61 protein-coding genes and 1 pseudogene are annotated in these 57,671 nt (G+C 37.2%); 44 read left to right on the plus strand and 18 right to left on the minus strand.

The annotated features are described in order from the left end of the window. Positions 1-586 precede the first annotated feature (586 nt). From ACSKT4_RS02880 to ACSKT4_RS02895, 4 genes are all read left to right on the plus strand, one after another. Positions 587-916, plus strand: coding sequence for a PadR family transcriptional regulator (locus ACSKT4_RS02880; protein ID WP_186870767.1), 330 nt, complete (start codon positions 587-589; stop codon positions 914-916). Beyond that, a complete protein-coding gene (locus ACSKT4_RS02885; protein WP_186870768.1) occupies positions 913-1,341 on the plus strand; it encodes a permease prefix domain 1-containing protein in 429 nt (142 codons plus the stop codon). Before ACSKT4_RS02880 ends, ACSKT4_RS02885 begins: the two co-directional genes overlap by 4 nt. Position 1,342: 1 nt before the next feature. Beyond that, a complete protein-coding gene (locus ACSKT4_RS02890) occupies positions 1,343-1,975 on the plus strand; it encodes a hypothetical protein (RefSeq protein WP_186870769.1) in 633 nt (210 codons plus the stop codon). A gap of 246 nt (positions 1,976-2,221) precedes the next feature. After that, positions 2,222-3,409 (plus strand): DUF4317 domain-containing protein, encoded by a 1,188-nt coding sequence (locus ACSKT4_RS02895; protein WP_186870770.1) that lies wholly within the window; start codon positions 2,222-2,224, stop codon positions 3,407-3,409. Positions 3,410-3,585: 176 nt separating this feature from the next. Here the strand turns inward: ACSKT4_RS02895 and ACSKT4_RS02900 are convergent, their stop codons facing one another. After that, complete coding sequence (locus tag ACSKT4_RS02900) at positions 3,586-4,155, minus strand: TetR/AcrR family transcriptional regulator (RefSeq protein WP_186870771.1); 570 nt, start codon at positions 4,153-4,155, stop codon at positions 3,586-3,588. Between the two features lie 264 nt (positions 4,156-4,419). Here ACSKT4_RS02900 and ACSKT4_RS02905 point away from each other — a divergent pair, with 264 nt between their 5' ends. Continuing rightward, complete coding sequence (locus tag ACSKT4_RS02905) at positions 4,420-6,363, plus strand: efflux RND transporter permease subunit (protein ID WP_222619073.1); 1,944 nt, start codon at positions 4,420-4,422, stop codon at positions 6,361-6,363. A 2-nt stretch (positions 6,364-6,365) separates the two neighbouring features. Then, the gene (locus ACSKT4_RS02910; RefSeq protein ID WP_366481256.1) at positions 6,366-8,186 is read left to right on the plus strand and encodes a YhgE/Pip domain-containing protein; all 1,821 of its coding nucleotides are present in this window, start codon (positions 6,366-6,368) and stop codon (positions 8,184-8,186) included. A 61-nt stretch (positions 8,187-8,247) separates the two neighbouring features. Here ACSKT4_RS02910 and ACSKT4_RS02915 read toward each other — a convergent pair whose 3' ends face one another. The 4 genes from ACSKT4_RS02915 to ACSKT4_RS02930 all read right to left on the minus strand — a co-directional run bounded on the left by ACSKT4_RS02915 (position 8,248) and on the right by ACSKT4_RS02930 (position 10,323). Beyond that, on the minus strand, positions 8,248-8,967 hold the full coding sequence (locus ACSKT4_RS02915) for a nucleotidyltransferase domain-containing protein (protein WP_186870773.1): 720 nt from the start codon (positions 8,965-8,967) through the stop codon (positions 8,248-8,250). A gap of 65 nt (positions 8,968-9,032) precedes the next feature. Then, entirely contained in the window at positions 9,033-9,380 is a 348-nt protein-coding gene (locus tag ACSKT4_RS02920) for a hypothetical protein (protein ID WP_186870774.1), read from the minus strand. 168 nt (positions 9,381-9,548) lie between these two features. Further along, positions 9,549-9,998: a GNAT family N-acetyltransferase gene (locus ACSKT4_RS02925; RefSeq protein WP_186870775.1), complete on the minus strand. Its 450-nt coding sequence runs from the start codon at positions 9,996-9,998 to the stop codon at positions 9,549-9,551. 34 nt (positions 9,999-10,032) lie between these two features. Next, positions 10,033-10,323: an RNA polymerase alpha subunit C-terminal domain-containing protein gene (locus ACSKT4_RS02930; RefSeq protein ID WP_186870776.1), complete on the minus strand. Its 291-nt coding sequence runs from the start codon at positions 10,321-10,323 to the stop codon at positions 10,033-10,035. A 215-nt stretch (positions 10,324-10,538) separates the two neighbouring features. Between ACSKT4_RS02930 and ACSKT4_RS02935 the strand changes: the two genes are divergently transcribed. The 3 genes from ACSKT4_RS02935 (at position 10,539) to ACSKT4_RS02945 (ending at position 13,194) form a co-directional block, all read left to right on the plus strand. Beyond that, positions 10,539-11,642 carry a DUF4145 domain-containing protein gene (locus ACSKT4_RS02935; protein ID WP_186870777.1) on the plus strand — a complete coding sequence of 368 codons (1,104 nt, stop codon included), beginning with the start codon at positions 10,539-10,541 and terminating at the stop codon, positions 11,640-11,642. Positions 11,643-11,718: 76 nt separating this feature from the next. Then, positions 11,719-12,651, plus strand: a complete 933-nt coding sequence (locus ACSKT4_RS02940; RefSeq protein WP_186870870.1) for a nucleoside hydrolase — start codon at positions 11,719-11,721, stop codon at positions 12,649-12,651. Between the two features lie 147 nt (positions 12,652-12,798). Continuing rightward, positions 12,799-13,194: a VOC family protein gene (locus tag ACSKT4_RS02945; RefSeq protein WP_186870778.1), complete on the plus strand. Its 396-nt coding sequence runs from the start codon at positions 12,799-12,801 to the stop codon at positions 13,192-13,194. Between the two features lie 116 nt (positions 13,195-13,310). Here the strand turns inward: ACSKT4_RS02945 and ACSKT4_RS02950 are convergent, their stop codons facing one another. Together ACSKT4_RS02950 and ACSKT4_RS02955 are read right to left on the minus strand one after the other, a co-directional pair. Further along, on the minus strand, positions 13,311-14,510 hold the full coding sequence (locus ACSKT4_RS02950) for an MFS transporter (RefSeq protein WP_186870779.1): 1,200 nt from the start codon (positions 14,508-14,510) through the stop codon (positions 13,311-13,313). A gap of 11 nt (positions 14,511-14,521) precedes the next feature. Beyond that, positions 14,522-14,905, minus strand: coding sequence for a MarR family winged helix-turn-helix transcriptional regulator (locus tag ACSKT4_RS02955; protein ID WP_211741955.1), 384 nt, complete (start codon positions 14,903-14,905; stop codon positions 14,522-14,524). Between the two features lie 195 nt (positions 14,906-15,100). On the opposite strand from ACSKT4_RS02955, the gene ACSKT4_RS02960 reads away from it, so the two are divergent. The 17 genes from ACSKT4_RS02960 (at position 15,101) to ACSKT4_RS03040 (ending at position 34,846) form a co-directional block, all read left to right on the plus strand. Next, positions 15,101-16,765 (plus strand): ribonuclease J, encoded by a 1,665-nt coding sequence (locus tag ACSKT4_RS02960; RefSeq protein WP_465822782.1) that lies wholly within the window; start codon positions 15,101-15,103, stop codon positions 16,763-16,765. A 163-nt stretch (positions 16,766-16,928) separates the two neighbouring features. Then, entirely contained in the window at positions 16,929-18,455 is a 1,527-nt protein-coding gene (locus ACSKT4_RS02965; RefSeq protein ID WP_186870782.1) for a Ppx/GppA family phosphatase, read from the plus strand. 114 nt (positions 18,456-18,569) lie between these two features. Then, positions 18,570-20,762, plus strand: coding sequence for an RNA degradosome polyphosphate kinase (locus ACSKT4_RS02970; RefSeq protein WP_186870783.1), 2,193 nt, complete (start codon positions 18,570-18,572; stop codon positions 20,760-20,762). 172 nt (positions 20,763-20,934) lie between these two features. Next, positions 20,935-22,128 carry a DUF4085 family protein gene (locus ACSKT4_RS02975; RefSeq protein WP_186870784.1) on the plus strand — a complete coding sequence of 398 codons (1,194 nt, stop codon included), beginning with the start codon at positions 20,935-20,937 and terminating at the stop codon, positions 22,126-22,128. Between the two features lie 232 nt (positions 22,129-22,360). Next, positions 22,361-23,242, plus strand: coding sequence for an ABC transporter ATP-binding protein (locus ACSKT4_RS02980; protein ID WP_186870871.1), 882 nt, complete (start codon positions 22,361-22,363; stop codon positions 23,240-23,242). Between the two features lie 24 nt (positions 23,243-23,266). Further along, positions 23,267-24,013: an ABC transporter permease gene (locus tag ACSKT4_RS02985; RefSeq protein ID WP_186870785.1), complete on the plus strand. Its 747-nt coding sequence runs from the start codon at positions 23,267-23,269 to the stop codon at positions 24,011-24,013. 22 nt (positions 24,014-24,035) lie between these two features. Further along, complete coding sequence (locus ACSKT4_RS02990; RefSeq protein ID WP_186870786.1) at positions 24,036-24,506, plus strand: LytTR family DNA-binding domain-containing protein; 471 nt, start codon at positions 24,036-24,038, stop codon at positions 24,504-24,506. After that, positions 24,487-24,897, plus strand: a complete 411-nt coding sequence (locus ACSKT4_RS02995) for a DUF3021 domain-containing protein (protein WP_186870787.1) — start codon at positions 24,487-24,489, stop codon at positions 24,895-24,897. The genes ACSKT4_RS02990 and ACSKT4_RS02995 overlap by 20 nt, the downstream gene beginning before the upstream one ends. Positions 24,898-25,120: 223 nt before the next feature. Next, on the plus strand, positions 25,121-25,819 hold the full coding sequence (locus ACSKT4_RS03000) for a response regulator transcription factor (protein ID WP_186870872.1): 699 nt from the start codon (positions 25,121-25,123) through the stop codon (positions 25,817-25,819). Continuing rightward, positions 25,812-26,816, plus strand: coding sequence for a sensor histidine kinase (locus ACSKT4_RS03005; protein ID WP_186870788.1), 1,005 nt, complete (start codon positions 25,812-25,814; stop codon positions 26,814-26,816). Before ACSKT4_RS03000 ends, ACSKT4_RS03005 begins: the two co-directional genes overlap by 8 nt. Positions 26,817-26,913: 97 nt before the next feature. Continuing rightward, a complete protein-coding gene (locus ACSKT4_RS03010; protein WP_186870789.1) occupies positions 26,914-27,675 on the plus strand; it encodes an ABC transporter ATP-binding protein in 762 nt (253 codons plus the stop codon). After that, complete coding sequence (locus ACSKT4_RS03015; protein ID WP_186870790.1) at positions 27,665-29,614, plus strand: FtsX-like permease family protein; 1,950 nt, start codon at positions 27,665-27,667, stop codon at positions 29,612-29,614. Before ACSKT4_RS03010 ends, ACSKT4_RS03015 begins: the two co-directional genes overlap by 11 nt. 198 nt (positions 29,615-29,812) lie before the next feature. Beyond that, positions 29,813-30,985 carry an MFS transporter gene (locus tag ACSKT4_RS03020; protein WP_186870791.1) on the plus strand — a complete coding sequence of 391 codons (1,173 nt, stop codon included), beginning with the start codon at positions 29,813-29,815 and terminating at the stop codon, positions 30,983-30,985. A gap of 434 nt (positions 30,986-31,419) precedes the next feature. Continuing rightward, a complete protein-coding gene (gene abc-f, locus ACSKT4_RS03025) occupies positions 31,420-33,345 on the plus strand; it encodes a ribosomal protection-like ABC-F family protein (protein ID WP_186870792.1) in 1,926 nt (641 codons plus the stop codon). Positions 33,346-33,449: 104 nt separating this feature from the next. Continuing rightward, a complete protein-coding gene (locus ACSKT4_RS03030; protein ID WP_186870873.1) occupies positions 33,450-33,701 on the plus strand; it encodes a hypothetical protein in 252 nt (83 codons plus the stop codon). An 89-nt stretch (positions 33,702-33,790) separates the two neighbouring features. Beyond that, a complete protein-coding gene (locus ACSKT4_RS03035) occupies positions 33,791-34,267 on the plus strand; it encodes a hypothetical protein (RefSeq protein WP_186870793.1) in 477 nt (158 codons plus the stop codon). Positions 34,268-34,288: 21 nt separating this feature from the next. Continuing rightward, positions 34,289-34,846 (plus strand): alpha/beta fold hydrolase, encoded by a 558-nt coding sequence (locus tag ACSKT4_RS03040; protein ID WP_186870794.1) that lies wholly within the window; start codon positions 34,289-34,291, stop codon positions 34,844-34,846. A 113-nt stretch (positions 34,847-34,959) separates the two neighbouring features. Here the strand turns inward: ACSKT4_RS03040 and ACSKT4_RS03045 are convergent, their stop codons facing one another. Continuing rightward, complete coding sequence (locus tag ACSKT4_RS03045) at positions 34,960-35,475, minus strand: CueP family metal-binding protein (protein ID WP_186870795.1); 516 nt, start codon at positions 35,473-35,475, stop codon at positions 34,960-34,962. A 154-nt stretch (positions 35,476-35,629) separates the two neighbouring features. Here ACSKT4_RS03045 and ACSKT4_RS03050 point away from each other — a divergent pair, with 154 nt between their 5' ends. From ACSKT4_RS03050 to ACSKT4_RS03060, 3 genes are all read left to right on the plus strand, one after another. After that, positions 35,630-36,571: a Gfo/Idh/MocA family protein gene (locus tag ACSKT4_RS03050; RefSeq protein WP_246521483.1), complete on the plus strand. Its 942-nt coding sequence runs from the start codon at positions 35,630-35,632 to the stop codon at positions 36,569-36,571. Between the two features lie 184 nt (positions 36,572-36,755). Continuing rightward, on the plus strand, positions 36,756-37,010 hold the full coding sequence (locus ACSKT4_RS03055) for a GlsB/YeaQ/YmgE family stress response membrane protein (RefSeq protein WP_186870796.1): 255 nt from the start codon (positions 36,756-36,758) through the stop codon (positions 37,008-37,010). Between the two features lie 242 nt (positions 37,011-37,252). Next, positions 37,253-37,549, plus strand: a complete 297-nt coding sequence (locus ACSKT4_RS03060) for a rhodanese-like domain-containing protein (RefSeq protein ID WP_436262602.1) — start codon at positions 37,253-37,255, stop codon at positions 37,547-37,549. 121 nt (positions 37,550-37,670) lie between these two features. On the opposite strand, the gene ACSKT4_RS03065 is transcribed toward ACSKT4_RS03060, so the two are convergent. Both ACSKT4_RS03065 and ACSKT4_RS03070 read right to left on the minus strand, forming a co-directional pair. After that, positions 37,671-38,111, minus strand: coding sequence for a cell wall hydrolase (locus tag ACSKT4_RS03065; protein WP_186870798.1), 441 nt, complete (start codon positions 38,109-38,111; stop codon positions 37,671-37,673). Between the two features lie 92 nt (positions 38,112-38,203). After that, a complete protein-coding gene (locus tag ACSKT4_RS03070) occupies positions 38,204-38,581 on the minus strand; it encodes an SET domain-containing protein (protein WP_186870799.1) in 378 nt (125 codons plus the stop codon). 334 nt (positions 38,582-38,915) lie between these two features. On the opposite strand from ACSKT4_RS03070, the gene ACSKT4_RS03075 reads away from it, so the two are divergent. Continuing rightward, positions 38,916-40,289, plus strand: coding sequence for a hypothetical protein (locus tag ACSKT4_RS03075; protein WP_343458232.1), 1,374 nt, complete (start codon positions 38,916-38,918; stop codon positions 40,287-40,289). 49 nt (positions 40,290-40,338) lie between these two features. Here the strand turns inward: ACSKT4_RS03075 and ACSKT4_RS03080 are convergent, their stop codons facing one another. After that, on the minus strand, positions 40,339-41,505 hold the full coding sequence (locus ACSKT4_RS03080) for an MFS transporter (protein WP_255488161.1): 1,167 nt from the start codon (positions 41,503-41,505) through the stop codon (positions 40,339-40,341). A 289-nt stretch (positions 41,506-41,794) separates the two neighbouring features. On the opposite strand from ACSKT4_RS03080, the gene ACSKT4_RS03085 reads away from it, so the two are divergent. The 8 genes and pseudogenes from ACSKT4_RS03085 (at position 41,795) to ACSKT4_RS03120 (ending at position 47,409) form a co-directional block, all read left to right on the plus strand. Beyond that, positions 41,795-42,556, plus strand: a complete 762-nt coding sequence (locus tag ACSKT4_RS03085) for a class I SAM-dependent methyltransferase (protein ID WP_465822783.1) — start codon at positions 41,795-41,797, stop codon at positions 42,554-42,556. 205 nt (positions 42,557-42,761) lie between these two features. Beyond that, complete coding sequence (locus ACSKT4_RS03090; protein WP_186870801.1) at positions 42,762-43,178, plus strand: DNA/RNA nuclease SfsA; 417 nt, start codon at positions 42,762-42,764, stop codon at positions 43,176-43,178. Positions 43,179-43,184: 6 nt separating this feature from the next. Beyond that, on the plus strand, positions 43,185-43,334 hold the full coding sequence (locus tag ACSKT4_RS03095; RefSeq protein WP_186870802.1) for a DNA/RNA nuclease SfsA: 150 nt from the start codon (positions 43,185-43,187) through the stop codon (positions 43,332-43,334). A gap of 142 nt (positions 43,335-43,476) precedes the next feature. Further along, positions 43,477-44,609: pseudogene (gene tnpB / locus ACSKT4_RS03100) on the plus strand (IS200/IS605 family element RNA-guided endonuclease TnpB). 161 nt (positions 44,610-44,770) lie between these two features. Beyond that, positions 44,771-44,932: a DNA/RNA nuclease SfsA gene (locus tag ACSKT4_RS03105; protein WP_186870804.1), complete on the plus strand. Its 162-nt coding sequence runs from the start codon at positions 44,771-44,773 to the stop codon at positions 44,930-44,932. 111 nt (positions 44,933-45,043) lie between these two features. Then, positions 45,044-45,625, plus strand: coding sequence for a Crp/Fnr family transcriptional regulator (locus ACSKT4_RS03110; RefSeq protein ID WP_186870805.1), 582 nt, complete (start codon positions 45,044-45,046; stop codon positions 45,623-45,625). Between the two features lie 95 nt (positions 45,626-45,720). Continuing rightward, positions 45,721-46,692, plus strand: coding sequence for an NAD(P)-dependent alcohol dehydrogenase (locus ACSKT4_RS03115; protein WP_186870806.1), 972 nt, complete (start codon positions 45,721-45,723; stop codon positions 46,690-46,692). Between the two features lie 201 nt (positions 46,693-46,893). After that, positions 46,894-47,409, plus strand: coding sequence for a DinB family protein (locus ACSKT4_RS03120; protein WP_186870807.1), 516 nt, complete (start codon positions 46,894-46,896; stop codon positions 47,407-47,409). An 88-nt stretch (positions 47,410-47,497) separates the two neighbouring features. Here ACSKT4_RS03120 and ACSKT4_RS03125 read toward each other — a convergent pair whose 3' ends face one another. Further along, on the minus strand, positions 47,498-48,121 hold the full coding sequence (locus ACSKT4_RS03125) for an HAD-IA family hydrolase (RefSeq protein WP_222619071.1): 624 nt from the start codon (positions 48,119-48,121) through the stop codon (positions 47,498-47,500). A 116-nt stretch (positions 48,122-48,237) separates the two neighbouring features. Then, positions 48,238-49,203: a UV DNA damage repair endonuclease UvsE gene (gene uvsE / locus ACSKT4_RS03130; RefSeq protein ID WP_465822785.1), complete on the minus strand. Its 966-nt coding sequence runs from the start codon at positions 49,201-49,203 to the stop codon at positions 48,238-48,240. 74 nt (positions 49,204-49,277) lie between these two features. Between uvsE (ACSKT4_RS03130) and ACSKT4_RS03135 the strand changes: the two genes are divergently transcribed. Continuing rightward, positions 49,278-49,844 carry a DUF6434 domain-containing protein gene (locus ACSKT4_RS03135; RefSeq protein WP_465822786.1) on the plus strand — a complete coding sequence of 189 codons (567 nt, stop codon included), beginning with the start codon at positions 49,278-49,280 and terminating at the stop codon, positions 49,842-49,844. Positions 49,845-49,854: 10 nt separating this feature from the next. Here the strand turns inward: ACSKT4_RS03135 and uvsE (ACSKT4_RS03140) are convergent, their stop codons facing one another. From uvsE (ACSKT4_RS03140) to ACSKT4_RS03155, 4 genes are all read right to left on the minus strand, one after another. Next, positions 49,855-50,808 (minus strand): UV DNA damage repair endonuclease UvsE, encoded by a 954-nt coding sequence (uvsE, locus tag ACSKT4_RS03140; protein WP_186870810.1) that lies wholly within the window; start codon positions 50,806-50,808, stop codon positions 49,855-49,857. 133 nt (positions 50,809-50,941) lie between these two features. Beyond that, a complete protein-coding gene (locus ACSKT4_RS03145) occupies positions 50,942-51,697 on the minus strand; it encodes an HAAS domain-containing protein (protein ID WP_186870811.1) in 756 nt (251 codons plus the stop codon). Next, a complete protein-coding gene (locus ACSKT4_RS03150) occupies positions 51,690-52,034 on the minus strand; it encodes a PadR family transcriptional regulator (RefSeq protein ID WP_186870812.1) in 345 nt (114 codons plus the stop codon). The genes ACSKT4_RS03145 and ACSKT4_RS03150 overlap by 8 nt, the downstream gene beginning before the upstream one ends. Before the next feature lie 173 nt (positions 52,035-52,207). After that, on the minus strand, positions 52,208-52,654 hold the full coding sequence (locus tag ACSKT4_RS03155) for an AraC family transcriptional regulator (RefSeq protein ID WP_465822787.1): 447 nt from the start codon (positions 52,652-52,654) through the stop codon (positions 52,208-52,210). 190 nt (positions 52,655-52,844) lie between these two features. Between ACSKT4_RS03155 and ACSKT4_RS03160 the strand changes: the two genes are divergently transcribed. Continuing rightward, on the plus strand, positions 52,845-53,492 hold the full coding sequence (locus ACSKT4_RS03160) for an SDR family oxidoreductase (protein WP_186870814.1): 648 nt from the start codon (positions 52,845-52,847) through the stop codon (positions 53,490-53,492). Between the two features lie 60 nt (positions 53,493-53,552). Here the strand turns inward: ACSKT4_RS03160 and ACSKT4_RS03165 are convergent, their stop codons facing one another. Beyond that, positions 53,553-54,197, minus strand: coding sequence for an HD-GYP domain-containing protein (locus ACSKT4_RS03165; RefSeq protein ID WP_211741937.1), 645 nt, complete (start codon positions 54,195-54,197; stop codon positions 53,553-53,555). 149 nt (positions 54,198-54,346) lie between these two features. Here ACSKT4_RS03165 and ACSKT4_RS03170 point away from each other — a divergent pair, with 149 nt between their 5' ends. From ACSKT4_RS03170 to ACSKT4_RS03185, 4 genes are all read left to right on the plus strand, one after another. Next, positions 54,347-55,063, plus strand: a complete 717-nt coding sequence (locus ACSKT4_RS03170; protein WP_465822788.1) for a DinB family protein — start codon at positions 54,347-54,349, stop codon at positions 55,061-55,063. Between the two features lie 55 nt (positions 55,064-55,118). Beyond that, the gene (locus tag ACSKT4_RS03175; RefSeq protein WP_186870817.1) at positions 55,119-55,922 is read left to right on the plus strand and encodes an arginase family protein; all 804 of its coding nucleotides are present in this window, start codon (positions 55,119-55,121) and stop codon (positions 55,920-55,922) included. Between the two features lie 68 nt (positions 55,923-55,990). After that, positions 55,991-56,560 (plus strand): lysozyme inhibitor LprI family protein, encoded by a 570-nt coding sequence (locus tag ACSKT4_RS03180; protein WP_211741934.1) that lies wholly within the window; start codon positions 55,991-55,993, stop codon positions 56,558-56,560. Positions 56,561-56,575: 15 nt separating this feature from the next. Then, the gene (locus ACSKT4_RS03185; protein ID WP_186870819.1) at positions 56,576-57,439 is read left to right on the plus strand and encodes a metallophosphoesterase; all 864 of its coding nucleotides are present in this window, start codon (positions 56,576-56,578) and stop codon (positions 57,437-57,439) included. The last annotated feature ends 232 nt before the right edge of the window (positions 57,440-57,671 follow it).

Consider the following 57,671-nt stretch of genomic DNA (forward strand, 5'->3'; position numbering starts at 1 on the left):
AAAAGAAAAATTGACTGGACTGAGTCCGGTAGAATACCGAACTCAATCCAGTCAATCAGCTGCATAATATAAACTCTAACTTTAAGGGGTTGCCACCATCCTAGGCATTTTTGTTTAATTAATTACTAAGTCCAACCTTGTGATAGACAACATATATTTCTGTTTACCCTATTTACTGATATAAAAATAAAGGGTTGGTCAGTTTTCCATCGTTCAACGTAGGATATAATAATGGTAAAAAAATTCAGAAGCTCCTAAGAAAAATGAAATGATAATGCCATAGGGTGAACAAAAAAGGCCGAAAGGTAAATCTAATGCCAGTAATAGGAAAAGTTAAAAGTATTTTCGATAAGTAAAAAACCGGATGAAATAGAAGTCGAAGTTCTATTCCATTCGGTATTTCTTATGTAGTTAGCAAAATAATAACCTTTTTTATTTGCTGAATGTGGATTAGTAAATTTATTCCTACAGAATTAATATGAAACAAATTTAAAATTACTTTGACAGATAGAGTACTCTGTATTAAATTACTCTATCAGATAGAACTCTATGTGACAAAGTAATATATAGAGGAAGGAGTGTCAGTTTGATTAGAAGTGATATTATTCGCGGACATCTGGATTCCATTATTTTGCGGTTAATTATGGAAAAGGATCGCTATGGCTATGAAATATCAAAGGAGATTAGTCAACGCACAGATGAGCGATTTCAGATAAAAGAAGCAACCTTATACGCTGTATTTCAACGATTGGAGAAAAAGGAATTAATTGAATCCTATTATGGTAGTGAATCAAAGGGTGGTAAAAGGAAATATTACCGAATCACCACTCTTGGAAAAGCTTTTTTAAAAGAAACGGTGAATGAATGGCAAGAAACGAAGGCAATTATTGATATATTTATGGAGGGATTAAATTGAAAAAGTTAACTCAGCATGTGAATGATTTATTTAAGGAAGTTCCCGAAAGTAAGGATAAAGAAGTCGTCATGCAAGAAGTACTCCAGAACCTTGAAGAGAAAGTCTGGGATTTAATGCAACAAGGAAAAGAGGAAGAAGATGCCATTAATAAGGCAATTGTTGAGTTTGGTGATATCGAAGACTTAAAAGAAGAGCTGGGAGTTTCTGATGTAGCTGAGCCTAACAAGTCAGTAAATAGCTTAAAAAATAGGAAATTAAATTTAGAATACTCTATTTGGGCAAGCCTGTTGCTTATCGGACTATTTGTATTTATTAACTTTTATTATTCCCCCCAAGTTATTTGGTTTGTATATCCAACATTTGCGATTCTATGGTGGCCATTATCAATGTATTACCGATGGTTAAAAGTAAAAAGGGGGGAATAAGATGAAAAAATATGAATGGCGTTTTGTTAGCGCTGGAAGTGTACTAACGATCATTTTTTTAATCGTAGTAAATCTTATAACGGGGGCTCAATATCCTTGGTTTATTTATCCCGCTCTTCTACTGTTGTTAATACCATTTGGAATTTACTCTATTATCGAAAAAAAGCACATGTTGTTTTCACTGGTCGGAAGTTTCGTGATTTTTGTATATTTAGTCATCGAAAATATCATCCAAACGCCAGATTATCCGTGGGTTCTATATGCTGTGGCACCTATTGTGTTTTGGCCTATTCTTATGATCTTGGAAAAACGTATTAAAAACATGTCTGTGGCAATTACGATGAGTGCAGTATGGATTCTATATTACATTAGTTTAAATTTCTATTTAGCACCAGGCTATCCATGGGCTATTTTCCCAGCCTTTGCGATTCTATGGTGGCCAATTTCACTATACCATGCTAAGAGAAAATCATACTTTTCCTTATCCATCCATGCTGCATTATTCATTAGCTTATTTTTTATCAGTGTAAATGTTTTTTTCTCACCGAGTGAAGTTTGGGCGGTTTATCCTATATTTGCCGTTTTATGGTGGCCTTTGAGTATGTATTATTTTTACTATCGCCGGCAAGTTTGATTAGGTTTCTCTAATTGTATGAATTATAATTTTTAATTCCCAATTAGATTAAGTTTAACATTTATTAATGTCCCAAGTGACCTGTATCCACTTGGGACATTCTGTGATTTAATAATGTTTTTTTTGTAATAAAAAGTAGGCTATTTATTTATATGTTTTCCGTCAAGCTAGGTTTCTAGGAATATGATAAAATGAAAGAACTTAACCATAAAGTCATGCTAACAAACAACTTAGGAGTGTAAAAACTTGAACAAAAAAGACATCGCAAATATTCGTAAACAATTTAAAGTTAACAATGATTTATTAAAAATACATGATATTTACTATGTATACATTATGAAAGAATCGAGCGAAATTTACCATCATCAAAGCTTCCCTTTTGATTTATTAGAAGAAGAACAAAAAGAATTATTTATGGATAACTTTAAGAAAGTACTCTCTGGTCAAATGGATGAGAAATTATTTGAATTGAAGTTTCTGCGTGATGTGGAAGATAGTAGTCAGCTAATTTTACATCAAGGGTTACTTGCGAATGAGACTGAAGAATGGAAGAACCAAATGCTTCGACTCGTGGAGAAGATGCTTCATGATAAGCAATACGAGATGGATATTGTGATAACCTTTATCCGTGGTGAATATATGAAACCGATGAAGAAGAGTACCGAATCGGAGGAAAGTGACCGTGATACGGTTTATGCCAATCCGTTCATTCTTTGTAGTATGAACAGAACGCTAGACCCTAAAAAAGAATTACTGTTTGACTATGTCGAAAAGGAATTTAAATACAATATTGTAGTAGACCCGATTATTAATTTGAAGGCGCCACTATCTGGATTTCTTTTCCCTTGTTTTACCGAGAATGCTGCAGATGTTAATCACATTTTATATGCAGCAGGGAAGAAGTTTGAATTAGACTACCACTTCATTGAAGAAGTGCTGAATGCGGAAGAGATCATGACTGCTGCCGATGATAAAGTAGTATTTGAAGAAATCGTAAAGAAAGTAACTGGTGATCAAATCAGTACATCAACCCTTTCCAATGTATATGATGAAATCCATCGTGTAGTTGAAGAAAATGAAGAGGAAGAAGTGCCTCGTTTAGATTATAAAGATGTGGAGAAAGTATTAAGAAGCAGTGGTGTACAAGATGTCGATACGGAAAAAGTAGAAACGGCATTTAAAACGGTTATTGATGATGAAAAATATGAGTTTAAGGCGACGAATATTGTACCGAAATTTACTTCTAAATCCATTAAAATAAAAACAAAGGTAGCAGATATAGCCGTTAGTCCACCCGAACTAAGACATGTTAAACAGGTTAAGTTTGATGGGAAACTATACATGATGATTGAACTTGAAGAGAATCCGTTAATCGAAGGATTTGAAATGATTCCAGAAGCATTATTTAACAAGGCAAATGACGAGCAAGAGTAAGTTTTTACCTATATGGTAAGTGCTTTGAATGCTGTCAAATGATTATAAACGGTATTTAGCAGTTTTTTAGCAAAGCAAATGGTCATAGTCGTGTGAAGGAATACTAAAACCTAACTATGTATTTTCTAGACAAAGCACTTAATTGAGGTGCTTTGTCTCTTTTGTTTCGGGTCTTCTCATCTAACACCTTCAACCCCTTTATTGATCAGATCATTAATCAACCTTGCCATTTCCTTTGGAGATTGAACCATCCCCTTTGCCATCCACATTTTAATAACTTGGATACCGCCGCTGATGATAAATGTGCTAATATATTTGGATGTATCCTGATCAAAGTCATATATATCCATCCAGTTCTTTATCATGAAACTCTCTGCAACGTTGGTAACTTTTTGTTGGAAAGTCGAATCAGCGCCTTCATTTAGCAGTGTTAAACATTCTTCATGCTTGGAGGAAAAGTAATCCAATAGGCTAACCGTCATATCGATTGCTTCATCTTCCTCGTGAAGATTAGCAGTATTTAAATAGTGCTTTAGGTCTTCGATTAGTTCATCCTCAATTTGTGTCAGGAGGGCATATTGGTCTGGATAATGTGCGTAAAAGGTAGACCGATTGATATCAGCCATCTCACATATTTCTTTTATGGTGATGGAAGAGAGCGGCTTTTCCTTTAATAACTGCATCAAACTATCCTTTAATACCATTCGAGTGTACTTTTTTCTTCTATCCAATTTTTCAGAAGTCATATAATTCTCCTCCACGTTCACGTTATCCAACATAAATGGAAAATCTGTTGCGAAATGTACGAATTTTACAAAACTGTTTGTTGTTAAACCAACATAGTGTCTTTTATAATATTATAGTGGATTTTTTGTTTAGGCAAGGAAGGGTGAACAATAATCGATATTGCAGCAAGAATTATAAAAAATAAAAAGCCAATTGTGATTGCTTTTATTCTCTTTACCATTATTAGTGTAGTCGCTCAGTTTGCGGTTTCCGTCAACTACAATATGATAGACTACTTGCCAGAGGATGCCCAGTCAACAAAGGCGCTGGAATTAATGGAACAAGAATTTGATGGAGCAGTTCCGAATACACGTGTCATGGTGAATGATGTTTCCATTCAGGAAGCCCTTATCATGAAAGAAGAGCTCGCATCGATTGATGGGGTGTCCGATGTTACTTGGTTGGATGATGCGATTGATATAAAGACCCCCATCGAAATGGCGGATAAGGAAACGGTTGAAACCTATTATAAAGATGATAATGCATTATTCACCTTTAGTGTTGCTTCCGGAAAAGAGGTGGAAGCAACCGATGCTATTTATGAATTAGTGGGTGACGATGGAGCTGTCTCAGGTGAGGCACTAAATACAGCTACTCAACAGAAGATGGCAGTTTCGGAAACGATGTATGCAGCAGCCCTACTAGTACCGATTATCATTCTTATTCTAGTCATATCAACGAACTCGTGGATTGAGCCTGTGTTCTTTTTAACAGCTATTGGGGTATCCGTCTTAATCAACTTAGGAACTAATATCTTTATCGGCGAAGTTTCCTTTGTTACACAATCTGTTGCACCAATCTTACAGCTCGCAGTTTCACTAGATTATGCGATATTCCTTTTGCATAGTTTCTCGGATTATCGCCAGAAAGTATCCGATCCAACAGAAGCTATGAGACTAGCAATGAAGCGGTCGTTCCCTGCGATTATCGCTAGTGCATCTACTACCTTCTTTGGATTTATCGCGCTTACATTTATGCAATTTGAAATCGGCTCTGATCTAGGGTTAAACCTAGTAAAGGGAATCGTTCTAAGTTTTATCAGTGTCATGGTCTTCTTACCGGCATTGACATTATTGTTTTACAAATGGATTGATAAGACACAGCATAAGCCATTACTTCCAGCATTCAAAAACATTGGTAAGCGAGTTGTTAAAGTAAAAGTGCCAAGTCTACTCATTGTATTTATCTTGCTCGTGCCAGCGTTTTTAGCACAAGGTCAAACTAATTTTATTTATGGGATTGGAGACCAACCAGAATCTACTCGTGCTGGTAGTGATATTGCTAAGATTGAAGAAGTCTTTGGCAAAAGCACACAAATGGTATTACTTGTGCCAAAAGGTGACATTGCGAAGGAAGAAGCATTGGTAAGAGAATTAGAGGATATGAATCCTGTGAAAAGTGTTCTTGCCTATGTAAATACGGTCGGTTCCGCAATACCAGCCGAGTACTTGGATCAATCTGTGACGGAGCAGTTTTATTCAGAGCATTATAGCCGAATAATCCTCCAGACGAATACGGAAGCAGAGGGAGATCAGGCATTTAATTTTATAGAAGAAGTACAGGAAATGACAAAAGGTTATTATGGAGATGAAGCATACTCTTTAGGGGAAGCTGTAACCTTGTATGATATGAAAAATGTAGTACAGAAGGATAACACCGTCGTTAACGTCCTGACGGTTGTAACGATTGCTTTCGTACTTTTGATTACCTTTAAATCAATTACCTTCCCAATCGTACTCTTGCTTACGATTCAATCAGCAGTTTGGATTAACTTATCGATTCCATACTTTACGAATTCCTCTTTAGTATTTGTTGGGTATTTGATTGTCAGTACGGTACAGCTAGCAGCAACAGTCGATTATGCGATTTTGCTAACGGAGGCATATAAAGAAAATCGAAAAGAAATGTCGGCAATGAAGGCGATTAAGAAAACATTAGATGAAAAAATATTCTCTATTGCAATTTCTGCATCGATATTATCTAGTGTTGGCTTTATTCTATGGATTACCTCTTCAAATCCAATCGTCGCATCCATAGGGTTGTTACTTGGACGTGGAGCATTATTAGCCTTTATCATGGTAGTATTCTTCCTACCTGCTTGTCTTTTAGTGTTTGATAGAGTAATAGATAAAACTACCTGGAAAGCAAACTATTATAAGGAGAAATGATGATGAGGAGATTGAAAAAGATACTACTAGTCTTTGCTACTGTTATCCTTCTATTGCCGTCATTTCTTGTAACTGCCAATGCAACGAATGACAGCAATAAACAGGAAAGTACTGCACAAGAAAAAGGAGAAATTACTGCTAAAGATGAAGTAATTTACGCGACTTTAGATACAGCTGGTAAAAGTAATGAAATCTATGTTGTTAACACATTGGATATAGCAAAAGCAGGAATGATTACCGATTACGGTACGTATACGAGCTTGAGAAACTTATCAGATATACAGGAGTTAAACAAGCAAGGAGATGCAGTGACTTTTTCTGCTTCTGAAGGGAAATTTTATTATCAAGGGAATATCAATGATGCAGCCCTACCTTGGGATATTACAATATCCTATTTCTTAGACGGGAAGGAGATTTCTCCAGAAGACTTGGCTGGAGAAGATGGCCATGTAACAATTCGGATTGAGACAGCTATCAATGAGTCTGTGAATCCAGTATTTATGGAGAATTATTTGTTACAAATCTCTGTTCCACTTAATACGGAAATATTTACTAACATTAAAGCAGATGACGGTATGATTGCAAATGCTGGTAAGGATAAGCAAGTGACATTTACCGTAATGCCTGAAAATGAAGCGGAATTAGAGGTTGAAGCGGATGTCGTAGACTTTGAAATAGATGGTATCAGCTTTACTGGAAATCCTTCTTCGATGTCCATTGATGGAATAGATGTTGATGGCATGACAGGGGATATTCAGTCGTTATCGGACGCTATTGAGGCAATAAATGATGGTGTTAGAGAGTTGCATAATGGAGTTTCCGAACTGAATGCTGGTACTTCACAGCTAGTAGATGGATCGAAACAATATCAAGATGGTGTTAAGGAGCTTGCAAATTCCTCTACAGATCTAGTAAGTGGTTCGAAAGAATTAGAAGAAGCATTGACAACATTGAATAGTTCTCTTAGTAGTACAGAAGAGATGGATATGTCTGGATTGGAGGGGTTAATAGGTGGACTATACCAATTATCCGATGGTCTTGGAGAAATAGGGAACGGTTTAAATGAACTAAAAACGAATTATCGTGATGCTTATGATGCACTGGATAAGGCGATAAATGAAATCCCGGCATATCAAATTACCAATGCAGAAATAAGTGCCTTGAGAGAAAGTGGAGCTGATCAAGAAGTAATCAATCGTTTATTAGCAACATATGAAGCGGCACAGAAGGTAAAAGGGACATATTCCGCAGTGAAACCGGGATTTGATGCAGTTGGTGAAACGTTAACAGGTGTGAATAAATCGCTAAGTGAAATGGCTAATCAAGTAGATAAAATGGCCAATGAGCTTTCGACCTTCCTAGAGGAAGATGGAATGGATGGTTTCAGCGAATTACAGGAAGGGATTGCAATGCTGTCAGCCAACTATAAAGCATTCCATTCAGGCTTAGTAGAATATACTGGTGGAGTTAGTCAGATCGCTAGTGCCTATAATGAAGTACACAGTGGAATGGTAAAGCTTTCTGAAGGTACTATTGAGCTAGAAAATGGCGTTGGGGAACTTCATGATGGCACAAATGAGCTAAGCGATTCTACAAGTAATCTACCAGAACAAATGACGGAAGAAATCGATGAGATGATGTCTGACTATGATAAGTCTGATTTTGAACCTGTATCATTTGTGTCTAGCAAGAATGAAAAAGTAAATTCTGTACAGTTTGTATTTAAAACAGAAAGTATTCAACAGGAAGAACCAGAAGAAAATAATGAGCCTGTGGAAGAGAAAAAAGGATTTTGGGAGTTATTTTTAGATTTGTTTAGATAACAAAAGCACCTGACATCATTGCTATTCATGCAATAATGTCAGGTGTTTCTTTCGTTGAAAATCATTTTTTTCCGATAGAAAAGCCAACGAATAATCGTCCCCCATATGGCTTTAAAATAGTATCTACTAGTCTAATAATATCCCTTTTGGAATCGTTTCTGTAATAATTATCGAACGCCTTAATGAATTGTTCTGTAAATTGAATATCGTATTCTTTTAAGGAACGGACCATCCATTTAGAAGCACCAATCCATTTACGATTCGTTCTTAATACAAATTCACTCACAAGTTCAGCAAGTGTATTCGCAATAAAAATACCTTCTAATCGATTGTTGCAACCTATAAAATCCTCAAGGGTATCCGTTATAAAATATCGTTTTGTAGTTATCGTTTCAGTTGACCATACTTCAGGACCTTTAGCCAATAATTCTTTTGCTTCACTTTTAATTGCATCTATTACGCCTGTATCCTTCAGAATTATTCCCTCTGATACCATTCGAGGTAAGGAAGGTCTAGCACGTTTGAAATCACTCTCAAAATAATCGCGATAGGAATGGAGATTATGTACGAATAGCTCTATTGGCCACTCACTTACAATTCGTGATTCCCTGTAAGAGGAGCGCGTTGCATTATCGAATATAACAATATCCAGATCAGAAGTTTCTGTTGCTTCACCACGAACAACACTCCCTGCTAGTAGTGCACCATCACAATGAGGAAAGTGATTATTAATAAAATTCTTCGCAACTTTTTCTGGAGCTAATCTATTAGAATGTAGCATAAGTACTCCTTCTTAAACTCTTAATTACCGGAGATTCTTGTTATCTCCTCTAGATAAAGTTTTTATTATTCCACTTTAATAACCTCTAACATATTCGTAGTTGAAATCAAATCAATGGTATGTGAACCGTTGGTATACAAAGTAGAGGCTCCTTCACTGATTTCTTCTTTCCAGCCATTTTTTGATAAAACCCATTTATATATAGAAGGTATTCCATTTTCTTCAGATGCATGAACCCACTCATATCGTTCAGTTAGTTCATCTTTATGAAGGAGTGTTGCAATTTTAGGAACAGGAAATTCATAAAAATCCTCTGATGGCTCATAAAGTAAAAATGTAAGTAAATAGAATACCAGTCCAGCTCCTAACAGAGCGATCACGGAAATGGCAGGCCACTTCTTCTTTTTCTTCAATTTTTACACCTTCCTTTTGTGAGGTAAAAAAATATATAATCCACTAGTCGTCCTGATGATAAATCATAAGCAACATCGCCTGTACTTGATGGGATTGTTCGTGCTTAATTTATAGACAAAGTGAAGATAGCAAACGATAAAACCTATATGTTTTTTAAATAAGAGAAATTACAAATCCATATAATGAGTGGAATGAGGATAGCGATTACTTTTTAAAAATCCAAGACTTGTATAAAATCTATCTGCTCGCTCGGTGTCTGTAAATAGTATCAATACATTAAAATGGTCTGTAGCCTCGAGTATTATTCTTTTCACTAAAAGACTGCCTAGACCTAATCTTCTATGTGTCTTCTTGACGTAAAACCTTCTTAATCTACCGATAGTAGGTGTAGAAGAGAAAGGGTCGATATTCACGCCACCAATAGCAATAAGTGTATTATCTTGATCGAAAACACCATATAAAGCCTCGCCTCGTTTATGAAATGTATTTGTTCCACTTTTATACTCATGTATTAACCGCTCGAAAAAGTGGAAGCCTTCATTTCTACTCTGTAGCCATAAATCCTTACACTCTATAGTAAGTAGATTATTTATTTTCCTAATTACATATTCCACCATATTATCTCCTTTAACTAGGAGTTACATATTTTACTTAATCTTTAAACGATAACCCTTCTTCTTCCAATGAAGCCTTCAATACAGGTATGGATGCTGGACCGATTCCGTGGAATTTTAGTATTTCTTTTTCCGTGTAGCTGGATAGTTCCTCCAAAGTCTGAATGCCTTCGTGAATTAACGCGTTTCTTGCGGGTGAACTGAGTTTGGAGAGGAAGCCGCTTTTGGGTTTATTTTCTTTATCACAAGTAGGGCAGCTTCGGCAGTCGCTACTCTTATAATACTTATGACCTTTTTCGCATATCTTTAATATCTTTCCATCTGACAATGTAACCCCTCCTACTAATGTCTACCTAATTTTAAAGCATAGAGTCTCTTAGATACTATATTCTGATTATATTCTAGCATAGGATTCTGATTTTTCTAATCTATTTTATTAAAAAGTATTTATACTAGTAATATTTTTCTAGTTCAAGATTAGTACGCTAACGCCACTAAAAATGGTAGGATAGAAAGATAGATTTTTTTTTGGAGGAAACACAAATGCAACAGGAATTATACTTCTATCGATTTTTAGAACCAGTTTCGAAGGACTTAGCACATATTGCTAAACAATTAGAAAATAGTATCTTTACTAGTCCGCGTGTGGTTTTGACACACTCTAGAATATTTATTGAACATATCCTACAAAAGGTAATCGAAATCGAGAATCTTTCCCAAATTCGCAAGGGAATGCTTATGGAGCAAGTTAATCTACTGGATGAGAATGGCTATCTTACAGATGAAATCCGTGATGCACTTCATTATGTAAGGATGCAGGGGAATCAGGCTGCACACGATCCGAGGAAGTTCCGTTATTCGGAGGCACTTCTATGTTGGGAGGCTATTTATACAATAGTGAAATGGTTTGTTGAAGTATATGGTTCTTATGATATCGAGGTTCCAGAGTATCATGACCCGTCTCCACGAAAGCAGCAAACCTTCGATATACAAGAATTGGTGTTTAAGCTTGATGCATTAGAGGAGAAACTGGCAGCAGCGATTACAAACCCACAAGAAGAAGTAGAGGTTGTTGCTACGTTGGAAAAAGAAATGACGGAAGAATTACCAGGAGATACTACCATTCGTACGATATCTTATAAAGGTCAATATCTAGATATACCGTATTTTCTTCGTGATGCATTTCTCCTTCCTCAGCGTTTTCCAAAGTCAGAGACCTTTTTAATTAGGTTAGGTGCTGAGCAGCATGGAAGAATCATGAGTGAATTACCTAATAATATAGAAGGGCTTGCAAGACATGTGAAGCGATTTTCTGAAAAAAATGAGGAACAATTTTTCGAGGAGTTAAAACTGTTTATTGAGGAAGAAAGGATACGGAGAAAGATAGTCTTAGATAGACCTGGAGAGTTATTCTTCTTTTTCAAAACAGATTACATTGTTGTCACAGAAGAGCTATCGGCTATCCCTTTGACAGACGAATATTTCACCAGTATACCGAATCTATTAAGACAAATGCACGAGGACCAGATAGAGAAGGTCGGCCAGATACCAATGGAATTGCTGATATTGGCAAAATATGACCGTGTAGGTGTTGGTACGGTGGAGAAGCTATTTCAACAATTAAAAGAAATGCAAACGAGAAAGTAATGAATTGGAGAAACGAATTGAGCCCCTCCAGACATGATAGTTAGGATGATGGAATATATATCGTGTTAAGGAGGGGATTGCTATAGCTAAAAAAATATTATTCTTTGGAGATCCTGGTATTGATGATTCATTAGCATTGATGTATAGCCTTATTGATCCTACCTTTGAAATTGTAGGGGTGGTAACAAGCTATGGGAATGTGACGAAAGATCAAGCAACTGCGAACGCTGCTTATCTGCTACAATTGGCTGGAAAAACCAATGTGCCTGTAATTCCTGGTGCTGCTCAACCAGTTCAGCAGGATGAGGTGATGTTTTACCCTGAAATCCACGGGGAAGGAATTGGTCCAATCCGTCCTCCAACGAATATGCAATATCAGATTTACCCATTTGATACTATCCGATTAATTATTGAACAATATGGAAATGAACTAATTATTGTTGATACGGGTCGTTCCACAACACTAGCGACTGCGTTTATTTTGTATCCTGACCATATGAGAATGGTTAATGCTTATTACATAATGGGTGGAGCATTCTTTTTTCCAGGAAATGTGACTGCCCTAGCGGAGGCGAACTTTTTTGGTGACCCGACCTCATCTAATTTTATTCTGAAATACGCCCACAATCTAACCATTACACCATTAAATGTCACGCAATATGCCATTCTTACTCCTGATTTAGTGGATGCTATTTCGCATAACAAGAAGAATATTTATGCGTTCATGCTAACACCAGTTTTTGAATACTATTATGAATTTTATAAAGAACAATATCCTGGTATCCCAGGTGCGCCAATACATGATCTATTAACGGTCATGCTCATTAAGACCCCAGATATAGTGGACTATATATACTATGATGCGAAAGTTATTGAAGACGTGGAAGCTAAAGGGATGTCCTATATTGATATTCGTCCAACAAGTCAAACAGGAAAGACTAAAATTGCGATACATCTGCATTATGATAAATTTATTGAGGAATTTAGTAAAGTGATGTTACCTGAGTGAAGAATATACGTTTTAAAGATACTAGCCTGAGGAAGCTGGTATCTTTTTTATTTTACATTACTTTTATTCCGTTTTTGGAGGAGAAAGAGGTAGAGAAGAAGAATAGTTAGAAGTAGAAATAATTTTCAAAAAAATAGGAGGGATAAGATGGGGAGATTAATTCATTTTGAAATTCATGTCGATGAAATGGAGCGTGCTAAGCGTTTTTATGGTGAGGTGTTTGGCTGGAAGTTTGAGGATTGGTCGGATTATGCTGGCATGCCTTATTTCGGGGCTGTTACGGGGGATGATAACGAGCTGGGGATTAATGGTGCCTTAATTAAACGAAATGGTCCATCTCCAGAACCCGGTCAAGCAATGAATGGCTATGCTTGTACAATAGGGGTAGAGGATTACGACCAGACAGAAGAAAAAATAGTACAGCATGGTGGAAAAGTAGCATTGCCAAAGCATGCCCTACCTGGAATGGCTTGGCAAGGTTATTATATAGATACAGAAGGAAACACATTCGGGATTCATCAACCAGATAAGAATGCGAAATAACTTGTTAATTAGGTAAAGAGATAGCATCTAAGTAGTAAGATTGTTTTATTAAAAAAATCAAGGAGCTTTTATTCTGTACGAGCTCCTTGATTATGTTCTTACTAGGACAGTTGTTCCTACGTCATAGAAGCTATTTCCCGGTTGATGCGTTCTTTTTTTCCATGCATGAAATAATAGAGAATCGTTGTGATTAAAACAATTACTCCCATCATGACATAGAGATGCCGGTATCCTGTTAATGGAATGATGAATCCGATGATATATGGTCCAAATCCAAGACCAGCATCGAGAAAGATGTAGTAGGTTGACGTTGCTAGTGCTACCCGATTAGATGGAACGACTTTTACAGCAATGGCCTGGGTGATGGATTGCATATTCCCAAATCCTAACCCCATCAGAATACTCGCAAGTAATAAAGTTACACTTCCATTCGTTACACTTAATAGTAGTAATCCTCCGCCAAAAAGAAGAAATGTCGGATACATTACCGCATTTGCCCCTTTTGTATCCATTAGTCGTCCTGTGAAGGGACGTGATGACAATATACTTGCTCCGTATACGACAAAGAAAATACTAGCGACTTCCACTAAATCAATTTCAATTGCGTAAAAATTAATGAATGACAACACGCTAGCATAACAGAACGAAGTGACAAGTATTATAAGCGCGATAGGGACGGCCTTCGGTTCTATAAAGCTAGAAAGCTTTAATCCATTAGAATTAGATTTAGTTGGAGAAGCTTTTACTTCTGGTATATGGATGAAGAAAGCGATGGCCATGCTAATAATACCTAATACGAAACAAAAGCTAAATATAAGTTGAAAGCTAACATGTTGACTCATAAATATGCCGATGAAAGGACCGATAGCTGTAGCTAGTGTAATACTTAAGCTATAGTAACCAATTCCTTCCCCTTTTCGTTCTTTCGGTATAATCTCAGCTACAATAGTACCTGTAGCAGTACTTGCCATTCCGAGGGCAATTCCATGTAATAATCGCGTAATCATTAAAAAAGTAATTTCGAAATGGATGAAATATAGACAGGAAGTTAGGATGAACGCTAGCAAGCCAATAAATAGCATCCGCTTATTCCCAATAGTCGTAATTAAGCGACCGATGAATAGTCTTCCTATTAAGGTTCCAATGATAAAAATACCTGTAGCAAGTCCAGCCTGACTTTCCGAAGCATGGAACTGTTCGACTACATACACAGCCATCGTTACTAATAGTAAATAAAATACTAAGTACAGAAAAAAGTTAGCTAATGAAATAATGATAAAATCTTTGGTCCATAATTTTGCTTTTATATGATTCAAAATAAATCCCCTTACTTCATGATGTTTTGACGTATTTCTTGTAAAATACGAATGGTTTCTAGTTGTTCCTCTTCTGATATACCGGTCAAAACTTCCTCTTCATATTGATCAATCGTAACACGGACTTCTTGATATACCTTTTGGCCCAGCTTAGTAAGCTGCATGCGCTTTTCTCGCTTATCTTTGCTTGGCTGATGCTCAACATACCCCAAATTTTCTAAGCTGGTCATCGTCCTTGTTACCGTTGGCTTTTCCACACCTTGATATTGGGAAATCTCGACATTCGTTGCAGAGCCATGATGAAATAAATAGTATAAAATCGTCCACTGTGCACGGTGAAGCTGGTGTTTGTTAAGCTCTGTATTTAATCGATTTTCAAACGGTCGGTATAACATAATGAGCTGGTGAAAAAATTTTTGTGAAGTTTTAATCGTAATCGCTCCTTGAAAATAGTTATCATGGATAACGGTTATCTAGGGTAACTATTATACCACAGTAGATAGAGAGAGAAAATAAAAGGATTGCAGCTTTTCTATAAAAAACAATCATTCGGGCATACTAAATCATATTGAATAGCAGGAGGGTAATAAATGAATAGAAATGGTATCGTATCGGTCTTTGCCCTTGGCGGCTTGCATGAAGTGGGGAAAAATATGTACGCGATAGAATGTGGCGAGGATATTGTTGTTATCGATTGCGGAAATAAATTTCCAGATGAAAGCTTACTCGGTATCGATTTAATTATCCCAGATATTTTCTATCTTATAGAAAATAAAGATAGAGTACGTGCATTAATTGTTACACACGGTCATGAAGATCATATTGGTGGTATTCCTTACTTTTTAAAGAAAATAAATGTTCCTGTATATGCAACTCGCTTTACCCTTGGTCTTATTGAGATTAAATTAAAAGAACATCGCTTTCTTCGTGAGAGTGAATTACATGAAATCCATTCTGAATCCGAAATACAAATTGGCGACATGAGTATTAGCTTTTTTAAAGTAAATCATAGTATCCCAGATTGCCTTGGTATTGTATTTAGTACACCAGAAGGAAATATTGTACATACTGGTGACTTTAAGTTTGATTTGACTCCTGCCAATAATGAGCGTTCGGATCTTCACCGAATGGCTGAAATCGGCAACAGAGGGGTCCTATTACTATTATCGGAAAGCACCAATGCAGAGCGCAAAGGGTTTACCCCTTCTGAGCAAATGGTTGGAGATAATTTAGAGAGTATTTTTATGAAATGTAAGCAAAAGGTAATTGTATCTACTTTTGCGTCGAATGTTAGTAGAATTCAACAGGTTATCCATGCTTCAAAGAAAACAAGGCGTAAACTTGCGCTTCTCGGTAGGTCTATGGTTAATGTTGTCGGTGTAGCAATGGAGCGAGGTTATTTAGATGTTCCAAAAGGTATGCTAATCGATGCTCGTGATATTCATGATTTACCACCAGAGATGGTGACAATTCTATGTACCGGAAGCCAGGGGGAAGCAATGGCAGCCCTTAGCCGACTATCTACAGGGAATTTTCGTGGTGTCGATATTTACCCGGAGGATACGGTTATTCTGGCTGCAGGACCTATCCCTGGTAATGAAAAGAATGTCTCTACGATTGTGGATAACCTATATAAGCTAGGGGCACATGTCATTTACGGGTCTGGAAGTAGTTCTGGGATGCATGTGTCAGGTCATGGGTATCAGGAGGATATTAAGCTCATGATTACGCTAATGAAGCCGAAGTATTTTGTCCCGATTCATGGGGAGTATCGGATGCTTTATCACCATCAGCTTCTAGCCGAGTCAGTAGGGGTTGAGCCGGGAAATACATTTATTTTAAAAAATGGAGATGTTGTGGATATCCAGAATTCGGTAGCTCGTAGTACACGAACCGTCCCAGTTGGTAGCACGTATGTAGATGGAATTGATGTAGGGAATATGGAGTTTGTCCTACGTGATCGGAAGCAAATAGCAGAGGACGGGATGTTGATGATTATTCTTCCGATGAGTAGGGAGAATGCTAAAATGCTTGCCGAGCCTGAAATTATCTCGCGAGGCTTTGTCGATAATAATTTCTCCGAACTAAGAAAACGAATGATCCGTATCATTCAAGAGACAGTAGATGAATTACATGCAGCAGACCGATACTCTTGGAATGTGAAAAAGAAACAGGTTAAGCGCCTCATCTCACAGTATATTAAAGAACGGACGAAGAAGGAGCCAATGATAGTTCCCATTCTAATTGAGATTTAGTATTTACTATGGACTTGTTGTATCTAAGTGATATGATAGGTCCTTTTTTCTAGCATCATAACGTAAGAATGGATAGTGAATCTTCGAAATTATACTAATGATAAAATAAAGTGGTAATATAGTGTGTGATGAACTATCCCACAGACAGAAGGGAGCAATTAAATTGGCAGAACGTGTTGGGATTATTGATATAGGATCAAATACGATTAGACTGGTCATTTATGAACGATTAAATTCATGGCAGTATTTTGATGAGATAGAAAATATAAAGGTTACAGCTCGTCTACGTTATTATTTTGATGAGAATCATTCCTTAAATAGAGATGGAATTGCACTATTGATCGCTACGTTAGAGGATTTTAATCAGCTATTAGCACATTATGAGGTGAACGAGTTTACTTGTGTAGCAACGGCATCGATTAGGCAAGCAGTAAATAAGAATGAAATACTAGATATTGTAGAGAAGAAGACACACATAGCAATCAAGCTATTAAGTGAATATGAAGAAGCTTTCTACGGATATAAAGCAGTAATTCATTCTATCCCCACACAGAATGGAATTACCATTGATATTGGCGGTGGTAGTACAGAGGTGACCTATTTTGAAAACCAGAAACTGATCCATTTCCATAGTTTTCCTTTTGGGGCATTGTCCTTAAAGCTACAATTTGTTCAGGGTGATATCCCGACAGAACAGGAAATAGAAGCAATAAGACAATATGTTAAGGAACAATTTCAAGCATTCTCTTGGATTGCGAATAAAAATGTTCCAGTCATCGCGATAGGAGGAAGTGCTAGAAATGCGGGCCAGATTCATCAACGGTTTACAGATTATCCGTTAGAAGAAATGCATCAATATGAGATGGAAATAGAAGACTTGATAACGACGAAAGAAAGATTACTACCATTGACCTATATGGAGTTGCAAAAGACCGATGGATTATCCAAGGACAGGGCAGACACCATTTTACCAGCCTTTGAAGTGTTTGATACGATTTGTCATCTTTCTAACGCTACGAAATTTATCGTAAGCCGTCGTGGACTTCGAGATGGAATTCTGTATGAAAGGTGGCTTGATCATGACCATCATAACTTGCCATTGTTAGATGCCAGCATAGAGAAGTTTCGTAAACATTTTTATATCGGGTCACAGGATGAACGGCAATTAATTACTTTAGCCACCCGTTTCTATGAAGCAGTAAAGAACTTAGGAGGATTGGACCTTCATTTCTCAGAAGAGGATTATCATTTACTTACACTAGGTGGACGCATCTATAACCTAGGAAATCGAACAACGTTGGAAACGAGTAGTAATACGTTTAACTTATTAGTGCATCGAACGCTACTCGGACTGTCTCATCGGGACCGTATTAAACTAGCATTAGTAGCATCCTTTAAAAGCAAAGGTACTTTTCAAAAGTATATCCAACCTTTTAAAGCTTGGTTCACTAAGGAAGAACAAACAAAGCTAAGTATTCTCGGCGCTATATTGAAAGTAGCCCAATGTTTAAATATATCCAATAACAATACAGTAGAGGATGTAGAAATCATCCAGGAACAATCTGGTAAATGGCTGTTGCAAATTAGTTGTAACGGATACTATCGACCGGAAGAATATCATGTAGAAAAACAGAAGAAGCATTTAGAAAAGCTATTAAAAGTGTCCATTACTACAGAATTTCAACTTTAGTAAAGCATCTCCTTATTGACTAATAATTAACAGAAATTTTACAATTGATTAACAAATGGATAGTAGTCAATTGATATAATTTGGATATACGTGTCATAAAAGGAGATGTGCGAAATGGAAGTTGCAGAAAAAACGATCAACCTAGATAATCCTTCCTATTATAATAATCGAGAGTTGAGTTGGTTGAATTTTAATTATCGAGTATTAGAAGAAGCGTTAGATGATCGGAATGCACTTCTCGAAAGACTTAAATTTATGGCTATTTTTAGTTCTAACTTGGACGAGTTCTTTATGGTTCGTGTAGCAGGACTTCTAGATCAAGTGAAGGCTGGTTATAATCGTCCTGAAAATAAAGCGGGATTAACTCCCATGGAACAGCTAGAAGCAATCTCAAAGGTTTGTCATGGGTTAATTTCTGAGCAGGATGAGACCTATTTAACGTTATTAACACCATTATTGGCTAAAGAACAGATTTCTTTTGTTTCCATTGAAGAATTGTCGAAAATGGAAATAGAATTTTTAGAACAACAGTTTAATGAGCATATTTTTCCTGTGCTAACGCCAATGGCGGTTGACGCTTATCGACCATTTCCGATGTTGTTAAATAAGTCTCTTAACCTAGCTATCACCATTGTAGATAAGCAGAAGGATAAGATGGAAACAGAACGCTTAGCGATTGTGCAAGTACCTTCTGTCATCGACCGTTACATTGAACTGCCCAATCAAAATGGAGTAAGATCTTTTGTCCTATTGGAACAAGTAATTTCGCATTTTATACATAAATTATTTGTTGGGTATCAGGTAGTGTCGGTTACAGCATTTCGAATTACAAGAAATGCTGATTTGACGATACATGAAGATGGTGCTGAGGATTTATTACAGGAAATAGAAGAAGAGTTAAAGAAACGGAAACGTGGAGCAGCAGTCCGGCTAGAGGTTCAGGATCATTTCTATGACCAACAAGTTATTGATTATCTTATAGAAGAATTGGAGATTGATAAAAAAGATGTCTATTTCGTCAAGGCACCACTTGATTTAACATTTCTTTTTGCATTCTATAAGACGATTAAATCCACTCATGAGCATTTAACGGATCCATCGTATATTCCGCAGCCTCCCCAAGATTTACGCGGGGATAAGGAATTGTTCGAGGCTATTTTAGAAGAGGACCTTTTACTGCATCATCCTTATGAGTCTTTTGAGCCGGTTGTAGATTTTGTTTCGCAAGCAGCGGACGACCCTGATGTATTAGCTATTAAGCAGACACTGTACCGTGTTAGTGGAAATTCTCCAATCATTAAAAGCTTAGAACGGGCTGCGGAGAATGGTAAGCAGGTTACGGTTTTAGTAGAATTAAAGGCTAGATTTGATGAAAAGAATAATGTGCAATGGGCAAAAGAATTAGAAAAGGCTGGTTGTCACGTGATTTATGGGATAACCCATCTGAAGACACATAGTAAGATTACATTAATTGTTCGTCGGAAGAAAAACCAAATAGAACGATTTGTTCATCTTGGAACAGGGAACTATAACGATGCAACAGCAAGAACGTATACCGATCTTGGACTTCTTACGGCAAATAAGGAAATTGGTATTGATGCTACCAACTTTTTTAATTACTTAAGTGGATATATGGACAAGCCTGATTACCATCATTTAGTTATGTCGCCATTTGATATTCGAGAGAAATTTGTTCAATTAATTGATGAAGAGATTGCCTATCATAAGCAATTTGGTAATGGGCATATTATGGCAAAGATGAATTCCTTATCGGATAAAGATTTAATTAGAAAATTATATGAAGCATCCAATGCTGGGATTAAGGTAGATTTAATTGTAAGAGGCATTTGTTGTCTCCGTCCGGGAATTGCCAATGTAAGTGAAAATATAAAAGTTCGTAGTATTGTTGGTCCATTTTTGGAACATACGCGAATTTATTATTTTCACCATAATGGGGAACAGAAGGTCTATTCTTCGTCAGCAGATATGATGACACGAAATATGGAAAAACGAATTGAGATATTATTCCCTATATTAAAGAAACATTTAAAACAACGGGTTTTAGAGTGGATGTATCTCATGTTAGCAGATAATGTAAAAGCAAGAGAACAGGATTCTACTGGGAAATATTATTATGTCGCACGACTTGAAGATGAAGCAGAAATTAATAGTCAATTGGAGCTATGTGAACATGCACGTAACTTCGAACATATAAAGGACTCTAAACAAGCAAACAAAGGTAAGTTCGATGTTTTAAACTATTTTCCGTTTAAGCAAATTAGTAAAATGTATCATAAATCAAAGTAGCTGGGATAATGAGACCAGTTGCTAGTCCTGACAGGATGCTAAAGTCAGTTTCTTGGTGAATACCGAGAGCTGACTTTTCTTTTTAAGTAACTAGCTCGGTAACACACTTGTACTTAGTGTGGTCTAAAAGGTATAGTTTAGTAAAAGCTTAACATCGACAGGGGGAAATCGAATGTGGAATGTATCTAAAGAGGCAAGGGAAAGATTTGAAAAGTGTAATTTGCTTCCTATTCATGAATCGGATGATGAGTGGGAGATTGTAATACGTGAAGCGAAAGAGGAAGGGGAGGATTTCGCTGCTAGTTTAAGAGAGGAGTTGGAAGAAGTAAAGGAAGAATTGCTGGATATTCTTCCTAGTCGTTTCATTCCTTATGTATTAGATGGAAGCTTAAACCAACCAACATTGTCGAAAGCGGTAAGAATGGATTATTTACAATGGATGCAAGAAGCGGATAAGGAATTTGAGGATATATTAGATGCAGCTTCCGAAAATACCGAGCAGGCTATTACGTCTCTTTCCAATTCAGTCCAGGCGGTTCTGGAAGAAAGTCTGCATGATACGGTAATCGAACGAATAGTACGAGAAGGTGAAACAATTCATCTTTATTTGAATACAGACGGTGGTTTTTCGACGAAATCACTGATTCATCTGGTATTTGAAGGAGTTAAAAGTGAAGTGTCTGACACATCTATAAAGGTGGAGCAATGGCTTATTTATTATGAGCTTCAAAAGAGAGGTGAAGGGTTTGCATTCCGTGCATTATTTGATTCCCCACAAGCAGAGTGGACAATTACGATGGAGAATATGGAAGCGGAATACTATTATCGTCCAAAGGAATATAGACACTTGGGTGAGGAAGAAAAGCTAGAAGAGATTACGCTATTAGAATATATTGCTATGCTGGATCAAGACCATTCGTATTGGTTCATCACACCTCACATAGAATGTAACATTACCTCTCTATCTGAGGGGATTGAGATAGAGGGGGGAGCGATAGAAATAGATAATGAACAGGTAGTGGTAACGGTTGGAGGTAAGCAGTATACCTATGATAATGAAGCTACAAAAGGGTATATTTATACCGATAACGATGAAGAAATTCAGCATCGTTATGAGGAACCATTGCCATTTGATGAAATAGAGTCAGCTGTATTGGGTAGCGATATAGAACGGCAAGTACAAGCCTGGAATACGATGTATGCTAATCCAGAAGCATTACGGGATCTGATCAATCATGTGTTAGCTAAAGTGAAGATGACAGATGAAAACGAAATGATGATCGAAGTCTATGTAAATCATTTTTATAATGAAGGTATTTTAACTGAGGCTGTTACGGCGTTATATCAAGATTTATTAAATAACTAGAAGCAGAGTAAAGGCAGGAGAATTCCAGTTTACAGGGGTAAAATGGTCAGGAATTAAATCAATAGCATAGTAATGAGAACTCACGGCGCTGTTAAATTAACTAGGCTGTGAGTTTTTTATGTTTATTTTTCTCCAATGTCAATCACCAAAATCTACATGTTGTTCCAATAGTACTCTTTTCAAACTTATTGTTTGCCATAATGAATCAAAGAAGGAAAGGAAGGTGTTTACATTGTTAATGGTGAACAATGTAGAGAAGTATTATGGGAAGAAAACTGCATTATCAAATGTTACCTTGGATATACCTAAAGGAATTTGCTACGGGTTAGTCGGACCAAACGGAGCTGGGAAATCCACATTAATGAAAATTATTGCTTCCGTTATTCAAGATTATAAAGGAACGATTCAATTTACGAATGAAAAGATTCGTGTAGGGTATGTACCACAAGATATTGCTCTTGAAGAGACACTATCCGCTCGAGATAATTTATATTTCTTTGGAGAGCTCTATGGTTTAAAAGGCAAAACGTTAAAAAAACGTACAAATGAAGTTTTAACGGAGATTGGACTAAAAGAGCGAGGGAAGGATAAGGTGCAGTCTTTCTCTGGAGGAATGAAACGACGTCTAAATATTGGTTGTGGAATCATGCATAAGCCAAATTTAATTATTATGGATGAGCCAACTGTAGGTGTTGACCCTCAATCGCGTAGATACATTTTTCAAATGATAGAACGGATGAAAGAAGCTGGTAGTACCATCATTTATGCTAGCCACTATATGGAAGAAATCGAGAACGTATGTGAGGTAGCAGGATTCATGGATCATGGGCGTATAGTGGAAAATGATCACATTGATACGATATTAAAAAAGCATGTAACCCCTTCTGTATATGTAAAAGGGAATAATTGTTTGCCTGAGGATATTAGTAAATATGGTTCTGTACAAAGCAAGGAAGATGGATACTTAGTCAGTTCGGATAATCCTATACTTGTAATGGAGAAGGTCCTTGCTTTTATTAAAAAGAACAATACAGAGCTAGAACGTTTGGAATTAGTTAAGCCACGGTTGGAGGATGTGTTTTTTTCCTTAACAGGCTCAAAGTTAAGAGATTAATAGGAGAGGAAAGGGGATAGGGATATGAATGCTGTTGTTAAGTTGGAAATGAAGAAAAATCTTCAGGATAGGGGACTATTATTCTGGGCGCTGATATTGCCGATAGTATTTACTGTACTATTTATTTCGGTATTTACTTCGGGAACAGAAGAAGTGGAAAGTAAGCAAGTGATTATTTCTATTGTTCCGGGATATACCGTGATGTTTGTATTTTTTATTATGATTTCCATGACGGAATCATTTATCAAAGATCGAAATATGGGAATGATAGCAAGGATTTCGAGTACACCACTATCACCATACTTGTATTTACTAGGCAAATGGATACCATACATGTATATTGTGAGTATACAGATAGCAATTTTACTATTGTTCGGAAAACTAGTATATGATGTTCCACTGGAGCAACCAGTACAATTAAGCATATTGGCTATTGCTTTAACCTTCATGGTGACAGGACTAGGACTTTTACTTGCTGTAGTGGTGAAGACTAATAATATGGGGATTGCCCTGACACAGGTTATTGCATTAGGTGGAGCATTACTTGGAGGGTTATGGGTACCAGTGGGTATGATGCCAGACTTCTTACAAATACTAAGTCGTTTCTTACCACAATATTGGGCTCATCAAGCATTTCAAGATGCAATGACTGGTACACTACAAACAGGGGAATTTATTCAGGCGTCATTAATCTTAGTTGGAGTTGGGATAGTTGGATTTGTTATAGCGATTTTATGTTTCCCAATAGTATTAAAACGGGCAAAGGGGTAATCCATGCAGGGGGATGTTAAGGTTGAAGGTCAACATTGATATTGATGATAAGCATACTGAGCCGTCCATCACGATACAGACAAATGAATGGTCGGAGGAATTGGAGGAAATTGTGGCTCTCATAAAGGGGAAAAATGGTAGGCGGTTGTTTGGGATAGAAGCGGACCAAACCGTATTACTAGATCCAAAAGCAATTGATTTTGTATATGCCGAAAAAAGAAAGGTCTTTGCTTGTCTTGGAAAGAAGCATGTTGAAATTAGGATGAAGCTTTATGAAATAGAAGAGAATTTAGCTTCCTATAACTTTATGCGTTTTTCTAAATCCGTTATCGGCAACCTAAATCAAATTGAGCGGTTTGAATTATCCTTTAATGGGAATCTCTGTGTGTATTTTGAATCCGGAAATAAGGAGTATATTACGAGAAAGTATGTACTACCAATCAAGAATAGATTAAATATGGGAGGGAAATCAGATGATAATGGAAGGGATTAGGAGAAGTATTTATGGAATCGCCTTTGGTGGTATTATTACGTTTATTGCCATAACCATTGTTAATTTTACAGACACTAATACCTCCGTATCGCAAATATGGCTCTATATGCTTTGTACTTTCGTGCTTGGAATCTATTTCGGATTGTCCTCCCTGATATTTAGTGACAATGGTTGGAGCATGTTAATACAAACCATCGTACATTTTACGGTTTCGATTATTGTATATTTAATCATTGCGTTGTCTGCTGGCTGGGTTCCGTTACGTTTATTTCCAATTCTATTGACCTCTTTCATATTCATAGGTATTTATACGTTGAATTGGACTGGATACTACCTGTATTTCAAAAAAGTTGAAAAATCGATGAATGCAAATTTGAAGAAAAAAATGTAAAAGTATACCATGGATGGTCTGCTTTTTCGCATTATAGTTTTGATGGATATGAAAGTAAAAAAACTCAACTGTAGGAAGTTTCTATACGTTGAGTTTTTTTACTATTTGGTGAAACTGTTTCTTAAGGTAGTTACATAACTACCGCTAACCGATACTATTAATAGCACAGTATCTCGTTTTGATATAAAATAACGGTAATAAATAAGTAGAAATGGTGGTCATGTTGTTTAAAATCTTACTAATTGAAGATGATGTTACATTGTTTAAAGAAATCAAAGAACGTCTAGTACAGTGGTCCTATGATGTATATGGTATCCAGGATTTTAATGACGTCATGCGTGATTACAGCGAGATAAAGCCTGATTTAGTCATTATTGATATTCAATTACCAAAGTTTGATGGGTTCCATTGGTGTCGAATGATCCGTTCTCACTCGAAGGTCCCTATTATTTTTCTGTCATCTCGAGATCACCCCACCGATATGATTATGTCCATGCAGCTGGGAGCGGATGACTTTGTACAAAAGCCGTTTCACTTTGATGTATTAATTGCAAAAATCCAGGCAGTATTAAGACGGGTATACAATTATAGCATGGAGCAACAGACCCAACTAAAAGTATGGAACGGTGCAACGGTTGATTACATAAAGGGCTCCATCCAAAATAACCATGGTGAGGTTGAATTGACGAAAAATGAGATATATATTTTAAAAATTTTGTTAGAAAATATGAATCAAATTGTGAGTAGGGATGAACTTATAAGGCAATTATGGGATGATGAACGATTTGTGAGTGATAATACGTTAACAGTTAATGTTAATCGATTACGGAAGAGATTAGAAGAAATAGCGATGGGACAATATATAGAAACAAAGGTAGGGCAAGGATATATGGCTAAAGATAGGAACGAAATGGATGATTAAAAAATACTTACTTGAGAGAAGAAGTTGGATACTATTCTTTTGCTTGTTACAAGGTTTATTCCTTGTCATTGCTTATGTGGACACATCTATTCATGTTAGTTCTATTCTATATATTGTCTTTCTATCCTTTGTTCTCTTTCTATTGTTTCTTGTCATGCAGTATGGAAGGGAAGTATCATTTTACAAACGGCTGAATGAATGGAATCCTAATGTTGATATTAAAATGATAGGGGAAGGAAGTACACCCTTAGAACAGATTGTAGAAAAAGCTATCAAACAGCAGGTAGACACTTGCAAGCAGGATTTGAACCAGCTAACTATAGATGTTGAACAGGAAAAGGATGAATTACTAACTTGGATTCATGAAGTAAAAACCCCCTTAACAACGATGAAATTAATGATAGAAAGAATGGAAGATAGGGCCTTAAGGGAACAGCTGATGTATGAATGGCTTCGAATTCATCTATTATTGGATCAACAATTGCACAAGCGTCGTATCGCATCCATGGAGAACGATCTTTATATAGAGCAATTAGATTTAGAGAAACTAGTCATTCAAGAAATTCAATCATTAAAATCGTGGTGTTTTCAAAAAGGCGTTGGCTTTGAAGTAGAATTAGATGTCACAGAAGTATTATCCGATGCCAAGTGGCTTCCTTTTATATTACGTCAGATTTTAACCAATGCAGTAAAGTATAGTAAGAATTCGGATATTATGGTACGTAGCTATGAACAACATGGAAGAACAGTAGTAGAAATCCAAGACGAAGGTCGTGGAATTGAAGCTAGAGACATTCCTCGTATTTTCGAAAAAGGCTTTACCTCTACACGTGACCATAAGGACCAGAATGCAACTGGAATGGGCCTATACTTAACGAAAAAAGTAGCTATGCCCCTTAAGATACATATTCATGTACAATCCGAATATGGGCAAGGAACATTGTTTCAATTAACCTTTCCAAGAAAGAATGATTTTATTAAAATAACAAGCATGTGACAACAATGTCACATGCTTTGCTATTTTGTTAGATGATTCGAAGGAATATACTAGAATTTTTTATTATGATAATCCTATAAAGAAAGGATTGATATGGATGAGTATTTTAGAAGCGAAAAATATAGTCAAAACATACGGAAATAAGTGGAATCGACAAGAGGTATTGAAAGGAATTGATTTGGATGTGGAGAAGGGGGAATTTGTCGGTATTATGGGGCCTTCCGGTTCTGGTAAAACGACCCTACTAAATGTCCTTTCATCCATTGATCGTGTCACACAGGGCTCGATTCGTGTAGAAGGCAAGGAATTTACGCGAATGAAGGATAAGGCACTAGCAGAATTTCGAAAACGTCATCTAGGCTTTGTCTTTCAAGATTATCATTTATTAGATACGTTAACGGTTAAAGAAAATATTATGTTACCACTAACCGTTAATAAAATTCCGAAAAAGGAAGCACAGCAAATGTTTGAACGGGTCACAAAGGAGTTAGGTATTTATGATATGAAGGATAAATATCCAAACCAAATTTCTGGTGGTCAGAAGCAGAGAACTTCAGCAGCTCGTGCCTTTGTTCATCAGCCTAGTATCATTTTCGCAGATGAACCCACCGGGGCACTCGATTCAAAATCGGCATCAGATTTATTGAATAAATTAAGTGATTTAAATGCGAAGCTAGAGGCTACCATTGTGATGGTTACCCATGATCCCTTAGCAGCTAGCTACTGTAGTCGTGTCATTTTTATAAAGGATGGTCAAGTGTTCACGAAATTAAGTCGTGGGGAAGAAAGTAGGCAGGATTTCTTTCAAGATATTATTAAGACACAAGGTGTGTTAGGTGGGGTACAGCATGAGCTTTAAATCTCTCATCTTTCGTAATTTACTAAAGAACATGAAAAACTATTACCTATATGTATTTGCACTTGTGTTTAGTGTATCCTTATATTTTGCTTTTGTTACTCTTCAATATGACCCAGCGATGGATGCGACTAAAGGATCTATTAAAGGAGAAGCAGCAATAAGGACTGCTTCTGTATTACTAATTATGATTGTTACCGTTTTTCTGGTATACGCTAATAATCTTTTTATTAAGCGAAGAGGAAAAGAAATTGGCTTATTTCAATTAGTTGGGTTAACAAAGAGAAATGTTTTTTGGATTGTTGGATTAGAAAGTTTCGCTTTGTACTTTGGTTCCCTAGCTCTAGGGATATTTCTAGGCTTTACTTCTTCTAAACTCATTATGATGATTCTACTAAAAACTATCGGCGTTAATGAAGTGGCACAACTTCAATTCTCAACAGAAGCCCTGATTCAAACTGTAATCGTATTTGCCGCTATTTATGTCGTTATTATGATTTTTAACGGTTGGTACATTAAACGGCAACGGATTTTATCGTTATTCCATACGACATCAACATCTGAAGAGAAAAAGCATAAAGTATCCTTTTTTGAAATCTTAGTCGGAATATTTGGGCTTGCGTTGATTATATTCGGTTATTATTTGTCTACTAAGCTATTCGATGGACAATTTACTGCGATAAATCAAATGTTTCTAGTTATGTTAGTTATCCTTGGTTCGGTTATTATCGGAACTTATTTCTTTTATAAGGGATCTGTTCGCTTTCTATTCAATCTTATTCGGAAGAAGGATAATGGGTACTTATCAGTCAACAAGGTTCTATCGTTATCATCTATCATGTTCCGGATGAAGTCGAACTCGCTGTTGTTAACCGTTATAACGACAGTATCAGCACTAGCTATTGGGTTACTATCTTTATCGTATATATCCTATTATTCAGCAGAAAAAATAGCGGAAGAATCTGTTGTGTATGACTTCTCGGTTCCAAATGAGGAGAATGCAGATGAGTTTACTGCTTTATTAGAAGAAAGTCAGATTGCTTATCATCAAAAAACAATTAAGATGGTAGCTGCGAATGCAGACTTATCCAATGTTGTCGATACGAATTTAACAGATATGTCTACAATTGTAGACGATGGTCAAATACCAATTATTATTGTGTCAGATAAAGATATTGAAGATTTAGATGTTAAGGAGAATGAAGCAGCATTTATTGGGGTTCAATCGGCTATCGATACATTTATGTCCTTCCAAACTGGTGATATGACGGTTTCTGGAAAAACAGTTTCGTATGACTTGAATCTAAACAAGGTGATGAAGGATAAATTTGTTATCCCATTACGCGTTGGGGACGGAGGATTTCCTATTACGGTCGTTGATGACAAAGTCTTTCAACAATTAAGTGATGATATAGATCCTGAGATTATGAAGGAATTTACGGTTTCAATAGGTATTGATATCGATAATAAGAGTGATATTGAAAAGGCAAATGAGATCTTTCAGTCTTCAATCGGTGAATGGGCAGGTCATGAGTCACTATTAGAGACCTTTAATAATCAGAAGCAGAATATGGGGCTAATTATGTTTGTAGTTGCTTTTCTTGGGTTAACCTTTTTAATCACTTCTGGCTGTATCCTTTATTTCAAACAAATGGATGAGGGCGAACAAGAGAAATCAACCTATACGATTCTTAGAAAATTAGGCTTTACCAAAACAGATTTGCTAAATGGAATTAAGATAAAGCAACTGTTTAATTTTGGTATACCGCTCCTAGTAGGACTAAGCCATAGCTACTTTGCAGTGAAATCAGGCTGGTTCTGGTTTGGTACGGAATTGTGGGTTCCAATGATTATCGTAATGGTGCTTTATACATTACTTTACTCCATCTTTGGCATTCTTTCCGTTGTCTACTATAAGCGATTGATAAAAGAAGCTCTGTAAGCTATTTAAATAGGAGACTACCATGATTTGGTAGTCTCTCTTTTTTGAGAAATACAAAATAGGATCACAGGAGTACTAATTTCGACATGATTGGGAAGAGAGACGGATGGTATACTAACGATAGATGGATTAAATAACGATATAGAGAAAAAAGGATGCTACGTTATCCACGTTCTCTTACCCAAGGGTGGAATTAGATTGAAGCTAAATAAAGTACTACCGATTTTGTTTTTAACGATGTTTCTTGTGATGGTTGGTTTTGGAATTATTATTCCAGTCCTCCCGTTTTATGCAGAGGAACTAGGCGCAACACCTACTCAGCTTGGATTATTGATGGCTGTATATTCACTCATGCAATTTATATTTGCGCCGATGTGGGGGAAATTATCGGATCGTATTGGCCGCAAACCGGTCATCATGATTGGGATATTTGGTCTGTCCCTTTCCTTTTTTATTTTGGCTCTTTCCACTCAAATTTGGATGCTGTTTCTAGCAAGGATAATAGGGGGAATCTTATCTGCAGCAAACATGCCTACTATAATGGCATATGTTGCTGATATTACGTCTGAAGCAGAGCGTAGTAAAGGTATGGGAATTATCGGGGCTGCTACTGGGCTTGGGTTTATCTTTGGCCCGGCAATCGGTGGGATTTTTGCAGAAATTCATTTGCACACCCCGTTTTATATTGCTGGTACGGTGTCATTTATTACGTTACTTTTCGTATATTTTACCCTACAAGAATCTTTACGGATTAGCTCTAACAAGCGGAGTAGGCGATCTAACCTATCATGGGGGAATGTTCTTGGTGGGTCTATGGCAATGTTATACTTCCTTCAATTCGTTATTTCGGTATCTTTATCCGGGCTAGAAGCAACATTTGCCTATTTTGCGGCAGAAAAGGCAGGATTAGATAGTGTATCATTAGGTTATATTTTTATGATAATGGGACTTGCCAGTGCAACTGTTCAGGGATCAATGGGGAAACTGACTAAACAATATGGTGAAGCTACTATTATACAAGCCGGGATTATCGTCTCTGCGGTTGGCTTTGGACTCCTTTTATTTATTGAAAACTTTACTACAGCTGCCATATTTCTTGCAATATTCGGAGTCGGTAATGGGGTTATTAGACCGAGTGTTTCTTCATTACTAACAAAGAAATCGAATATGGGACATGGGATGGCGACGGGTTACTTATCTTCATTCGACTCCTTGGGGAGAATTATTGGTCCGGTTATCGGTGGAGTTTTATATTCCGTAGCAATTGGATTGCCTTACCTTACTGGTATAATATTATCTGTTTTAGCCTTATCTTTGTATCGCGTTTATGCAAGCAGGGACACTGGGATAGGCTCGTCCCGACAAATTTAGGATTATCGAAAAGGGTCTATTTACAATATGAAGAAAAAGTGCGATAATTAAGGAAATTCAGAAGGGGGTAAGTAAGAAAATGATGCCAACAAATTGCTAATTATTAATTAATGTAATTAATAGGGATTTTTAATGTGTAACGTATCAATTAGCCTTTAGTTAGGTTTATTTGTTATGCCATTAGGAATCAGGCAATTTATAAGGCGACTTACTTACTGAAAATGGGAAAAAACTATCTAATACACTTTGGGCATGACTTTTGCTCTCTTTTATTGGATGGAATGATTACTATAGGATACCTATAGCTATAAAACTACCCTTTTAGACTGTAAGAAGCGATATCTTCTTATAGTCTTTTTTCATATTAACGAGTAGTAGTCTTCTTAGTCTGTCTTGCAATGGTGTAACGTACTGGACGAAAGAAGGTAGATAACATGTTAGAGCTTAAAGTAAACGGTTTGAAAAAATTTATGGAAGCAACATTAGTATTAGAGGATGTTACGTTTGAAGCATTTGACGGGGATAGAATAGGTATAGTTGGCGTAAATGGTAGTGGGAAAAGCACCATTCTAAAGATTATAGCTGGGTTAGAGCCAATGAATTATTACCCAGGCTATCCACAAACCTCAAGCTATGGTTACGATGAGGGGGTCATTCAGATAGTCCCAAATAACTCGACTACTGCTTATTTGGAGCAAATGCCCGAGTATCCAAAAGGCTTGAAGGTTATCGATATTTTAAATCTAGCCTTTGAAGAAATTGATGCAATAGAAAAGCAAATGCGAGATCTGGAAGAACAAATGGAAGCATTACAAGGTACCGCATTAGAGAAAGCGTTGAATAAGTACAGTAACGTCGTTCAAGTCTTTGAATTAAAAGGTGGATATGACAGGGGAGAAAAGTTAAGCAAGGTGTGTACGGGGCTAAAAATGGATGAGAGCTTTCTAAATAAAGAATTTGATATCCTAAGCGGTGGGGAGAAAACTACTGTTATTTTAGGGAAACTTCTTATTCATAATCCCGACATTTTATTATTGGATGAACCAACCAATCATTTAGATATGGAATCCATTGAATGGTTAGAAAGTTATCTGAAAAGTTATCAGGGAATTGTGCTCATTGTATCGCATGACCGCTATTTTCTTGACCATGTTGCAACGAAAATAGTGGAAGTAGAAGATAAACGATCATTCAGTTACAAGGGTAACTATTCCTCATTTGTCAGTCAAAAGGAGGAGAATATAAGGATACAGCTAGAGCAATATCGCCAGCAACAGAAAAAAATTAATGCGATGGAGAGTGCGGTAAAGGATTTAAGAGACTGGGCGATTCGTGCTGATAATAATAAGTTTTTCCGAAGGGCTGTAAGTATTCAGAAACGATTAGAGAAAATGGAACGTCTTGATAAACCATCAACTGATAGAAAAAATATGAGATTAGGCTTTAAGGAGGTCGAACGTTCGGGGAAAGAAACAATCAAAGCAACCAAGCTTTCTAAGTGCTATGGAGAGAAGGTAATTTTTAAAGAGGCGGAGCTTATGGTTCATTATGGTGAACGAGTAGGGTTAATTGGACCGAATGGTAGTGGCAAGACTACATTTCTAAAGATGCTACTAGGGGAAGAACAACCAGATACTGGGGAAATTAAATTAGGTGCAAGCGTTAAGGTAGCCTATTTGCCACAAAAGATTACCTTTGAAGAGGAAAACCGTATGTTAATTGAAGTCTTTCGTGAAAATATTTCTATACTAGAAGGAAAAGCACGGGAGTATTTAGCAAAATTTATGTTTTATAAATCGAGTGTATATAAGCGGGTTAGACATTTATCTGGTGGAGAGCGAATTCGGTTGAAGCTAGCGATTTTACTTTATCAAGAAATAAATCTATTAATTTTGGATGAGCCAACCAACCATTTAGATATTGACTCCATTGAGGCCCTTGAAGAGGCATTGGAGGATTTTCAAGGTACTATCTTTTTTATCTCGCATGATCGTTATTTTATTAATAAACTGAGTGATAGAATCATTGTGGTGGAGGACTATGCGCTAAAAAGCTATCTAGGCAACTATGATTATTATAAACAGGAAAAGGAAAAAATAAGCAACCAAGGTGTATCGGCACCTCCATCGAAGCAAGTAGTAAAAAGGGATCGGAAACCTGTAAAAGAGAAGAAGGCTTTCGATAAAGAAAAGCTGCTAGTCAAAATAGAATTACTCGAAAGGGAGATTAAAGACATTGACACAGCTATGGCTGCAGATCAAATTGACTATCAGCATCTTCAAGATTTGTATAATAGAAAAGTAGAACTCAGCGAGGAATTGAATGTAGCAACGGATTTATGGTTAGGTTCAAGTGATTAATTTCTACTATTTAGACAGTGTCAGTCTCTGTTATTGGTGCTAGGGAGACTGACACTACTATCGATTGTGAACAAAACAACCTTTAGGGGGTGGGCTAAGTGAAAATGGAAACGTATTATCTAGCAGTAACCTATGATGTATGTGTACACAACGACTTATACGAAGATATGAATCAATACCCGCTCGATTCAACTAAGGAAATGGAAAAACAAGTAGCGGAAATTGCCAAACAGGACATCGCCCCAGTCGTTAAAGTTTTTATAGCCAATTCAGCAGATTTAAAGGGTGATGTTACATTATATAAAGAATTTTACTTTAAGGAATTTGAATGTAATTGCACGGAGTATGTTGAATAGGTAATTCTTTCTCAACCATTTTTTAGTTTTTTTTGAAGAGATTTGGACAAGTTAAAAAAGAAATTAAAAGCAGGTTGAGGTGAATGCTTATGATTACGAAGCGGCACTTATGGTTTAATCTTGGGATGATTATTTTCTCTTGGATGACGCTACTGTTTATTGGCAAGAGAAGTTTTAAGCGGTTTGCAATAGGAGGTTTTTTCATTGTTGGGTTTGAGATCCTAAATCATCTGTATGGAAATCGCCGAAATTGGTGGAAGTTTTTTGATAAAAAGGATGCATTCTATAAGGATGAACTTCCATTTAGTATTGGACCATATATGCCACTATCGATGTGGATTATGAAATATACATATGGTAACTTTAAAAAGTTTATCCTAGTAAACGCAATTGCAGATGCACTTTTTGCTTTTCTTGGGATTGATATTCTGAAAAAGTATAAGATCGTTGGGCTTAAACGGTTAAGCCATATAAAGTTCTTTTTTTACTTGCATTATAAAGCATACTTATTATACGGCTTGCAATATTTAGTTGATAAGGTTATAAGAAAAGAGAAAACAGCCTAAGGTAAGGAGGAGGGGATAACCATGAATCCAGCGTTAATGTTTATACATAGTGCTGGTCCCCAAGGGGAAAATCAAGGGAGTAGTAACCTAATAAAGTATGTAAGGAATGGTCTTGGCAATGACGCTGAAGTCAATTCTCCGAAAATGCCAACACCAGAAGATCCAAAATACAGTGATTGGAAGAATGAACTGGACAAGGCGTTGGCTAAACACTCTGGAGGGATAGTATTAGTAGGGCACTCTTTAGGAGGATCTGTTCTATTAAAATATCTCTCTGAGGAAGTTTATCATGTGAAAGTATTGGGCTTGTTTATTGTAGCAGCACCATTCTGGGGAATAGATGATGATTGGCAACGGAAGGACTTTTTTCTCCAAGAAGCATTTGAACAGCACCTCAAGAAAATACCTCATATATTCCTTTATCACAGCAGAAATGAAGAAATTGTACCTTTTTCACACCATATTGTATTAGCAGAGAAATTAACTCGAAGTACTTGTAGGATACTCGATGGATCCGATCATTTATTTGATAATGGATTACCTGAGTTAGTTAGGGATGTCCGAAGCTTGTTGCGATAAATAAAAGTGTAATAATGAGAAGGGCGGGGACTTAAGTAGTCGTCAACCCGAATGAAGCACGATATTAAAATCGTGGTATTCATTCGGGTTTATTTTTTACATACTTTTGTACCTTACAATAATTGCATTGTTGTAATACATGTATTATCACCATCAAAAGTAGATATTGTTGATTCAGCGGCTTTGCCATCATACTCAATCTTCACTTGATATGTTCGGTCACGTGGTAACCATAAATCAATAAATCCATTGGCAAATGATGTAAAGGTATCATCCACCACGACATTGCCTTCTTCATCTTCAATATAAACATTAAATTCTTTTTCCACTAACTCTCCCTGGCAGCTTGTTAAGCTATGGATCGCACATTCATGAGTTGACTCTTCAAATGGAGCAATAGAAACAAAAAACTCGTCTTCTGGAAGAGGATATGTTTCTTTCTTTTGATTATGATCTGTCACAATCAGTTCTTGTGAATTGATAGAAGCAGATACATCTTCATGACTTCCTACACTATACTCATGGACTAATTCCTTAATATCCTTCTTATCTTCCTGCGATGTATCACCACAAGCTGCTAGTATAAGAACAAGTAATATACTGTTTATGCCGATTAGAGCTTTTTTCATATTTTTCAACTCCTGCTTATCATCTAATAAGTATTTTACTATATTAAGGCTCCGTGTACTGCCCAATTCACGAAAAGTTCATACTTATTTCAGCTTTATGGTACTATTATTATCGAAAGAGATAGAGTCTCATACAGGTAAAGGAGAAATGATCATGCGTATAGGAATTATAGGTCTTGGTGCAATTGGACAACGACTCATTAAGCGCTTTGCAGAACATAAGGAAGTTGAAATTGTTGCGGTATGTGATCAAATGGAACCATTAGCAATGAAAACAGCAAATGATTTAGGTGGAATTAACGCTTATACAGAATACCAACAGTTAATTGCAGATGAGAAAGTAGAGCTAGTTTATGTGGCAGTACCACCAAAACTTCACCATTCCATCGTTATGGAGGCATTGAAAGCAGGAAAGCATCTCCTCTGTGAAAAACCTTTAGCTAATTCGTTAGAAGAGGCAGAAGAAATGTTCCATACTGCCAAACAGGCGAATGTTGTACATGCGATGAATTTCCCATTAAATTACGAGCCAGCAACCAATAAATTTGCGGAAATGATGCAAGAAAGATACATTGGAAAGTTACGTCGATTACAGCTTTCTATGCACTTTCCACAATGGCCACGAGCATGGCAGCAAAACAACTGGGTAGGCGGCCGTGAACAAGGTGGGTTTGTATTGGAGGTTGGCGTTCATTTTATCCAGCAAATAGTAAAGATGTTTGGCGATGTTAATGATATCCGAACACAACTAGAACTACCAGAGGATCCTTCTAAATGTGAAACAGGTATTATAGCAACCGCAAAACTTGCAGATGGTACCCCAGTCCTCATTGAGGGGTTAAGCCAAATCCCAGGTAAGGAATATATTGGATTCACAGCCTATGGTACAGAAGGTTCATTATCCTTAGATAACTGGGGTATTATTAGAGCCGGGAAAAACGGTGAAGAGCCGAAAGAAATTTCCTTTGAACATCAACCATATAACAATCTAATAGATGAGTTAGTAAAAGCAACAAAAGGGGAAGAAGCAGAGATTTATGATTTTGAAATCGGCTTTAAGGCACAGCGTGTGTTAGAGCAATTAAGGAAAATGTAAAAATCAGTCCTACCTACCAAGTGTTTCGTTAACATTTGGTAGTTTTTTGTGATGAAAATGAAATACCATAATTACTCTAGAGAGTAAGTAGAACGTTAAAATTTATTATGTCGTGTTTAAATTTTTCTATATTGGATAAACATATAATAGATATAATTCTATTTTGACATAGGAGGAATTCATCATGGGTTTCATTTGGAGTTTAATTGTTGGAGGTATTCTTGGTTGGATTGGTAGCCTTATCGTCGGCAGGGATGTACCAGGTGGAGTATTTGGTAATATTATTGCTGGAATTATTGGAGCATGGATTGGATCGTTTTTACTTGGTGATTGGGGTCCAGAAATAGGTGGATATAACATTATCCCGGCACTAATTGGAGCCATTATCCTAATCTTTGTGATTAGTTTAATTATGAGAGCAATGCGTAAGGCTGATTAATATAAGAACACCCACGCTACAGGGCTGGGTGTTCTTTCAATTATTCAAGGAATACAGTAAAAAAAATCCTAGTTGACATATTCTTCAGGATTTCACACTATAACTTCAGGATTTGAAGGGGGTCTTTCAGGATTTCTCCCCTTATCTTCAGGATTTATAATTTATGAAGCAGAGATATTGCAAAGCCTCTCCATTCTATATAAGATAAACCTATTAGTAAATTACTTGGAGGAATGGTAATCGTGAAAGAAATTACAGCAAAGGAACTAGAACAAAAGCTAACGGCAGGGGAAGCATTGAATATCATTGATGTTCGTGAGGATGAAGAGGTAGCAATGGGGAAAATTCCAGGAGCAAAACATATCCCACTAGGTCAAATTCCTGAACGTCTTGAAGAATTAGATAAAAATGACCATTATTATATGGTATGTCGTTCTGGCGCAAGAAGTGGAAACGCAACAGGTTTTTTAACAGAGCGTGGCTATAATGTTACGAATATGGTTGGTGGAATGCTGGATTGGGAAGGAGAAGTCGAGTAAGCACTCTGCTTCTTTATAAATACGGTTTTTTCTCCTTTCGAATAGGAAATGGTAAAAAATAAGCAGTTCAATTTGTTTTAAATTGAACTGCTTTTGTATATCCCCACAATAAGTATGGGAATCACCATATATAAACACTCTCACATGTATCAGCCTGTGGCTCATAATAGCAATGCTGTTTAAACTGGCCAGCAAATGGCTGATCATACCAGGTAGGAGGGCATGGAGCATACGGATTAAAGTACCAAAGCGCATACTTAGAAGGATGCTCTCTCCAATAGTCTAGTGTTTGTTTGGCCAATCTTTTTTCTGATTCTCGTGCTCTATTATAGAAAACATTCCCTTTTTGTACTGCTTCAAATGAGTAGTTTCCACCCTGCACTTGATAAATGACATCCGGTATTGATCGTAAATCTACAAAGTCTAAACAATTCGCTTTTAATCGATTGACAATAACATTTCCAACCATTAGCATGCCAAGCTTTCCTTCGCCTTCTGCCTCCGCACGCATCATTCTAGCCATTAAATCAATATCACTATCGTTATACTTCACTCTTGCCATTTTCATCACCTCTTAAAATAGTATGAAAAATATTGGCAATGGTTCATTTGGACGAAAGGATATTTTTAAAAAATTATAAAGTCAAGGATTAATCAATCCCGATCAAACCAAAGCAGTTCTTGATCATCTGCCTCTCCGTTGTAATTGATTAAAATTTCATCACCGGCTTTGATATCTTTGTATGCATAAAAGTCAAATGTATGATTATCAAAGTTAATTTCATAAATTGCATTTGGTTCATAGGAATGATTAAATAGCATGCCATATCCAAGAAGAATGGCTGTATGATTTATGCCGTATTCAAAGGCATAATCGGCGAGTAATGTTTTTTCAATAAATTGATGCTGGTCATTAGGATAAGCGATAACAGGTGCCTCATGTAATAGCTCTCCCTTTTTAATTGCACGTGTAGCAAATACTCCTCTATTAAACTCTCCATCACTAACAGAAGATGTTTTGATTTCAATCATATTTGTTCTCCTCAAGATTTTGTCTTCTTTTATACTGTAACATTAATCCAGCACTTGGACCTATAGTTTAGGTAAACTAAATGTAGCAACCTTTGTAATCTTTAGTGTACCCGTTTCGAACTTATCCTATTGCGTCAAAGCAAAATCGATTGAAAAATAAGTCCTTTGGTAGTGATAAGAGCAAGTGAAGTACATAAAATGAAAAGTGCATCGGATGCAGTTTATTCACAGCATTCACTAGTGATGAACATAAGTTTACATTGCTCATGTGAACTACACAGGGGAGTTATGCTACACTAGAACTATATGGATGTTTTAGAGAGGGGTCCAGAGCTTGGATTTACAGAAGGAAGTATCAAAGCTAACCAAAAAGGAATTAGTTGAATTAATTATGGAGCTTGTTGAGGGCGATCAGGATATTGCGAAGAAGATCGAATTTAAATTAGTTACGCCTAATGATGAAGTAAAAGCAAGTAAACAATTAATTCGTAAATATATAAATGAAAATAAACGGCAAGGTTTTATTTCCAGACGTAATGTACATGCTGCTCTACAGGGTGCTGAGATGGTGCTTGATAAGGGACGGGATAAGCTGGTAAATGGGGAAGAAGAGCTAGCTATTGAACTAGGAATTACAGTATTATCAATCGTTATCGATATGCTTCAGTATACGGATGATTCTAATGGAGAGATTGGCTTTGTTATAAATGAAAGTATCACCCTACTTCAGGATGCCTCATCCCTCGTACTGCTTTCCTTAAATCATCGTGGCCAGGAAAGGGCTTTTGATCTAATTCTAAAGGAAGCGATGCACAAACGTTATGATGGATGGAACGATACTCGTTATGAGCTATTAGATGTTTGTACAATCTATTCTGCTCGTTCTTCAGAAAGAAGGAAGCTAGAGGAAACATTAGAAAAGCTGTTAAGCCAAGTTTCCGATATGTCTTCTCTTTCATCTGATTATGATAAACAAGCCATCCTACAGCTTCAGTTAAAGATAATGGAACGGAATGGTGAAATGGAACAGGCTAGCCAGTTTGTTCATCACCACATAGAATATGATGAATTTCGGAAAATGGCTATTGAAAAAGCAATTGAAAATGAAAATTATGAAACAGCCTTACAGCTTTGTAAAGAGGGCGAAGAAAATGACAGTAAATATCCAGGTCTAGTAAAGCAATGGAAAGAATGTCGACTACAAGTCTATGAAATTATAGAAGATATGGAAAAGCAAAAAGATATACTGATAGAATTTGTATTAGACAATGAATATGAGGCATATGGGAAGCTAAAGGAGTTGTATTCTCCAAGCGAATGGCAGACTGCCCTAGAGAAGATATTTGAATTATTGGAAGGGAAATCGTCCAATTACCTTCCCCATGTATATGAGTACATCGCAAAGCTTGAGAATCGTAGTGATAAAATATTAAAGTATGTGGAGCAAGCGCCATCCACCATTATCGAGCTTTATCCATATTTGATTGCCGATTATCGGGATAGAGTGGAAGAGATTTTTATGCAACATATCCTATCGGAAGCAGAGGATGCAACCGATAGAAAGAAATATCGTCATGTATGTAGGAAGCTAGTCGTCTATAAAGAAGCTTGTGGAGACGAGAAGTTCACTAGCGTAGTACAGCAGTTAAAAGATACTTATGAGCGAAAACCAGCATTTGTGAATGAACTGGAGAAAGTAGAAAAATAAACGACAAGATAAATCCCCCCTGTATGTATCGTACAGGGGGGATGATTGATTAATAGCGTTGGAGCATCTTGGATGATGTAGGATTAGCTAATTTAAGTCTTGCATACCCAACTAAAATCAGTACGACCATCCCAATTAAAAACGCAACAAAATAAGGAGAAATAACATCACGAGTAGCCCCTGTAATGAACGAGCTTGTTATCATACCAAGTGAATTAACTGCAGACATAATACCAAAAGCCCGACCATGTCCTTCACTTGAGACTGCATTAGTAATGGCGGTTGCCATTGCTGGCATCATCACTCCTAAAAAGAACCCTAGTAAGAATAACGATAACGGAAGGGCAACTAAGGCATTTAATATGGTAAAAATACTCAAAGCCATGCCAAATAATCCAAACAGCATCCGTTTCGTCGGATCAAAGCGATTAATGAAAAATAATACTGATGAGGCAAAGGTTCCCACCCCCATAAAACTAAATAATACACCTGTCGTTGCAGTGGAAAGCCCTTGTTCAACTGTTAAATACGGAACCTCATAAATTATTACCCCATGAATATACATCACAGCAAAAGCAGTAAGAAATACCATCTGTAAACTCGGCATCTGTAGTACTTGTCTAAAACCTAGTTGTTGTTCATGATTAACCCTAATAATACTCTGCTTTTCCTTTAAAAATCGAGCAGTATAAAGAGCTGTTAGTAAGAGGGAGGTCCCGATTACATAGTACGTATTCGCATAGCCAATTTGAGCTCCTAACTGTCCACCGATAATAGGTGCGATAATACTAGCAATCGTACCAAGAATCCCCATAATCGCGATGTTTTTCCCTTGTTGGTGACTATTTTTTGCATACCCTGATAGCAAGGCCAAAGCAGAAGGAATTAAAAAGGCTAAGGATAGCCCATTGAGCGTTCGAACAACTAGTAAACTAGTAGAGTCGGAAACAAGTGCATGTCCGAGAAAGAGGCAGCCAGATAGAAATAAAGACAAAGCAATAAATCCTTTCTTACCAAACCGATCGGACAATGGACCTGCTATTAAATTCCCTGTTAAATTAGCAAATGCTGCAATACTCAACATGACGCCGATTAGCACACCGGATGCTCCCATACTCGCTGCATAAGGTGCAAAGATAGGGGATTGCACACTCATCACCAAGCTAACGAAAAACATAATAACAAAGATGTGTAGTTTATCTACTGATGTTCTCAATTTTCTTCACCTCAAGAAAAATATATGCTGGACAAAGCATATTAAGACGAGCTTTTCCGTGAAGTGAATGTAAAATTCGTATGATTGATATGTATATAAACGTAAAAAAGCCAGAAATCATTGTTTAATTTCTGGCTTTAACTATCATTTCTAAAGTAGGTAAGCCTCTATCTACATGATACAAAAAATTAAATTATAAGTCTATAATTAATTTTTTGTCTATGGGAGAATGAAGTTGTGCACAGGAACGTAACGTTACGGGAATTATTTGACTTAAGGAGGTCCTATGATGAAACGGACAATGCCAACAGAGGAAGCCATTAAGCGGTGGAATCTGCATGCAGAAAGGTTTACTGCTGGATATAGTGAATTTGGTGACCGCAGTCGTGTATTATTCTTAAATCCTACTATCTTTTCCTTGTTAGGGGACGTAGATGGGAAGTTGATATTGGATGCAGGCTGTGGAGAAGGATATCTTAGCAGAATTTTAGGAGATAAAGGGGCAAGGATAACGGCAATTGATTACTCAGAAAAAATGTTAGAACTGGCTAAAGCACGAACCCGAGAAGATTTGGAAATCGACTATTATCACGGAAATTGTGAAAATCTAAGTTTTCTAGATGGTGAGCAATTTGATACCATTGTTTCGAATATGGTTATTCAAGATCTAGAGGATTATGAAAGCTGCTTACAAGAAATGTACCGACTGTTAAAACCAGGTGCAAGCTTCGTCTTCTCCATCCTTCACCCTTGTTTTATCACGCCGGATAGTGGTTGGATTCGTAATGAACAAGGAGTGAAAGAATACTGGAAGGTGTGCAGGTACTTTTATGAAGGGGTATATGATCAGCGTTTACCAATTCAGTCCAATAAGCCAATCGTATATTATCATCGAACACTTTCAAGCTATGTGAAAGCTATAATAAGTGCCGGATTTACGATTGAGGATTTAGTGGAACCGAAGCCATCAAAGGAGGTATTAAAGGAGTATCCTGGATATGAAGAGGATTTGAATTGTGCTACCTTTATGGTGTTTAAGTTGAGGAAGTAGTCATAACTAGGGGCTGGGATATAACGAAAAGATTGTAAAACCGAATGATACACGATACTTGCTCACCATTCGGTTTTCCTTTAAGAAAAATTTCTTTTGTCCCAGCCTCCATTTCATCATACAATCCTCATGTGTAATACCTTTTTATCGCTAGAGGCATGGTATACACAAACCATAAATAGGAAAATGGAGGGGAAGTGTTGTTATGCAGTATGGAACAGTAATCACAGGAGTATTACATAGAAAAGTAAATCGATTCATTGCCGAAGTCATCATTGATGGTGTGATGGAGCATGTCCATATTAAAAATACAAGTCGTTTGAAAGAACTGCTTGTACCTGGAGCGGAAGTAGTCATGGAATTAAGTACGAATCCCAATCGAAAAACAAAATTCTCTCTTATTGCGGTTTGGAAGTATAGTCGGTTAGTTAACATTGACTCCCAAGCACCAAATAGAATTGTCTTGGAGGCAATTAGGAAGGGAAGAATGAAGGAGCTTGGAAAGGTAGACGTACTGAAGCGAGAAGTATCCTATGGCGCTTCTCGGTTTGATTTTTATTATGAAAAGGGCAGTGAGAAAGGGTTTATCGAAGTAAAGGGAGTAACATTAGAAGAGCGGTGATTAGCCATGTTTCCAGATGCACCAACAGTTAGAGGGACAAAGCATGTACAGGAGCTGATAAAAGCAAAGAAGGAAGGATATCAGGCGACTATTTTATCATCAATAGGCGAGAAGACTCCCACCTCAAGGAATGGGAAATGCGTAGGTGGGAGATAAATCGCCTTCGGACAAGAGATGGCTCACTTGCCATCTCGATTGTTCGACTATTCAAGTGCTTACATTCTTCCCTGAAATGACCTATCCACCATGCAACATAAGGTATAATAGAGGTATCGTGATACAGAAAGAGGTGAAAGCAATGCTCGTCAAAAAAGCCTACAAATTCCGTATCTATCCAACGAGAGAACAGAAAAGACAGATTGTGAAAACCCTTGGCTGTTCTCGTTTTGTCTTCAACCATTTTTTAGTAAAGTGGAACGACACCTACAAACAAACCGGAAAAGGACTGACGTATAACGCTTGTTCTGCTCAACTACCTCAATTGAAAAAGGAATTAAGTTGGTTAAAAGAAGTAGACAGCATTGCAGTCCAAACTTCCCTCCAAAACCTCTCTGATGCCTTCTCCAGATTCTTCAAAAAGCAAAACAAAGCCCCGCGATTTAAGTCCAAAAAGCATCTGGTTCAATCCTACACAACGAAGCAGACCAACGGAAATATCTCCATGGAAGGGAACAAAATCAAACTACCTAAATTAGGACTCGTTCGCTTTACCAAAAGCCGTGAAGTACATGGTCGTATCATCAATGTTACCATTAGACGTAATCCAAGCGGAAAATATTTCATTTCTATTCTTGCAGAAACAGACGTACAACCATTAGTAAAAACAGAATCCGCTTCGGAATCGACTTAGGCATCACGGACTTTGCGATTCTTTCTGATGGTCACAAGATTGACAATAACAAGTTCACTTCCAACATGGAAAAGAAGTTAAAACGAGAACAACGCAAACTATCCAGACGTGCTTTGCATGCGAAAAACAACGGAATCAACTTACTCGGTGCCAAAAACTATCAAAAACAAAAACGAAAAGTAGCAAGATTGTATGATAAAGTGCTGAATCAACGTGCCGACTTCCTGAATAAGTTAAGTACAGCCATCATCAAAAACCACGATGTCATCTGTATCGAAGACTTGAACACGAAAGGAATGTTGCGCAATCATAAACTAGCGAAATCTATCTCTGACGTATCATGGTCTAGTTTTGTGACGAAATTACAGTACAAAGCGGATTGGTATGGTAAAACCCTGGTGAAAATAAGTAGAGGCTTTCCATCCAGTCAACTATGTTCTGTTTGTGGACATCACACTGGCAAGAAGTCGCTTGAGGTAAGGGAATGGACTTGTCCAGCTTGTCACATGCATCATGATCGAGATATCAATGCGAGTAACAATATTCTAGCTGAAGGATTACGAATCGTAGCTTCAGCTTAAGCAACCTATAAAACCGTAGGGACTACGGGGATAGCTTGGTAAAGAAGAGAAACCGCTGTTAGTTAAGAAATACCACGAACAAGTACGCTCTGTTCCCAAGAATCCCCCACTTCAAACATCCTGAAAGGAGGTTAAGTGGGGGTAGTTCAATTGTTGTACAAATGAAAGGATGTGACCGACTGATCCCTCATTTTAAGATGGATGAAGCATTTGCCAACGTATTAGTAAGCGCAGCTGAATGTGGAGTACAAGTTTTAGCGTATGATACGGTGGTGAAGGAGGACGAATTAACTATAGATCAAGCTGTTCTAGTTTCATTGTGAAACTCCTATTAGAGCTAGTATTAATTTTCTAAAATATATAAATTTAATATTTTGCAAATGAATATAATGATAAGATAAATGAAGAGATTATATTCGTAAAGGAGAATGGCCATGAAGGAAATTCTATATAAGTATATGGCTAAGCATACGAATCTGCGTGAAGCGGAGCAAGAAGCTATTATCAATGAAATCGTGGTGGAGCGCTTTTTGAAAGGAACGGACTTAACGAAGCAAGGATATCGACTAGACACCACTACGGATTGTTATTTCGTACTAGCAGGCTGTGTGAGGCAATTCTATATTGATGAAGACGGTAAAGAAATCACCTCCAATTTCTACACAGAGGAACAGGCAATATTATTAGCGAACTTTGGCGATTCTAGCCAAGTTTCTAACTACTCGTTAACTTGTGTAGAGGATTCCGTGTTAGTTGTTTCTGACATGGTGAGAGAAGAAGAGATGTATCTTGACTTTCCGGAGCTTGAAACGATGACCCGGCGTATGATGGAAGGATATCTTGGTCAGACTCAAAATGAACTTGCTCAATTCTTTCGTTTATCCCCAGAAGAGCGCTACAAATCTGTCATCACAAACAGGCCAGACCTCATAACCCGTGTTCCCCAGCATCAACTGGCAAGCTATCTAGGAATTACACCAGAGTCATTAAGTAGAATTAAAAAACGAATTCAATAATATTTCATCCATATCACCCTCATCTTAACTTAAGTCAATGCCTGAAGGATGAGTGTCCATTATGATAATCTAAAAAGGACTGAGGGTGGATGAAGATGAAGGCAATTATTACTTCGAAATATGGAGCACCAGATACGCTAGAATTAAAGGAAGTGGAAAAACCGGTGCCGAAAGCGGATGAGGTACTGGTGAAAATTCATGCGGCATCCGTGAATTATGGCAATATTGTATTACTGAGAGGAAAGCCTTATATCGCTAGGCTTGCATTTGGACTTCGTAAACCAAAATTCCCAATTCCAGGAGGGGATATGGCAGGAACGATAGAGGCCATAGGGGAAAAGGTAACAGAGTTTAAGATTGGCGACGAGGTGTATGGTGACCTGTCTAGCTGTGGATGGGGGACTTTTGCAGAGTACGCAACAGCGCCTGAGAAGGCTGTTGCACATAAACCTCGTAATCTATCATTTCAAGATGCTGCAGCAGTACCTATGGCGGCGACTACCGCATTACAGGCAATCCGTGATATTGGCAACGTAACAGCTGGACAGAAGGTGCTTATTCACGGGGGATCAGGTGGTGTTGGAACATTCGCGGTTCAAATTGCAAAAGCTTTGGGTGCAGAGGTGACAACGGTTGTCAGTACAAGAAATGTGGCCATTGCACATGCACTAGGTGCTGATCATGTAATAGATTACAAGAAGGAAAAACTGGACGATAAGGAACAGTTATATGATTTGGTCATTGGAGTCAATGGTTCTCAGCGTCTTTTAACCTATAAACAAATACTTCAGTCCGGTGGTCGATTTATTCATGTAGGTGGTACGGAAAGCCAAATGTATCAAACAATGCTTTTCGGACCATTTATTTCGATGACTGGGAATAAAAAAATAGCTACTTTTTTGCAACGACCGAACCATGGGGATTTAATCAGGATGAAGGAGCTAATTGAAGCGGGGCAAGTAAAGCCAGTTATCGATAGAAGCTTTTCACTACAAGAAGTCCCAGAGGCGCTCATGTATTTTGAAGAAGGTCATAGTCAAGGTAAGGTTGTCATTACGATTTGTTAAGGAAGAGCAGTCCCGGGTGACTGCCCTTAGCTATAGGCCTATTCTATTTTTCTCCTCCTGACTCAATATCCATGCCAACTTATAAGCATATACATATCCTAATTGGAATAATGTGTATGTAGGTGGCAATCATGTCACCCTGAAAATTTTAGAATGGATTCAAGAAGGGACTTTTACTAGACGCCTTCAAGGAGGATTATGATGAGTCAGGTGATTACAGATTATTTCCAGGAAACAAGAGGAGCGCTACTGCGATTGATTGAAGGATTAAGCTTTGAGCAATTTAATGCGACACCTAATGAAGAAAAGTGGAGCGTTGCTCAGGTTTGCCATCATCTAGCATTATTCGAACTTGCAACGATAAAAGCGGTGAAGTATGGGTTACGGGAGGATAACAGTACGAAGAGTGATCCGAAAGATATTAAGCTAATTTTAGATCGGTCGAAGAAGGCACATGCACCAAAGGTAGTAGAGCCAGGTGGTGGCCCGTTTGAGTTGCAAGAGATGGTTGACATGTTGAGAAATACTAGGAAAAAATTACATGAAACGATGGATAGCTTGGAAGATTGTACTGTACTAAATGAAAAATCAGTTGTCCATCCTAGGTTTGGTTTACTTTCCTTACACCAGTGGGTTGAGACAGTACCATTGCATGAACAACGGCATATTGAACAAATTAAAGAGATTATGGGAAGATGGGCTTACGGAACACGCTAGAATTTCGTTGTAGCGTGTTTTTAAATGGAAATGGAAAGAAAAGCTACCCTCAGGGATTATATATCTGCTTCTACTCTGAGGGTAAGTCTTATATTATTGTTAAAATATCATCTGGCGTTTTGGCGTGAAAGTCGGGCTTTAGCTTTTCAATCGCTTCAATGGAATCATATCCCCAGCCAACCCAGATAATTTTAATCCCTGATTTTTTACAGGCAAGGATGTCTCTTTGTTCATCCCCGATATAAATTACTTCAGACGGATGTAACTTATGTTCACTAAGATATTTATCGATGAGCTTATCTTTACCAAGGATACTGCTAGAACATAAGACACGTTCGATCGTTGTGACCTCATTGCGTTTTAAGAAACGGATAATATTATCTCTTGAATTAGAGGAGATGATACTAGTTTTATAGCCTTTACGATCAAGCTGTTGTAAGGTAGACTTCATTCCATCAAATAAACGTAGCTCGTGTAACGATTCTTGATATAATTTATATAATTTCGGTGCGATAATAGGTAGTTTAAACATCGAAAAATTTACATGCTTCATCCTTTGCTTAAGTGAAAGTTGTTTGAGGACAGGTATTTCATGATGCTTTATTTCTTTTAGATTATGTTTCTTACAAAGACTATTCCAGCTGGATATTAATACTTCAAGTGAATCGACAAGTGTTCCGTCAAAGTCAAAAATTACATGTTTGATCACCATTTACACTCCATTCCAAAACGGTAGAAGGAGAACAACGTATTTACCTACCTTCCTCTAGACTATAGCATATGCTCCATCATATTAAAAATAATGCCCAAAATTGCTTAAGCGGCAATTTACTTTAGGTTGAAAGAAGAGCCATCAACCACTTCAACATCATCCCGATTTTTAATTTCCTCCATTAGCTTAAACAGCGCTTTATCCTTTTGCTTTGCTTCAATCATACAATCAATTTGGGGGATGGACCCCTTTATTTCATGTAAAAAGTCAAAAAAGAGCTTGCTATCGATGTAATCAGCATGGTGACGAAAACTTCTCTCACTTTTTGGACTAGATATGTGCATCTTAATAGGCAGTGGAGAATGTTCCCATGACTGTACGATACTATCCCAGTGCCGCTGCCAATTCGAATCTTGATGTAGGGCTAGATGGTGGTGGTAGTCAAAGACAAGTGGGATATTAAGCTTCTGACAAAGGTAAAGCATATCCTCTAATGTAAATGAGGTATCATCATTTTCTAACATAATTAGCTTCTGGATACCTGTTGGAACATCCATCCAGGTTTCTATAAACTGCTCCAAAGATTTTTCCTTATCCATATATTTGCCCCCAACGTGTATAACACAGCGATGGGTACGGTCTATTTTCATTGCCTTTAAAATCAAATAATGCATTTTCAAGGTTAGGATTGATTGGTGAAACACATCTTTATTAGGGGAGTTAAGTAACACAAAGTGATCTGGGTGGAAATCGACCCGTAACTGGTGCTCTTGAATATATGTACCAATTTCCTTTAATAAATCTTTTATTGGCATGATAAAATCCCAGTCCAAAAGCTCCCGATGATATGCTAGTGGAATCAGTCTTGAAGTTAATCGGTAAAAGTGGATTTCGGATGCAACAGTATGTTTTAGTAATCGCAATGTATTCGTTAGGTTTGAGCGTGCAATTCGTTCTAATTTTCGAATGGCTGCATCTCGGTCCGCTATTTTTTGAAATTGCGTAAAAGTCATTGTTTGAGATGGAGATGCGTTTTTCAATTCCATGCTCATGGCTACATAACCAAGTCGTACAAGTGTCATGATGTGTCACCTCTTGTAAAAATATATTGTTAAAAGAGAACGAATGTTCTATAATGAATGTGGAGGTGCATAGTTTGAGACCGAAATTATCAAAAAAATTGCATGTGGATAGGTATAATGATTTTTATTGGCTAAAGGAAGAGTTACAAGTATTCTGTAGAGAACATGGGATAAGCGCAACTGGTTCTAAGCTCGAGATTTCCAATCGAATCGAAACTTTCCTTCGTACAGGGGAGATACTAAAGCCTGATAGAAAGTCGAGACGAAAGGCAGAGGGAGTCCTCAGTTCCCAGCTATCTCTAGAAACAGTTATTACAGAAAATCACCGTTGTAGTCAAACTGTCAGAGCATTCTTTAAGACGATTATTCCCAATTTTCATTTCTCTACTCATATTCAAAACTATTTTAAGACGAATGTCGGTAATACATATCGTGATGCAGTAGAAGCTTGGTATGAAGAGGAAGAACGAAAGAAAGACCCTTCCTATAAAAAGGAAATTGCACCTCAATTTGAATATAATCGGTTTATTCGTGATTATTATGCTGATCCAAAAAATCAAGGGAAAAGTCGCGAAAAGGCGATTGAGGCCTGGAATGAAATAAAAAAACGCCCAGGAAGTAACCAATATAATCCCAGTTAAATTAGATATATTACCAAACTATCGAGGCTCCTGAGGTTCGCTTTACTCCACGGATTTTGGCAATATCATCAACTAATTGAAGCATAGCAAGATTCTTTTGTTTTGCTTCGATCATGATGTCAAAGTCTCGATTTAGGGCCTTTGCGATTTTTAAAAATGGAAGTATAAATTCAACATCAACATAATCAGCATGTGAACGAAAGGCTGATTCTGATTTTGGTGAAGAGATATGTACTTTTGGCGGAATGTCTCGGTGATTCCAAGTATTAAAAACCCGAGTTAAATAGTCTTCCAGTTCGGCGTCCCCTTTATTGGCCATGTAATGATGGTAATCCAGGATCATCGGAATCTCTTCTTTTTCACAAGCATCTAATGTTTCCTTGATATTATAGGTTTTGTCATCGTTCTCTAGTGTCATGAAATATTTAATGTCATCAGGCAGACTCCTTAAATTTTTGTGAAATCTCACTAAACTATGCTCTTTATCTCCATATGCACCACCAATATGAATATTCATAATGGATGTTTCTAGGATATCCATTGCTTCAAGCATTTTATAATGATACTCTATATCCGCCGCTGCATTTAACGTAACCTCCTTTCTTGGACTGGTAAAGAGGGTATATTGTCCGGGATGGAAGCTTGTTCGTATCTTGTATCTCTTGATTAGTTGACCTAATTCTTCCCACTCATTCTTAAAGGGCGTAATGAAGTCCCAGCGTACATCGGGATGTGTAGCCAAAGGGACAAGCATACTTGAGAAACGATAGAGCTCAATTTCGTGTGCAATATTATAGTATAGAATTCGCTTCGTGTGCTGTAAATTCTGTGCTGTGACTGCTTGTAATGTAGCTAGCCGTTCATGCTTAGGAAGAGCAGAATATCGTTTAAAGGTCAGTGTTTTAGAAGGGCTAGCATCCCATAAGCCAAGTGCGTTTGCAACATAACCAAACCGGATTTTCATGTAAGACTCCCCTTGATTGACAATATATAGTTTATGCTTTGTTATAAGGTTTCTGTCTATACAGCAAAATTTACTTGGATAGAGAAAAAGAGGAAGTTCCCATAGACATGGAACCTTCCCGTTTGCTGTTCAATTAGCTATGCTTATATTTAAGATTATTAATCCATACATAAATACCTATCCCAACTATTAAGATAATGTTACTTGCGATTAGTTGCATTTCAGCATCTAATGCCGTTTTACTAAGTAAATAATCTGGTAAAACAAGTAAGGCAACAATTGCAATTAGAATTGCTGTTTTAGCCCAAATGGAAAGGCAAATGATAAATAACACCATTATTCCTGTTATAATCATTGTCCCAGTTTGTCCAATTTCCATAACTGGAGTTTCTACTGAGCGATTAAGAAAAATTAACCCAACATACAATCCGATAGGGACTAACGTTACAATCAGTAACAAGAGAAACTGGTTCAGGTTTGAAAGATAATGACTAGCGATATATCGAAATGCTAGAAAAAGAGTGACAATAAAAATTCCTGCAATTACGATATGACCAATTATTTCTAGTATGGAATAGGATAACGAACCTGCCCCTGCTAATGCATCTTTAAAAATAGTAAAAGAGAATGAGCCAACGATGATCATAAAGATGTATTTTAGCCATGACCGTAAGTCGATCTTCATTTCATCGGCAATCATCTGCATATATTCCTTCGGGGAGTTACCAACTATTTTTTCAATAGGTTTTCCTCTTTTTTCTGCTTCAATTAAATGTGTTTCCAATTCCTCTATAATCGCTTCGATTTCTTTGGACTTCTTTCCACTAGAAAATAAATAAACCCGTAGATCTTCTATGAAGGTCTTGCTTTTGTTTGATAGTTCATGCATGGTTATCTTCTCCTTTGAATTCATGTTTAAGTACTCTGTTTACATTGGACTGTAAGTAGTCCCAACGCTCCATAAACTCTGCCAGTTCCAGTTCGCCCTTAGGCGTCAAAGAATAATATTTCCTGCGAGGTCCAGCTGTGGATTTTCTTAATGTGGAGGTGACCAGCTTTTCTTTCTGCATACGCATTAATAATGGATATATGGTACCTTCACCGAAGGATTGAAAGCCGTATTCCTCAAGCTTTTCGGCTAGTTCGTAACCGTATACCTCCTTATCTTTTATGATTGCAAGAATACAACCATCTAAAATGCCTTTTAGCATTTGGGTTGTTGACATATTACGTGACCTCCTTTGCTATATTGTAATACAAGGGTTGTAGGATTTAAAAAATACCTTGCAATACAAAGTATATGTGTAGAATAACATATGCTATCTTGTAATGCAAGGGTAAAAAATCTTCTTATTACATGGAGGTCATCTAGTTAAGTGAAGACAAACCTCCCAAGCTACTATTTAATTGGCACGCATATTTCACAGTAATGGTTTTTCAATAGGTCCGCTTTGTATCGTTCCATAATCGGTTTGTTATCCATCTGATATCCACTTTTTTGTATCCAAGTATGCAGCTTAGTATATGCCTCTTGTATTGCTTCCGTTGTATGCCTGATTTTAAACATAAGGTATCTTCCACCAAGGAGGTCACGTTCGCTAATTGTATTATCTAATGGGTAATCGTTATCGATTACGATGCAAGCATCAAATCGACAGTCTTCAGGTTTTGTAGACTCTGGATTGTCTAATGGGACTGCATACAGAATAGATGATTGAAGAAGATTTCTCGCACTAGCCCAACCTTTTAATTCAGTCATCACGTTAATATTTTCGGGTCCATATGGACCAATCCGCCTCTTATAAGCAATCCGATAATTGGGGAGGGTTTCTATTTTATATTCCATTACTAATTCTTCCTTTCCTCATATATTATTTGGTACATTTCGAATGTAACATGCTTTAAAATTTTTTTCATAATATTTTTTAAAATTATCAGGAAGTTTTTAATAGAGCGTAATACGAAAGCAATATCTTTGATAAAACTGCCTTCTTTTGAAACAATATAACTATCCATAGTGAAGGGAGTTTTCAAACATGAAAGTATTTCTTATCGGTTCAAATGGTCAGGTTGGAAAACATATTGTGAAGTTCCTTCAAGAAAGTAATAAGCACGAGTTAACTGCTATGGTTCGTAGCGAGGAGCAGGCAGAGCAATTGAAAGCATCTGGTGTGAAGGCGGCTATAGCGAATTTGGAAGAGAGTGTAGAGGAGCTTGCAGAAGTGATGCGAGGTTCTGAAGCGGTAATCTTTTCGGCTGGATCTGGTGGACACACTGGTCCAGATAAAACATTGCTCGTTGATTTAGATGGTGCGGTGAAGTCGATGGAAGCAGCTGAAAAGGCTGGAATCAATCGATATATTATGGTTAGTGCTTATAAAGCATATGACCGTGAATCGTGGAAAGATAGTCCGATTAAACCATACATGGTGGCTAAACATTATGCAGACAGAATGCTTGTAGCAAGCGATTTAAACTATACCATCCTAGGTCCAGGACTGCTACTCAATGAACCTGGTACAGGGAAAATTGCAGTTGGCGAGGAAATTCAAAAAACATCAATACCGCGTGAGGATGTAGCAAGGACAGTGGTCGCAGCATTAGATGAGGAAAAGACGTACCGGAAGACATTAGAAATTATGTCTGGGCATACACCAGTTGAAGATGCATTAAAGCGACTATAGTGGTAATAAAAGTAGGGCGAACAAATGGTTTTGTTCGCTCTACATACTTTAATCTAGCTATTATAAAAAATCTGAAGGCGTATCGAATGGCTTATACATTTTTTCGATAAAATTGATATTATACGTATCATACCAGTTCTCTGGTAGCTCTAACTCCGTTAACAAATGAATGAACATTTCTACTAAATTCCCGTCAAATTGAGTCCATGCGCATCTTGTTAATTCTTCAAAAGCCTCATCATGGGACATTTTCGTTAGCTTGTAATTTCTCTCATCGTAAGTCATCGTATCAAAGGAATCACAGATTCTAATAATTCTCCCTTGAATCGAGATTTCTTCTCCAACTAATCTTCTCGGATATCCTGTCCCATCCCAATTTTCATGATGGTCTCGAATAAATGCAGCTGCTCGCGTTTTACCTAGCTCTTTTCGAATGATCAGGTTACCAATATGGCTATGACTTTCAATTATGGTTCTCTCAATTGGATTTAACTTTCCAGGTTTCAATAATATTTCTTTTGCTATACCAATTTTTCCGATGTCATGTAAAAATGCTGCAACTCGCAAATCATCATCATAACAACCAGCTTCTTTTGCAAGCATGGCTGATAGATACATAACCCGTAAAGAGTGATGCTTAAACAATTGCAATACTTCATGATCCTGAGCAATGTTTTCAAATAGGGATTCCGGAGTTCGAATCATTTTATAGCTCCTTTATCAGCTTATTTGTATGTTTAGTATAACAGACTATTGTAAGTTTTTTGTTTATTTTGACTGAACATACTATACTAGAGTTCAACATATTCTATTTATTAAACTGATAGATTAATAAAATGGGGGTATTACCAACTATGGACAAGACTGAGCGGAAGGCTTGGAATGCAAACCACAAAACGCTAAAAGAAATGCTAAGAAGACCTGAAAAGCATGAGGAGGCAGTTCAACTATTTCTTACCCAACATTCGCTTTTACATACAATTTCCAATCAGGAAAGCCTAGCAGCTGCGTTATTAGATGATTTAACAGAGTCAACATTTCGGAAGTACCCTGTGAAAAGACCAGATACAAAAAATTCCATTGCGTGGCATTTATGGCATGTTACCCGTATTGAAGATATGACGATGAATATTTTAGTGGCAGGTAGAAAGCAAGTACTCAGCACAGCAAATTGGCTGGAGCAACTTCATATCCCATTTGAACATTCGGGAAATGATATGAGTGAAGCGGATATTGCAAAATTAAGTAAGGAAATCGATTTTAAGGCCCTACTATTATATAGACAAGCTGTAGGCAAACATACCCAAGAAATCATATCGCAATTGGAAGCCGGACAATTCAGGTTGAAGGTTGAATCAGATCGAATCAACCGGTTGTTTACGGAAAAAGCAGTAGCAGAGGATTCTACCTGGTTGGCGGAGTACTGGAGTAAAAAAACAATAGCAGGGTTGGTATTAATGCCTGCTACGAGACATATCTTTTTGCACTTAAATAAATGCATCCGCATTAAGGAAAGGCATCAAAAAATGGTGGATTTAAGGGATGGAAAGGAAGCGGTAAAAAGAATATAATAGGTTATCATATCTACCAAATGATTAGGTTACTAGTGAACATGGAGGAATGAATATGGAAAGCAGTGTAACCTTATGGAACTTCGATGGGACTTATCGTAGACAATCTTTCTATCTAAGAAGCAATTATACATCGATCGATTTGGAATATATGCGGAATATTAGTTTGTTCTGTGAAAAAGCTGTCTTATGGGAACTGGCGGATAGGATAAGGAATCATCCAAGCAGCAACATTCATTATTTAGGTAGTGGAAACTATCATTATATCTCGTATATTCTACAATCCCAGATCAATGAGCCCTATACATTAGTGTTATTTGATCATCATACAGATACACTTCCAGCTCCAAGCGAGAGCCTGATTTCTTGTGGCTCATGGGTTCTGGAGTCCATTCATAATCTTCCCATGCTGAAGAAGGTATTTATCATTGGTGTGAGTGAAGACGCCTATCTCCATATCCCGAAAGACGTACAGAACAAAGTAGCAGTCTATACGGAACACTCACTCCAATCTAACCTACCAACGATTATCAAATCTATCTTAACTAATCTACCAACTAAATCTATTTATATCAGCATGGATAAGGATGTTCTTCTTCAGGAGGAGGCTTTGACTGCATGGGATCATGGGACACTCCGACTAAAGCAAATGATGGGCATGGTAAAGGCACTCTATCGCACTAAATCTATTATCGGTGTTGATATTTGTGGTGAGTATCCTGTAAATCCTTCTACTGAATATCATAAAAGGACAAAAGAGGCATTGGAGAAAAATGATCGTGCTAATGGCTTTATTCTCCAATCCATCCAACATTGGAACGCTAAACGTCACAAGCCTTCGAGATTATTGCACGCATAACATTTGGTAACTTTTTACCAATTATTTGATATACTATTTGGGAATCAATGAATTGGAGGCAGCATGACATGCGAAAATTATTGTTACTAATGATACCATTACTCATTCTAGTAGGTTGTTCTAATTCAACTGTAGAACAATCAGAATCAGATATGGTGAAGGATAATCCTTTATCAGATGATGCGGATGTGGAAACGAAGGAAGAACAAGAACCAGAAGGGAATGCTGATACGAATGAGGAGCAAGGGAATGGATCTGTAAGTGCTCAAGAAGAGAAGGTAGTAACGAAAGCAGAATACGTCAGAAAACTAGCAGTAGTAGAAGCTAGCCTAGCAGCGCAGCGTGAAATCATAGAGACGGGTACACAAGTCGATATGGAGGAAGCAGCAGGAGAAATGTATAAAGCATGGGATAATACCTTAAATGAATTATACGGTATCTTACAAAGTCAGCTTTCTGATGAAGTAATGCAAACCTTAAGAGAAGAACAGCGTAATTGGATTGTTTTACGTGATGAAGTGGCAGAAGCGGAGGCAGCTAACTACAAAGGTGGCTCAATGGAATCCTTTGCTTATACATCTAAGCTTATGGAGATGACAAAGAATAGATGTATAGAATTAGTTGAAATGTATATGTGATAAGGATGGAACGTAATGCAAAGAAGAAAGCGGAAGAGTGTCAACAGTATAAAACGGTTCCTATGGATTTTCCATCTATTATTATTCTTTGGGGCACTGGGGAAGGCCTATTTCGATACGAATGTATTTAAAGTAAATAGAGTCCAATTTCGAACGAAAAAAGTTCCGGTGAAAACGAAAGTATCGATTTTACAAATAACAGACCTTCACAATAAGGTTTATCCAGATCAGTATGAAAAGTTGATAACGACAGTAAAAAACGCAAATGCTGATATGATAGTATTGACCGGAGATTTTATCAGTCGGAATACAGATGATTTTACAAATGTGTATGTCTTTATGGAGAAAATAAAACGAGCTCATCCCCATGTGTTTTTCGTAACTGGAAACCATGAATTGGCTAACGAAAATGTAGGGAGATTTTTGTGCGGAGTTCGTGATCGGGGCATTACTATCTTAGATAATCAAAACATCACATTTACAAAGGATAACACCGTAATTAATGTAGTGGGCGTTGATAATGCATCCACCGATCATGAAAATCTAAGCCAGGCATTTGCTGGTATAAAGGATAATCAGTATACGATATTACTTTCCCATTCACCGAGTACTGTCGATAAGTACAATGTGATACCAGCTGATTTAATTTTGAGTGGGCATACACACGGAGGTCAAATTAGGCTCCCTATCATTGGGGCTGTTGTAGGCCCAGAAAGAAGTCTTTTTCCAAGGTGGGAGAAAGGAATATTCGACTTGGGCCAGGGGCAGTTTTTGTACGTCGATAGCGGTCTCGGTACAAGTGGATATCCAGTACGTTTTTTGAATCAGAGTCAAATTAGTTTAATAGAGATAGTTGGGGATGGTTTAGGAGAGAGTTAGATCCCCCTTTAGCCCCAAATAGTTTTATTTGGGGCTTTGTTTTAATGGGAAGTTTATGAATTTTTGTTTCGGGAGAGAAGAGAAAAGACTGTTTTATGCCAAGGAGAAAGAAGAAAAAGTTTACAAATGTATTAGAGGCAATTCTAAAGGTTCACATCTTTAGGGTTGCCTCTTCTTGTTTATAAGCCCTATACCAAAATAAGCCCCTAGACCTAGTTCAAAATATAGCTGA

The organism is Ornithinibacillus liuyingii (assembly GCF_055550225.1).

Coding starts and splice junctions, on each gene's coding strand:
- ACSKT4_RS02890 (WP_186870769.1), top strand. CDS start 1,343: ATGAAAAAATATGAATGGCGTTTTGTTAGCGCTGGAAGTGTACTAACG.
- ACSKT4_RS02900 (WP_186870771.1), bottom strand. CDS start 4,155: ATGACTTCTGAAAAATTGGATAGAAGAAAAAAGTACACTCGAATGGTA.
- ACSKT4_RS02905 (WP_222619073.1), top strand. CDS start 4,420: ATGATAGACTACTTGCCAGAGGATGCCCAGTCAACAAAGGCGCTGGAA.
- ACSKT4_RS02910 (WP_366481256.1), top strand. CDS start 6,366: ATGAGGAGATTGAAAAAGATACTACTAGTCTTTGCTACTGTTATCCTT.
- ACSKT4_RS02915 (WP_186870773.1), bottom strand. CDS start 8,967: ATGCTACATTCTAATAGATTAGCTCCAGAAAAAGTTGCGAAGAATTTT.
- ACSKT4_RS02925 (WP_186870775.1), bottom strand. CDS start 9,998: ATGGTGGAATATGTAATTAGGAAAATAAATAATCTACTTACTATAGAG.
- ACSKT4_RS02935 (WP_186870777.1), top strand. CDS start 10,539: ATGCAACAGGAATTATACTTCTATCGATTTTTAGAACCAGTTTCGAAG.
- ACSKT4_RS02945 (WP_186870778.1), top strand. CDS start 12,799: ATGGGGAGATTAATTCATTTTGAAATTCATGTCGATGAAATGGAGCGT.
- ACSKT4_RS02955 (WP_211741955.1), bottom strand. CDS start 14,905: ATGTTATACCGACCGTTTGAAAATCGATTAAATACAGAGCTTAACAAA.
- ACSKT4_RS02960 (WP_465822782.1), top strand. CDS start 15,101: ATGAATAGAAATGGTATCGTATCGGTCTTTGCCCTTGGCGGCTTGCAT.
- ACSKT4_RS02970 (WP_186870783.1), top strand. CDS start 18,570: ATGGAAGTTGCAGAAAAAACGATCAACCTAGATAATCCTTCCTATTAT.
- ACSKT4_RS02975 (WP_186870784.1), top strand. CDS start 20,935: ATGTGGAATGTATCTAAAGAGGCAAGGGAAAGATTTGAAAAGTGTAAT.
- ACSKT4_RS02985 (WP_186870785.1), top strand. CDS start 23,267: ATGAATGCTGTTGTTAAGTTGGAAATGAAGAAAAATCTTCAGGATAGG.
- ACSKT4_RS02995 (WP_186870787.1), top strand. CDS start 24,487: ATGATAATGGAAGGGATTAGGAGAAGTATTTATGGAATCGCCTTTGGT.
- ACSKT4_RS03005 (WP_186870788.1), top strand. CDS start 25,812: ATGATTAAAAAATACTTACTTGAGAGAAGAAGTTGGATACTATTCTTT.
- ACSKT4_RS03010 (WP_186870789.1), top strand. CDS start 26,914: ATGAGTATTTTAGAAGCGAAAAATATAGTCAAAACATACGGAAATAAG.
- ACSKT4_RS03015 (WP_186870790.1), top strand. CDS start 27,665: ATGAGCTTTAAATCTCTCATCTTTCGTAATTTACTAAAGAACATGAAA.
- abc-f (WP_186870792.1), top strand. CDS start 31,420: ATGTTAGAGCTTAAAGTAAACGGTTTGAAAAAATTTATGGAAGCAACA.
- ACSKT4_RS03030 (WP_186870873.1), top strand. CDS start 33,450: ATGGAAACGTATTATCTAGCAGTAACCTATGATGTATGTGTACACAAC.
- ACSKT4_RS03035 (WP_186870793.1), top strand. CDS start 33,791: ATGATTACGAAGCGGCACTTATGGTTTAATCTTGGGATGATTATTTTC.
- ACSKT4_RS03040 (WP_186870794.1), top strand. CDS start 34,289: ATGAATCCAGCGTTAATGTTTATACATAGTGCTGGTCCCCAAGGGGAA.
- ACSKT4_RS03045 (WP_186870795.1), bottom strand. CDS start 35,475: ATGAAAAAAGCTCTAATCGGCATAAACAGTATATTACTTGTTCTTATA.
- ACSKT4_RS03050 (WP_246521483.1), top strand. CDS start 35,630: ATGCGTATAGGAATTATAGGTCTTGGTGCAATTGGACAACGACTCATT.
- ACSKT4_RS03055 (WP_186870796.1), top strand. CDS start 36,756: ATGGGTTTCATTTGGAGTTTAATTGTTGGAGGTATTCTTGGTTGGATT.
- ACSKT4_RS03065 (WP_186870798.1), bottom strand. CDS start 38,111: ATGGCAAGAGTGAAGTATAACGATAGTGATATTGATTTAATGGCTAGA.
- ACSKT4_RS03070 (WP_186870799.1), bottom strand. CDS start 38,581: ATGATTGAAATCAAAACATCTTCTGTTAGTGATGGAGAGTTTAATAGA.
- ACSKT4_RS03085 (WP_465822783.1), top strand. CDS start 41,795: ATGAAACGGACAATGCCAACAGAGGAAGCCATTAAGCGGTGGAATCTG.
- ACSKT4_RS03090 (WP_186870801.1), top strand. CDS start 42,762: ATGCAGTATGGAACAGTAATCACAGGAGTATTACATAGAAAAGTAAAT.
- ACSKT4_RS03095 (WP_186870802.1), top strand. CDS start 43,185: ATGTTTCCAGATGCACCAACAGTTAGAGGGACAAAGCATGTACAGGAG.
- ACSKT4_RS03105 (WP_186870804.1), top strand. CDS start 44,771: ATGAAAGGATGTGACCGACTGATCCCTCATTTTAAGATGGATGAAGCA.
- ACSKT4_RS03110 (WP_186870805.1), top strand. CDS start 45,044: ATGAAGGAAATTCTATATAAGTATATGGCTAAGCATACGAATCTGCGT.
- ACSKT4_RS03115 (WP_186870806.1), top strand. CDS start 45,721: ATGAAGGCAATTATTACTTCGAAATATGGAGCACCAGATACGCTAGAA.
- ACSKT4_RS03120 (WP_186870807.1), top strand. CDS start 46,894: ATGAGTCAGGTGATTACAGATTATTTCCAGGAAACAAGAGGAGCGCTA.
- ACSKT4_RS03125 (WP_222619071.1), bottom strand. CDS start 48,121: ATGGTGATCAAACATGTAATTTTTGACTTTGACGGAACACTTGTCGAT.
- uvsE (WP_465822785.1), bottom strand. CDS start 49,203: ATGACACTTGTACGACTTGGTTATGTAGCCATGAGCATGGAATTGAAA.
- uvsE (WP_186870810.1), bottom strand. CDS start 50,808: ATGAAAATCCGGTTTGGTTATGTTGCAAACGCACTTGGCTTATGGGAT.
- ACSKT4_RS03145 (WP_186870811.1), bottom strand. CDS start 51,697: ATGCATGAACTATCAAACAAAAGCAAGACCTTCATAGAAGATCTACGG.
- ACSKT4_RS03150 (WP_186870812.1), bottom strand. CDS start 52,034: ATGTCAACAACCCAAATGCTAAAAGGCATTTTAGATGGTTGTATTCTT.
- ACSKT4_RS03155 (WP_465822787.1), bottom strand. CDS start 52,654: ATGGAATATAAAATAGAAACCCTCCCCAATTATCGGATTGCTTATAAG.
- ACSKT4_RS03160 (WP_186870814.1), top strand. CDS start 52,845: ATGAAAGTATTTCTTATCGGTTCAAATGGTCAGGTTGGAAAACATATT.
- ACSKT4_RS03165 (WP_211741937.1), bottom strand. CDS start 54,197: ATGATTCGAACTCCGGAATCCCTATTTGAAAACATTGCTCAGGATCAT.
- ACSKT4_RS03170 (WP_465822788.1), top strand. CDS start 54,347: ATGGACAAGACTGAGCGGAAGGCTTGGAATGCAAACCACAAAACGCTA.
- ACSKT4_RS03175 (WP_186870817.1), top strand. CDS start 55,119: ATGGAAAGCAGTGTAACCTTATGGAACTTCGATGGGACTTATCGTAGA.
- ACSKT4_RS03180 (WP_211741934.1), top strand. CDS start 55,991: ATGCGAAAATTATTGTTACTAATGATACCATTACTCATTCTAGTAGGT.
- ACSKT4_RS03185 (WP_186870819.1), top strand. CDS start 56,576: ATGCAAAGAAGAAAGCGGAAGAGTGTCAACAGTATAAAACGGTTCCTA.